This is a genomic window from Allobosea sp. TBD101, from assembly GCF_059817965.1.
Genome location: NZ_CM187543.1, coordinates 3833243 through 3887209, shown reverse-complemented (window position 1 = coordinate 3887209; position 53967 = coordinate 3833243). Strand labels below are relative to the sequence as shown.

At 65.8% G+C, this 53967-nt stretch carries 60 protein-coding genes and 2 pseudogenes (2 of these 62 only partly in view); 44 read left to right on the top strand and 18 right to left on the bottom strand.

Annotated features, from left to right (window positions below; all coding sequences use genetic code 11):
* Window positions 1-1026, bottom strand: the 5' portion of a protein-coding gene (locus tag AC6RIC_RS18970; protein WP_499733488.1) for a cation diffusion facilitator family transporter. Its footprint begins 420 nt before the window's first position; 1026 of the gene's 1446 nt are visible here — the first part of the coding sequence; its start codon is at window positions 1024-1026; the stop codon falls past the left edge of the window.
* A 104-nt stretch (window positions 1027-1130) separates the two neighbouring features.
* Here AC6RIC_RS18970 and AC6RIC_RS18965 point away from each other — a divergent pair, with 104 nt between their 5' ends.
* The 6 genes from AC6RIC_RS18965 to AC6RIC_RS18940 all read left to right on the top strand — a co-directional run bounded on the left by AC6RIC_RS18965 (window position 1131) and on the right by AC6RIC_RS18940 (window position 5870).
* Window positions 1131-1580 carry a VOC family protein gene (locus AC6RIC_RS18965; RefSeq protein ID WP_454657646.1) on the top strand — a complete coding sequence of 150 codons (450 nt, stop codon included), beginning with the start codon at window positions 1131-1133 and terminating at the stop codon, window positions 1578-1580.
* A 4-nt stretch (window positions 1581-1584) separates the two neighbouring features.
* The gene (locus AC6RIC_RS18960; protein ID WP_499733487.1) at window positions 1585-2481 is read left to right on the top strand and encodes a PfkB family carbohydrate kinase; all 897 of its coding nucleotides are present in this window, start codon (window positions 1585-1587) and stop codon (window positions 2479-2481) included.
* A gap of 107 nt (window positions 2482-2588) precedes the next feature.
* Entirely contained in the window at window positions 2589-2912 is a 324-nt protein-coding gene (locus tag AC6RIC_RS18955) for a hypothetical protein (RefSeq protein WP_499733486.1), read from the top strand.
* Between the two features lie 182 nt (window positions 2913-3094).
* Complete coding sequence (locus AC6RIC_RS18950; protein WP_499733485.1) at window positions 3095-3982, top strand: DUF1003 domain-containing protein; 888 nt, start codon at window positions 3095-3097, stop codon at window positions 3980-3982.
* Window positions 3983-4055: 73 nt separating this feature from the next.
* Complete coding sequence (locus AC6RIC_RS18945) at window positions 4056-5084, top strand: ABC transporter substrate-binding protein (protein WP_454657642.1); 1029 nt, start codon at window positions 4056-4058, stop codon at window positions 5082-5084.
* A gap of 108 nt (window positions 5085-5192) precedes the next feature.
* Window positions 5193-5870, top strand: a complete 678-nt coding sequence (locus tag AC6RIC_RS18940) for an urease accessory protein UreE (protein WP_499733484.1) — start codon at window positions 5193-5195, stop codon at window positions 5868-5870.
* A gap of 57 nt (window positions 5871-5927) precedes the next feature.
* On the opposite strand, the gene uxuA is transcribed toward AC6RIC_RS18940, so the two are convergent.
* Together uxuA and AC6RIC_RS18930 are read right to left on the bottom strand one after the other, a co-directional pair.
* Window positions 5928-7124, bottom strand: a complete 1197-nt coding sequence (gene uxuA, locus AC6RIC_RS18935; RefSeq protein WP_499733483.1) for a mannonate dehydratase — start codon at window positions 7122-7124, stop codon at window positions 5928-5930.
* Window positions 7125-7169: 45 nt separating this feature from the next.
* The gene (locus AC6RIC_RS18930) at window positions 7170-7985 is read right to left on the bottom strand and encodes a GntR family transcriptional regulator (protein WP_499733482.1); all 816 of its coding nucleotides are present in this window, start codon (window positions 7983-7985) and stop codon (window positions 7170-7172) included.
* 42 nt (window positions 7986-8027) lie between these two features.
* On the opposite strand from AC6RIC_RS18930, the gene AC6RIC_RS18925 reads away from it, so the two are divergent.
* The 5 genes from AC6RIC_RS18925 to dusA all read left to right on the top strand — a co-directional run bounded on the left by AC6RIC_RS18925 (window position 8028) and on the right by dusA (window position 13151).
* Window positions 8028-9218, top strand: coding sequence for an extracellular solute-binding protein (locus AC6RIC_RS18925; RefSeq protein WP_499733481.1), 1191 nt, complete (start codon window positions 8028-8030; stop codon window positions 9216-9218).
* Window positions 9219-9310: 92 nt separating this feature from the next.
* Entirely contained in the window at window positions 9311-10378 is a 1068-nt protein-coding gene (locus tag AC6RIC_RS18920) for an ABC transporter ATP-binding protein (RefSeq protein ID WP_499736626.1), read from the top strand.
* Window positions 10375-11265, top strand: coding sequence for an ABC transporter permease (locus AC6RIC_RS18915; protein ID WP_454657637.1), 891 nt, complete (start codon window positions 10375-10377; stop codon window positions 11263-11265). Before AC6RIC_RS18920 ends, AC6RIC_RS18915 begins: the two co-directional genes overlap by 4 nt.
* Before the next feature lie 4 nt (window positions 11266-11269).
* Entirely contained in the window at window positions 11270-12100 is an 831-nt protein-coding gene (locus AC6RIC_RS18910) for an ABC transporter permease (RefSeq protein WP_499733480.1), read from the top strand.
* Window positions 12101-12152: 52 nt separating this feature from the next.
* The gene (dusA, locus tag AC6RIC_RS18905) at window positions 12153-13151 is read left to right on the top strand and encodes a tRNA dihydrouridine(20/20a) synthase DusA (RefSeq protein ID WP_499733479.1); all 999 of its coding nucleotides are present in this window, start codon (window positions 12153-12155) and stop codon (window positions 13149-13151) included.
* 308 nt (window positions 13152-13459) lie between these two features.
* Here the strand turns inward: dusA and AC6RIC_RS18900 are convergent, their stop codons facing one another.
* Window positions 13460-14305 (bottom strand): alpha/beta hydrolase, encoded by an 846-nt coding sequence (locus AC6RIC_RS18900; RefSeq protein ID WP_499733478.1) that lies wholly within the window; start codon window positions 14303-14305, stop codon window positions 13460-13462.
* Window positions 14306-14445: 140 nt separating this feature from the next.
* Here AC6RIC_RS18900 and AC6RIC_RS18895 point away from each other — a divergent pair, with 140 nt between their 5' ends.
* Window positions 14446-14859 carry a DUF2177 family protein gene (locus tag AC6RIC_RS18895; protein ID WP_499733477.1) on the top strand — a complete coding sequence of 138 codons (414 nt, stop codon included), beginning with the start codon at window positions 14446-14448 and terminating at the stop codon, window positions 14857-14859.
* Between the two features lie 19 nt (window positions 14860-14878).
* Here AC6RIC_RS18895 and AC6RIC_RS18890 read toward each other — a convergent pair whose 3' ends face one another.
* The 6 genes from AC6RIC_RS18890 to AC6RIC_RS18865 are packed head-to-tail and all read right to left on the bottom strand — an operon-like array spanning window position 14879 to window position 18992.
* Entirely contained in the window at window positions 14879-15901 is a 1023-nt protein-coding gene (locus AC6RIC_RS18890; RefSeq protein ID WP_499733476.1) for an SAM-dependent methyltransferase, read from the bottom strand.
* Window positions 15901-16701, bottom strand: coding sequence for a DUF1295 domain-containing protein (locus tag AC6RIC_RS18885; RefSeq protein WP_499733475.1), 801 nt, complete (start codon window positions 16699-16701; stop codon window positions 15901-15903). Before AC6RIC_RS18885 ends, AC6RIC_RS18890 begins: the two co-directional genes overlap by 1 nt.
* Window positions 16698-17321: a ChrR family anti-sigma-E factor gene (locus AC6RIC_RS18880; protein WP_499733474.1), complete on the bottom strand. Its 624-nt coding sequence runs from the start codon at window positions 17319-17321 to the stop codon at window positions 16698-16700. The genes AC6RIC_RS18885 and AC6RIC_RS18880 overlap by 4 nt, the downstream gene beginning before the upstream one ends.
* Window positions 17318-17938, bottom strand: a complete 621-nt coding sequence (locus AC6RIC_RS18875) for a sigma-70 family RNA polymerase sigma factor (protein ID WP_499733473.1) — start codon at window positions 17936-17938, stop codon at window positions 17318-17320. The genes AC6RIC_RS18880 and AC6RIC_RS18875 overlap by 4 nt, the downstream gene beginning before the upstream one ends.
* 55 nt (window positions 17939-17993) lie before the next feature.
* Window positions 17994-18362, bottom strand: coding sequence for a DUF2147 domain-containing protein (locus AC6RIC_RS18870; protein WP_499733472.1), 369 nt, complete (start codon window positions 18360-18362; stop codon window positions 17994-17996).
* A gap of 30 nt (window positions 18363-18392) precedes the next feature.
* Window positions 18393-18992 (bottom strand): hypothetical protein, encoded by a 600-nt coding sequence (locus AC6RIC_RS18865; protein ID WP_499733471.1) that lies wholly within the window; start codon window positions 18990-18992, stop codon window positions 18393-18395.
* A gap of 128 nt (window positions 18993-19120) precedes the next feature.
* Here AC6RIC_RS18865 and AC6RIC_RS18860 point away from each other — a divergent pair, with 128 nt between their 5' ends.
* The 3 genes from AC6RIC_RS18860 to AC6RIC_RS18850 are packed head-to-tail and all read left to right on the top strand — an operon-like array spanning window position 19121 to window position 22511.
* Window positions 19121-20479: an NAD(P)/FAD-dependent oxidoreductase gene (locus AC6RIC_RS18860; RefSeq protein WP_499733470.1), complete on the top strand. Its 1359-nt coding sequence runs from the start codon at window positions 19121-19123 to the stop codon at window positions 20477-20479.
* Window positions 20476-21279 (top strand): DUF1365 domain-containing protein, encoded by an 804-nt coding sequence (locus AC6RIC_RS18855; RefSeq protein ID WP_499733469.1) that lies wholly within the window; start codon window positions 20476-20478, stop codon window positions 21277-21279. Before AC6RIC_RS18860 ends, AC6RIC_RS18855 begins: the two co-directional genes overlap by 4 nt.
* A complete protein-coding gene (locus AC6RIC_RS18850; protein ID WP_499733468.1) occupies window positions 21276-22511 on the top strand; it encodes a class I SAM-dependent methyltransferase in 1236 nt (411 codons plus the stop codon). The genes AC6RIC_RS18855 and AC6RIC_RS18850 overlap by 4 nt, the downstream gene beginning before the upstream one ends.
* Window positions 22512-22553: 42 nt before the next feature.
* Here AC6RIC_RS18850 and AC6RIC_RS18845 read toward each other — a convergent pair whose 3' ends face one another.
* Together AC6RIC_RS18845 and AC6RIC_RS18840 are read right to left on the bottom strand one after the other, a co-directional pair.
* Complete coding sequence (locus AC6RIC_RS18845) at window positions 22554-23276, bottom strand: anti-sigma factor (RefSeq protein ID WP_499733467.1); 723 nt, start codon at window positions 23274-23276, stop codon at window positions 22554-22556.
* Window positions 23273-23833, bottom strand: a complete 561-nt coding sequence (locus tag AC6RIC_RS18840) for a sigma-70 family RNA polymerase sigma factor (RefSeq protein ID WP_499733466.1) — start codon at window positions 23831-23833, stop codon at window positions 23273-23275. Before AC6RIC_RS18840 ends, AC6RIC_RS18845 begins: the two co-directional genes overlap by 4 nt.
* A 189-nt stretch (window positions 23834-24022) precedes the next feature.
* On the opposite strand from AC6RIC_RS18840, the gene AC6RIC_RS18835 reads away from it, so the two are divergent.
* The 11 genes from AC6RIC_RS18835 (at window position 24023) to AC6RIC_RS18785 (ending at window position 34542) form a co-directional block, all read left to right on the top strand.
* Complete coding sequence (locus AC6RIC_RS18835) at window positions 24023-24805, top strand: DUF4394 domain-containing protein (RefSeq protein WP_499733465.1); 783 nt, start codon at window positions 24023-24025, stop codon at window positions 24803-24805.
* 188 nt (window positions 24806-24993) lie between these two features.
* Complete coding sequence (locus AC6RIC_RS18830; RefSeq protein ID WP_499733464.1) at window positions 24994-26049, top strand: LysR substrate-binding domain-containing protein; 1056 nt, start codon at window positions 24994-24996, stop codon at window positions 26047-26049.
* Window positions 26050-26265: 216 nt separating this feature from the next.
* Complete coding sequence (locus AC6RIC_RS18825) at window positions 26266-27291, top strand: ABC transporter substrate-binding protein (protein WP_499733463.1); 1026 nt, start codon at window positions 26266-26268, stop codon at window positions 27289-27291.
* A gap of 49 nt (window positions 27292-27340) precedes the next feature.
* Window positions 27341-28408: an ABC transporter ATP-binding protein gene (locus AC6RIC_RS18820; protein WP_499733462.1), complete on the top strand. Its 1068-nt coding sequence runs from the start codon at window positions 27341-27343 to the stop codon at window positions 28406-28408.
* The gene (locus AC6RIC_RS18815) at window positions 28401-29273 is read left to right on the top strand and encodes an ABC transporter permease (protein ID WP_499733461.1); all 873 of its coding nucleotides are present in this window, start codon (window positions 28401-28403) and stop codon (window positions 29271-29273) included. Before AC6RIC_RS18820 ends, AC6RIC_RS18815 begins: the two co-directional genes overlap by 8 nt.
* A gap of 11 nt (window positions 29274-29284) precedes the next feature.
* A complete protein-coding gene (locus tag AC6RIC_RS18810; protein WP_142115850.1) occupies window positions 29285-30079 on the top strand; it encodes an ABC transporter permease in 795 nt (264 codons plus the stop codon).
* Between the two features lie 97 nt (window positions 30080-30176).
* Window positions 30177-31313: an NAD(P)/FAD-dependent oxidoreductase gene (locus AC6RIC_RS18805; RefSeq protein ID WP_306224560.1), complete on the top strand. Its 1137-nt coding sequence runs from the start codon at window positions 30177-30179 to the stop codon at window positions 31311-31313.
* A complete protein-coding gene (locus AC6RIC_RS18800; protein ID WP_499733460.1) occupies window positions 31303-31635 on the top strand; it encodes a (2Fe-2S)-binding protein in 333 nt (110 codons plus the stop codon). Before AC6RIC_RS18805 ends, AC6RIC_RS18800 begins: the two co-directional genes overlap by 11 nt.
* Window positions 31632-32996: an FAD-dependent oxidoreductase gene (locus AC6RIC_RS18795; RefSeq protein WP_499733459.1), complete on the top strand. Its 1365-nt coding sequence runs from the start codon at window positions 31632-31634 to the stop codon at window positions 32994-32996. The genes AC6RIC_RS18800 and AC6RIC_RS18795 overlap by 4 nt, the downstream gene beginning before the upstream one ends.
* 35 nt (window positions 32997-33031) lie before the next feature.
* A complete protein-coding gene (locus tag AC6RIC_RS18790; protein WP_454032631.1) occupies window positions 33032-33391 on the top strand; it encodes a RidA family protein in 360 nt (119 codons plus the stop codon).
* A gap of 29 nt (window positions 33392-33420) precedes the next feature.
* Window positions 33421-34542, top strand: coding sequence for a mandelate racemase/muconate lactonizing enzyme family protein (locus tag AC6RIC_RS18785; RefSeq protein WP_499733458.1), 1122 nt, complete (start codon window positions 33421-33423; stop codon window positions 34540-34542).
* A gap of 220 nt (window positions 34543-34762) precedes the next feature.
* Here the strand turns inward: AC6RIC_RS18785 and istA are convergent, their stop codons facing one another.
* Window positions 34763-36241 (bottom strand): IS21 family transposase, encoded by a 1479-nt coding sequence (istA, locus tag AC6RIC_RS18780; RefSeq protein ID WP_499733457.1) that lies wholly within the window; start codon window positions 36239-36241, stop codon window positions 34763-34765.
* Window positions 36242-36351: 110 nt separating this feature from the next.
* Between istA and AC6RIC_RS18775 the strand changes: the two are divergent.
* From AC6RIC_RS18775 to AC6RIC_RS18740, 8 genes and pseudogenes are all read left to right on the top strand, one after another.
* Window positions 36352-37191, top strand: a pseudogene (locus AC6RIC_RS18775) (aldehyde dehydrogenase family protein); the annotation flags it as partial.
* 51 nt (window positions 37192-37242) lie between these two features.
* Window positions 37243-38421, top strand: a complete 1179-nt coding sequence (locus tag AC6RIC_RS18770) for a fumarylacetoacetate hydrolase family protein (RefSeq protein WP_499736625.1) — start codon at window positions 37243-37245, stop codon at window positions 38419-38421.
* Window positions 38422-38533: 112 nt separating this feature from the next.
* Window positions 38534-38752, top strand: a complete 219-nt coding sequence (locus AC6RIC_RS18765; protein ID WP_499733456.1) for a transposase — start codon at window positions 38534-38536, stop codon at window positions 38750-38752.
* A gap of 204 nt (window positions 38753-38956) precedes the next feature.
* Window positions 38957-39217 carry an IS3 family transposase gene (locus AC6RIC_RS18760; RefSeq protein ID WP_499733455.1) on the top strand — a complete coding sequence of 87 codons (261 nt, stop codon included), beginning with the start codon at window positions 38957-38959 and terminating at the stop codon, window positions 39215-39217.
* A gap of 49 nt (window positions 39218-39266) precedes the next feature.
* Window positions 39267-40295 (top strand): IS110 family RNA-guided transposase, encoded by a 1029-nt coding sequence (locus AC6RIC_RS18755; protein WP_499733454.1) that lies wholly within the window; start codon window positions 39267-39269, stop codon window positions 40293-40295.
* 283 nt (window positions 40296-40578) lie between these two features.
* Window positions 40579-41019 (top strand): transposase, encoded by a 441-nt coding sequence (locus AC6RIC_RS18750; protein ID WP_499733453.1) that lies wholly within the window; start codon window positions 40579-40581, stop codon window positions 41017-41019.
* A 462-nt stretch (window positions 41020-41481) separates the two neighbouring features.
* Entirely contained in the window at window positions 41482-42120 is a 639-nt protein-coding gene (locus AC6RIC_RS18745) for a GntR family transcriptional regulator (RefSeq protein WP_499733452.1), read from the top strand.
* Window positions 42117-42710 carry an isocitrate/isopropylmalate family dehydrogenase gene (locus tag AC6RIC_RS18740; RefSeq protein WP_499733451.1) on the top strand — a complete coding sequence of 198 codons (594 nt, stop codon included), beginning with the start codon at window positions 42117-42119 and terminating at the stop codon, window positions 42708-42710. The genes AC6RIC_RS18745 and AC6RIC_RS18740 overlap by 4 nt, the downstream gene beginning before the upstream one ends.
* Here the strand turns inward: AC6RIC_RS18740 and AC6RIC_RS18735 are convergent.
* A pseudogene (locus AC6RIC_RS18735) lies at window positions 42698-43000 on the bottom strand (extracellular solute-binding protein); the annotation flags it as partial. The gene AC6RIC_RS18740 and the pseudogene AC6RIC_RS18735 overlap by 13 nt on opposite strands.
* Window positions 43001-43323: 323 nt before the next feature.
* Here AC6RIC_RS18735 and AC6RIC_RS18730 point away from each other — a divergent pair.
* The 6 genes from AC6RIC_RS18730 to AC6RIC_RS18705 all read left to right on the top strand — a co-directional run bounded on the left by AC6RIC_RS18730 (window position 43324) and on the right by AC6RIC_RS18705 (window position 47364).
* On the top strand, window positions 43324-43599 hold the full coding sequence (locus AC6RIC_RS18730) for an ArsR/SmtB family transcription factor (RefSeq protein ID WP_492283974.1): 276 nt from the start codon (window positions 43324-43326) through the stop codon (window positions 43597-43599).
* A gap of 83 nt (window positions 43600-43682) precedes the next feature.
* Window positions 43683-44105, top strand: coding sequence for an SRPBCC family protein (locus AC6RIC_RS18725; protein ID WP_499733450.1), 423 nt, complete (start codon window positions 43683-43685; stop codon window positions 44103-44105).
* Between the two features lie 83 nt (window positions 44106-44188).
* Window positions 44189-44941: a DUF899 domain-containing protein gene (locus AC6RIC_RS18720; RefSeq protein ID WP_454657632.1), complete on the top strand. Its 753-nt coding sequence runs from the start codon at window positions 44189-44191 to the stop codon at window positions 44939-44941.
* Between the two features lie 92 nt (window positions 44942-45033).
* On the top strand, window positions 45034-45756 hold the full coding sequence (locus AC6RIC_RS18715; RefSeq protein WP_499733449.1) for a DUF1428 domain-containing protein: 723 nt from the start codon (window positions 45034-45036) through the stop codon (window positions 45754-45756).
* 274 nt (window positions 45757-46030) lie between these two features.
* The gene (locus AC6RIC_RS18710) at window positions 46031-46870 is read left to right on the top strand and encodes a sulfite exporter TauE/SafE family protein (protein WP_454657630.1); all 840 of its coding nucleotides are present in this window, start codon (window positions 46031-46033) and stop codon (window positions 46868-46870) included.
* 11 nt (window positions 46871-46881) lie between these two features.
* Window positions 46882-47364: a GNAT family N-acetyltransferase gene (locus AC6RIC_RS18705; protein ID WP_499733448.1), complete on the top strand. Its 483-nt coding sequence runs from the start codon at window positions 46882-46884 to the stop codon at window positions 47362-47364.
* A gap of 3 nt (window positions 47365-47367) precedes the next feature.
* Here the strand turns inward: AC6RIC_RS18705 and AC6RIC_RS18700 are convergent, their stop codons facing one another.
* Both AC6RIC_RS18700 and AC6RIC_RS18695 read right to left on the bottom strand, forming a co-directional pair.
* Complete coding sequence (locus AC6RIC_RS18700) at window positions 47368-47496, bottom strand: DUF1289 domain-containing protein (RefSeq protein ID WP_499733447.1); 129 nt, start codon at window positions 47494-47496, stop codon at window positions 47368-47370.
* 44 nt (window positions 47497-47540) lie between these two features.
* Window positions 47541-48386 (bottom strand): adenosylcobinamide-GDP ribazoletransferase, encoded by an 846-nt coding sequence (locus tag AC6RIC_RS18695; RefSeq protein ID WP_499733446.1) that lies wholly within the window; start codon window positions 48384-48386, stop codon window positions 47541-47543.
* A gap of 115 nt (window positions 48387-48501) precedes the next feature.
* On the opposite strand from AC6RIC_RS18695, the gene cobT reads away from it, so the two are divergent.
* Window positions 48502-49521, top strand: coding sequence for a nicotinate-nucleotide--dimethylbenzimidazole phosphoribosyltransferase (gene cobT, locus AC6RIC_RS18690; RefSeq protein WP_499733445.1), 1020 nt, complete (start codon window positions 48502-48504; stop codon window positions 49519-49521).
* 114 nt (window positions 49522-49635) lie between these two features.
* Here the strand turns inward: cobT and AC6RIC_RS18685 are convergent, their stop codons facing one another.
* Both AC6RIC_RS18685 and AC6RIC_RS18680 read right to left on the bottom strand, forming a co-directional pair.
* Window positions 49636-50754 carry a D-alanine--D-alanine ligase family protein gene (locus AC6RIC_RS18685; protein ID WP_454657625.1) on the bottom strand — a complete coding sequence of 373 codons (1119 nt, stop codon included), beginning with the start codon at window positions 50752-50754 and terminating at the stop codon, window positions 49636-49638.
* A gap of 90 nt (window positions 50755-50844) precedes the next feature.
* Window positions 50845-52368, bottom strand: coding sequence for a sensor histidine kinase (locus tag AC6RIC_RS18680; protein ID WP_454657624.1), 1524 nt, complete (start codon window positions 52366-52368; stop codon window positions 50845-50847).
* A gap of 87 nt (window positions 52369-52455) precedes the next feature.
* On the opposite strand from AC6RIC_RS18680, the gene AC6RIC_RS18675 reads away from it, so the two are divergent.
* From AC6RIC_RS18675 to AC6RIC_RS18665, 3 genes are all read left to right on the top strand, one after another.
* Window positions 52456-53007, top strand: a complete 552-nt coding sequence (locus AC6RIC_RS18675; protein ID WP_454657623.1) for a thermonuclease family protein — start codon at window positions 52456-52458, stop codon at window positions 53005-53007.
* Window positions 53008-53103: 96 nt separating this feature from the next.
* On the top strand, window positions 53104-53715 hold the full coding sequence (locus tag AC6RIC_RS18670) for a glutathione S-transferase family protein (RefSeq protein ID WP_454657622.1): 612 nt from the start codon (window positions 53104-53106) through the stop codon (window positions 53713-53715).
* On the top strand, window positions 53715-53967 hold the 5' portion of the coding sequence (locus AC6RIC_RS18665; RefSeq protein WP_499733444.1) for a hypothetical protein. The gene runs 215 nt beyond the window's last position; only the first 253 of its 468 coding nucleotides appear in the window; it begins with the start codon at window positions 53715-53717; its stop codon lies off the right edge, out of view. The genes AC6RIC_RS18670 and AC6RIC_RS18665 overlap by 1 nt, the downstream gene beginning before the upstream one ends.

Genomic DNA, 53967 nt, shown 5'->3' with positions numbered 1-53967 from the left:
GAGGCTGACCGAGAGCTTGTCGCCGATCGAGTGCACGGTGACGTGATGCACCGGGATCTTCAGCTTGAGCGCGATCAGCAGCACGCGCTCCAGCGCGGTCTCGTCGTCGACCTGCACGGGGTCGGCCGTGATCGTGATCTCGGCGCCGTGCTCGGCCTTGAGCAAGGCCTCGCCAAGCTGGGCCTTGATCGCGACGACGCGGTCGAGCGGCAGGGTGCGCGAGACGCTGATGCCGATCTCGCCATGGACGCGTCCTCCGGCCGGGCGAACCCGCAGCCAGTTGACGCCGACGACGCCGGGCACGCCGCGTGCGACCTCACGAAGTTTTTCGCTGACGCCTTCGGGCGCGGTGTCCATCAGCGTGTCGAGTACGCGCCGGGCAAGTCGGTAGGCCGAGAAGGCGGTATAGGCGGCGATCGCGAAGGCGGCGGCGGTGTCGGCCCGCTCGAAGCCGTACCAGACACCGATCAGGCCGATAAGGACCAGCGTCGAGCCGACGAAATCCGCCGAGAAATGCGTGGCTTCGCCGGCAAGCGCCTCGCTGCCGGTCTCCCTGGCGACCTTGGTCAGCGAGCGCCAGCGGATGGCGTCGACGATCATCGACAGCACGAGCACGCCGATAACGAGCGGCGTCACCTCGACATGCGCGATGACGTTGGTCCAAAGCCGGTTGCCCGCCTCCCACAGGATCGCGCCGGCCAGCGTGAACAGGATCGCGGTCTCGACCAGCGCGGCCAGCGCCTCGACCTTGCCATGGCCGTAATGATGCTCGTCGTCGGCCGGCTTGTCGGAGGCGCGGACCGCGAACCAGGTGAACAGCGTCGAGCCGACATCGACCAGCCCCTGCAGGGCATCGGTGAGTAGGGCTAGCGAGCCGGAGATGATGGCGCCGACGATCTTGGCCGCCGTCAGCAGGATCGTCGCCATCACCGAGATGATCGCGGCGCGCTGCTTGATCTGGGCGATCTGGGCGGGCGTAGCGCGCACGGCCGGTGCCGTCGCCGGCCCGTCTTGCGTTGTCGTCATGGCGCGTCCTGTTCAGATGGCTTGGCGAGGTGGTCTGGAGTGCCGATGCTCTTGCCTGATTTAGGAAACGGATCAACCCTGCCGCCCCACAACGAGGAAGACCGATGCGATATCTCCACACCATGGTGCGCGTGACCAACCTGGATCAGGCGCTGGATTTCTACGTTACCAAGTTCGGGCTGGTCGAAACCCGCCGCATCGAGAACGAGAAGGGCCGCTTCACGCTGGTCTTCCTCGCGGCTTCAGACGATCTGGCGGGAGCGAAGGCCGGTGCTTCGCGCGGCAGCCCGACGCTGGAACTGACCTACAATTGGGACCCGGAGAATTACACCGGCGGCCGCAATTTTGGCCATCTCGCCTATGAGGTCGATGACATCTACGCGACCTGCGACAAGCTGATGAAGGCTGGCGTCACCATCAACCGCCCGCCGCGCGATGGCAACATGGCCTTCATCCGCTCGCCCGACAACATCTCGATCGAACTGCTCCAGAAGGGCGAGCCGAAGCCGCCGGCCGAGCCGTGGGCGAGCATGCCGAACACCGGGAGCTGGTAAGGCCTTGGCCGGCGTCTTCTGCCTGGGAATCGCGACGCTGGACTATGTCTACAGCGTCGAGACCATGCCGACCCGCGGCGAGAAATACCGCTCGCGCGGGCTCGCTGTCGTCGGCGGCGGTTGCGCCGGCAATGCCTCGGTCGCGATCGCCCGCCTCAGCGGCGCATGCTGGCTGGCGACGCGCCTCGCCGATGACCTGACCGGCGATCAGATCGTCGCCGATCTCGAATCGGAAGGGGTCGATACGGCCTTCGCGCGCCGGGTCGCCGGCCTACGCTCGCCGGTCTCAGCCATCCTGGTCGATGCCGAGGGCGAGCGCATGGTGATCTCCTATTCCGATCCGGCGATGCCGGAGGGCGTCGCCTGGCTGCCCCGGAACCTTCCCGAGGGCGTAGGAGCGGTGCTCGCCGATACGCGCTGGGGGGAGGGGGCGCTTGCCGCCCTGAAGCTCGCCCGCGCAGCCAGCGTGCCCGGCGTGCTCGACGGCGACCGCAGGCCGCCGCATCCCGATCTGGTAGGCACGGCGAGCCATGTCGCCTTCAGCCAGCAGGCTTTGCGCGAGATCTCGGGCGAGGAGGATCCGCGTGCCGGCCTTGCCAAGGTTGCGGCCGGCGTCCCGACGTGGCTTGCGGTCACGCTCGGCAAGGACGGCGTGCTCTTCGTCGAGGACGGGGAGGTCCGGCACAGCCCGGCTTTCGTCGTCGAGACGGTGGATACGCTGGGCGCCGGCGATGTCTGGCACGGCGCCTTCGCGCTCGCATTGGCCGAGGGGCAGGCCGAACCGGCGGCGATCCGCTTCGCCTCGGCGGCGGCGGCGATCAAATGCACCCGCTTCGGCGGCCGCAGCGGTGCGCCAAAGCGTGACGAGGTCGAGCGCTTCCTGGCGCAGGCCGCCGGCTAGCAGTCGCGACGGCTTTCTCCTCTCCAGCGTCGCGCAGTCGTCACGCGCGTCGGGCATCTGACCCGGCGCGCGCTGCCGCGCATCGGTTAAGCTCAGGAGAGAGCATCATGCTGGCGATCCAGGGTCTGAAATGCATCTACGACACCACGGGGAAGGGTTGGTCGATCGAGCTCGTTCTCCGGGCCGATGGCGAGGAGGCTGTGCGCCGCTTCGACGTCGACGGGGCCGATGATGCCGAATTGCTGATCGAGGCCTTCGAGGATTCCTCGGCCAGCGCCTTCGATCCGGAAACCGGCGAGATCGTCTTCGGCTACGAATATCTCGACCTCGGCGAAGAGGACGACGAAGACGAAGAGGATGAGGCTGAGGAGTCCGAAGAGGATGACGAGGATTCCGACGTATCGGACAAGGACGGCAAGCCGAAAGGCTGAGGCCTCGCCTGAACGGCCGGCCTGCGGCCCCGCGACGACCATGAGCCCGGAGAGGCAGCCGCCTCGCCGGGCGATCTCGTTTCGGTGGCGGCTGCCATAGGCGCGGCTTTTTCAGGTGCTGGTATCCGCCCCGGGATCAGGTGCAATCTGCGGAAGACACGGCACGCGATGACGGGCAGGGAATGACACAGGAACAGGATGAAGATCGGGTCGCGGGGACGGCGTTGGCCTCTCTCGCGACCCTGGCCGATCCGGCGAGCGCCGCCGTCGCGGCCAGCAAGAAGCGCGGCATCTGCGCCATCAGCGGGCAGGAGACGGCGCGAAAGAACCTCGTCGAGGTCGGCACGCTGCGCCCCGCGCTGGCCGACCATATCCGCAGTGATTTCCCGGATATGCCCGATCACGCGCTGATCAGCCTGAAGGAGCTCGCGCGCTACCGCACCCGCTATGTCGAGGAAATCCTGCGCGAGGAGCACGGCGAATATTCCGACCTCGACCGCGAGGTCGCCGAAAGCATCGCCCGGCAGGAGACCATCGCCGAGAATACCGAGGATGATTTCGAGGAGCACCGCACGCTGGGCGAGCGCTTTTCCGACAATCTCGCGAGCTTCGGCGGCTCCTGGGCCTTCCTGATCAGCTTCGGTGTCGTGCTGGTGGTCTGGATGGCGATCAACGCCCTGATGGGCGAGCTGAAGGCCTTCGACCCCTATCCCTTCATCTTGCTCAACCTCGTGCTGTCCTGCATCGCGGCGGTGCAGGCGCCGATCATCATGATGAGTCAGAAGCGGCAGGAATCGAAGGACCGCCTGCGCTCGCTCAACGACTACCAGGTCAACCTGAAGGCTGAACTCGAAATCCGCCACCTGCACGAGAAGATGGACCATCTCGTCACCCGTCAATGGCAGCGTCTCGCAGAGATCCAGCAGGTCCAGTTGGAGATGCTGCAGGAGGCGCAATTGCCGAAGGCGCGGGCGAAGCGGCGCAAGAAGCCCGTTGCCAAGAAGAAACGCGCGAAGCCGGTCGAGGCGGTGGCCGCTCCCGCGCCCGACAAGCCGGAAGGTGAGGCCTAGCCGCCCTTCGCTTGACTCCCCAACCTCCCATCGGTCTTTTCGTCGGCAAACGAATCCGATCGGGAGGATCATCATGGTTGCTTCGCGCCTTGCGCCTGTTGGCGCGCTCTTCGCCGGCCTGGCTTTCACGGCTCCGGCCTTCGCCCAGGGCCAGGTCACCGTCTATTGCTCGATCCTCGAGGAGCAGTGCCGCGAGGGCGCGGCGATGTTCGAGAAGGCGACCGGCATCAAGGTCGCGATGGTCCGCAAGAGCACCGGCGAGGTCTATGCGCAGGTCAAGGCCGAGGCGAGCAATCCGCGCGGCGACGTCTGGTGGGGCGGGCCGGGCGAGCCGCATCTCCAGGCGGCCGACGAAGGCCTGCTCGACGAGTACAAGTCGCCGAAGCTGCCGGAACTGCATGACTGGGCGCAGCGCCATGCCGAGCAGTCGAAGTTCCGCACCAACGGCATTTATCTCGGCGCGCTCGGCGTCGGCTACAATACCGAGGTCCTGAAGAAGAAGGGCATCGCTGCGCCGAAATGCTGGGCGGACCTGCTCGATCCCAAGCTGCGCGACGAGGTTCAGATCGCCGATCCCAGCTCGTCCGGAACGGCCTATGTCTTCCTGGCGACCACGGTGCAGCGCCTCGGCGAGGAGAAGGGCTTCGAGTATCTCAAGGCCCTGCACAAGAACATCAGCCAGTACACCAAGTCCGGCATCGCTCCCGTCAAGGCGGCGGCGCTCGGCGAGACGGCGGTCGGCATCGCCTTCATCCACGACATGCTGACGCAGAAGCTGCAGGGCGCGCCGATCGAGACGGTCGCTCCCTGCGAGGGCACGGGCTACGAGACCGGCTCCGTCTCGATCATCAAGGGCGGCAAGAACCCTGAGGCTGCGCGCAAGTTCGTCGATTTCACGCTCTCGCCCGATGCCCAGAACATCAATGCGAAGCTGAAGATCAACTCGATCCCGTCGAACAAGAATTCGCTGCTCTCGCCGGACGCGCCGAAATTCTCCGAGATGAAGCTGATCGACTACGACACCCCGCGTTGGGGCTCGCCGGCCGAGCGCTCGCGCCTGCTCAAGAAGTTCGACACAGAGGTCAAGGCGCTGCCGCGCTGAGGCCCTGTGACATCCAAGCTTGGTAGCACGGCCGCCGGTTTGTGCTACTAAGCTGCGATCCGGGTTCGGTCGCGTGGCGTCCGGCCTCAAGTCATGGGATCGCCGCCGATGCTTCGCGCCACCTCCGTTCTTCGCAAGGCCGCCGTCAAGGCTGAGCGCGTCGTCGATACGCTGCCGCTGGGCCACCGCGACCGCACGATCAATGGCGTGAGCGTACGAGCGACGGGCGGGCTGGAATTCGCGATCGCGCTCGACAAGCCGGCGGCGCTGAACGATGGCGACGCGCTGAAGCTGGAAGACGGCACGCTGGTCCAGATCAAGGCCGCGCCGGAAAGCCTGCTCGAAATCCGCGCCGAGAACCCGTTGCGGCTGGTGCGCCTCGCCTGGCATCTCGGCGGGCACCATGTCCCGGCCGAAATGACGGCCGATGCCCTCTACGTTCCGAACGATGCGGCGCTCGGCGAGCTGGTGCGCGGGCAGGGCTGTTCGATGGCGGTGGTCGAGCGTCCGTTCCAGCCAGAGGCGGAAGTTCACCACCACGCCCATGGCGATGATTGCGGCTGCGGGCACGATCATCACCATGGCCACGACCATCACGGTCATCATCACGGCCATGGGCATGACCACGTGCAGCACAGCCACGATCATGCGCATGACCACAAGCACGAGCACGCCCATGGCGACGGCTGTGGCTGCGGCCATGATCATCACGGCCATGGTCACCACGATCATGGTCACGGCCATGGCGCCGCGCATGGCCACAAGGGCCATTCCCACGATCATTGATCTCGCAATAGCTGCGACTAATTGCGAAAGGCGGGCTTTTGGCCCGCCTTTCGTGTTTCAGGCCGCGTAGCCCTTGACCTGCGCCAGCGTGGTCATCACGCCGCGGAGTTCCGCGAGGCCGCGCAGGCGCCCGACGGCGGGATAGCCCGGGAAGCCGCCCTTGCCGATATCGTCGAGCAGTTCGTGGCCATGGTCCGGCCGCATCGGGATCTGCCAGTGCGGGTGACCGGCAGCCTTCCGGCGCTGCTCCTCGGCCATCAGCACGTCGACCAGCGTGACCATGTCGGTGTCGCCGCCGAGATGCTCGGCCTCCATGAAGGAGCCGTCCGGGTCCTTGGCGACGTTGCGCAGATGCGCGAACCAGATCTTGTCGGCGAAGCGCCGCGCAATCTGCGGCACGTCGTTCTTCGGATTGGCGCCGAGCGAGCCTGAGCACAGGGTCAGCCCGTTCGAGGGCGAATCGACCGAGCCGAGGATGAAGGCGATGTCGTCCTCGGTCGAGCAGATCCGCGGCAGGCCGAAGAGCGAGCGCGGCGGGTCGTCCGGATGGATGCACATGCGGATGCCGACCTCCTCGGCGGTCGGGATGATCTCTTCGAGGAAGCGCTTCAGGTTGGCGCGCAGCTTGTCATGGGTCATGCCGGCATAGCGCTCGAGGATGCGGGCGAGGCCGGGCAGGTCATAGCGGTCGAAGGCGCCGGGCAGGCCGGCCATCACGCTGGAGAGCAGCCGGTCGCGGTCGGCCTGCGAAGACCTGTCGAACCAAGCCCTGGCCTTGTCCATCACCTCGGCCGAATGTCCTTCGTCGGCTCCCTTACGCTTCAGCATGAAATGGTCGAGCGCGACATATTCGTGCAGGTTGAAGCGAAGCGCCGTGCCACCGCCTGGCAATTTGTGGGCGAGCTCGGTGCGGGTCCAGTCCAGCACCGGCATGAAATTATAGCAGATGACCTCAATGCCGCAGGCGGCGAGGTTGCGCATCGACTGGCGATAGTTCTCGAAGATGGTTTCGAGGTCGCCGTTGCCGATCTTGACGCTCTCATGGATCGGCAGGCTCTCGACCACGCTCCAGCGGAGTCCGAGGCTCTTGTCGGAACGGATCATCGCCCGGCGCTTCTCGATCTCCTCGAGGCTCCAGACCACGCCATAGGGGATCTGGTGCAGCGCGTTGACGATGCCGGTCGCGCCGGCTTGCCGGGCCTGCGCCAGAGTCACGACATCGTCCGGCCCGAACCAGCGCCAGCATTGTTCCATGATATGATATCCTTGTGAGAAAGGTCGCTGTGCGGCAGGCGGGAGTCAGGAGGCGTCGTGGGCGAGGCGGGAATCGTCGAAGGCGTCCGCGTGGTCCTTCGCGATCGTGTCGATCGTCGCGAACACCGTGCGCAGATGCGCGCGCATCGCCGCTTCTGCGCCTTTCGCGTCATGCTTCATGACGCAGGCCGCGATGATCCGGTGCTCGTTCAGGATCACTTCGGACCAGGACGGCGTTTCCAGTGACAGGCAGCGCACCCGGTCCATCTGGGCCTTCACGCCCTCGATCATGCTCCAGACGGCGCGGTGCCCGGCGATGCGGGAAATCTCGGCATGGAACACCTCGTCGAGGCGGAAGATTTCGGAACGCTCTCCCCGTCGCACAGCCTCCGCCTGCTCCTCGATCTGCGCCGCGAGCCGGCGGCAATCGGCATCGCTGATGCGCTGTGCGGCCAGCACGACCGTGCGGCATTCCAGCGTCTCGCGGATGAACTGGCTGTCTCGGACGGCGGCGAGGTCGATCGGCGCGACGAAGGTGCCGACCTGCGGCACGGCGACGAGGAAGCCCTCGTCGACCAGTCGCTTGAACGCTTCGCGCACCGGCGTGCGGCTGACGCCGAAGCGCAGCGCCATTCGCGCCTCCGACATGGCTTCGCGCGGTTTCAGTGCGCCGCTGATCACGTCGGCGCGCAGAACGCTGTAGATTTGGTCCGTGCTGTGACGGGTTGCAGGGTGGGCCATTGCCAAGCTCTCGACGACTAGTATACTAGGATACTGATCAACCGGGGGCTGCGTCAACTTGGCCGGTTTCCGGGGCGAGGGGCAGGGGGCCGGATCGGAACGGTCGGGCCAGCGCAACATAATAAAGCTCGTAAGCGGGCATCCACATCTGGAGGAGAGATCATGGCTCACGACAGCATCAATCGGCGTCATTTCATCGGTGGCGTCGCCGGTCTCGGCGTCGCAGCGCATGCGCCCGGCGTCTTCGCGCAGCAGCTCAAGCTGCCGGCCTCGCCGCTGACGATCAGCATCATCGACGTCGGCGGGGCTCTCGCCCTGGTCCAGACGCCGCTGGAGAACTACCCGAAGGCCAATCCCAAGGCCGTCTCGCGCATGGTCTTCACCAAGGCCCCGGCGCCGGAACTGCCGGCGAAGATCAAGGCCCAGCAGGCTGCCGGCCGCCTCGATATCGACATGGTCATCGGCGGTCTGGACGTGCTGTCGGCCGGCATCGACCAGAAGCTCTGGGTCGATCTGCTGCCGCGCCTGCAGGCCGAACTGCCGAAGCCGGAGGACATCTACCTCAAGCCGGCGCTCGCCATGCACAATCTCGGGCAGGGCCAGGCCATGGCGATGGTCTACTACCCCTCCGGCCCGCTGCTCGAATACATGCCGGACCGCGTCAAGCAGGTTCCGACCACGGCGGAAGAGCTGCTGGCCTGGACCAAGCAGAACAAGAACCGCTTCTTCTACGGCCGCCCGGCCAATTCCGGCCCCGGCCGCACCTGGATCATGGGCTTGCCCTATCTCCTCGGCGACAAGGACCCGAAGGACCCTGAGAAGGGCTGGGACAAGACCTGGGCCTATCTCAAGGAGCTCGGCGAGAACATCGAGTACTATCCGGGTGGCACCGGCCAGACGATGAAGGAGCTCGGCGACGGCTCGCGCGACATCATCGTTTCGACCACCGGCTGGGACATCAACCCGCGCGTGCTCGGCATCGTGCCGAAGGAAGCCAAGATCCAGGCGCTCAAAGGCTTCCACTGGGTCACCGACGCCCAGTACATGATGATCCCGAAGGGCGTCTCGGACGAGAAGCTCAACGTGCTGCTCGACCTGATCCGCCACATGCTGACGCCCGCTCAGCAGGCCTTTACCTATGACGAGGGCTACTTCTATCCGGGCCCGGCGGTGAAGGACGTGCCGCTCTCGATGGCCCCGGCCTCCAGCCAGAAGGCGATCGCCGAGTTCGGCCGCCCCGAATACGAGAAGCTCATCGCCGACAACCCGATGGAAACTCCGCTCAACCCCGACAAGATGGTGATCGCCTTCCGCATCTGGGACGAGCAGGTCGGCGGCGCCAAGAAGAAGTAAGTCCGATCGCAGCGGCGGGCCCCGGCTTTGTCCGAGGCCCGCCGCCTGCTGTTCCGATCCCGTGTTCTCAGATTCATCCGGAAGCCATGACCATCAACGCAGCCTCGTTCCGCGAGCTTCGGCTCGACCGTCTGAGCCGTGACTTCGGCACCCATAACGCGCTCAAGGACGTCTCGCTGACGATCGGCAAGGGCGAGTTCATCGCGCTGCTCGGCCCGTCCGGCTGCGGCAAGTCGACGACGCTGAACCTGATCGCGGGGCTGCTGCCGGCGACCGGCGGGGGCATCTGGCTCGACGACAAGCGCATCGATCCGCTGCGCCCGGAAGAGCGCGGCTTCGGCATGGTCTTCCAGAGCTACGCGCTCTTCCCGCATATGAGCGTGAACAAGAATATCGGCTTCGGCCTGAAGATGCGCGGCCTGCCGCGCGCCGAGATCGACAAACGCGTCGCGGAAGCCGCCGCGCTGGTGCGCCTGCAGGGCCAGACCGAGAAGCTGCCGGGCCAGCTCTCCGGCGGCCAGCAGCAGCGCGTCGCCATCGCGCGTGCCATCGTCGTCGAGCCGCCGCTGGTGCTGATGGACGAGCCGCTTTCGAATCTCGACGCCAAGCTGCGTCTCGAGATGCGCGCCGAGATCCGCCGCATCCACAACACGCTCGGCGCCACCACGATCTACGTCACCCACGACCAGGAGGAGGCGCTCTCGCTCGCCGACCGTATCGTCGTGCTGCGTGACGGCCAGGTCCGCCAGGTCGGCACGCCGGAAGACCTGTTCATGCGGCCGGACCATCTCGACGTCGCCGAGTTCATGGGCTTCCGCAACAAGGTGAAGGGCAAGGTCGCCTCCGTCGGCGACGGCAAGGCGGCTGTCACGGTCGGCGATGCGCAGCTCTCCGGCCGTGCGCGAGCCGCGCTGTCCGCCGGCACTGAGGGCTATCTGGCGATCCGCCCGGAGGACCTGCATCCGGTCGCTGCCGGCCAGTCCGGCCTCAAGGCGCAGGTGGTCTCGACCGAGTTCCGCGGCCGCGAATTCGTCGGCTTCGCCCGCATGGCTGACGGAACCGACCTGTCCTTCCTCGCCCATGACAAGCTGTCGCCCGGCGAGGCCGTTACGCTCGCCGCCGATCCCGACCGCGTCCTCGTCTATGGAGCGGCGGCGTGAGCACCGACACCTCCACCATCCCGCTGAAGCAGCGGCTGGCGGCACGCGGGCTCGACGGGCTGACGCTGCTCGTCCTGCCGGCGGTGCTGTTCCTGCTGGCGCTGTTCATCTACCCGTTCTTCTACGGGCTCTTCCTCTCCTTCGAGCCGAAGCAGGGCGGCATCTTCGCCAACTACCAGCGCTTCTTCTCGGATCGCTTCCTCTACGGGACGATCGCGACGACGCTCTGGCTCGCGCTGCCGGTGACCATCGCGACGCTCCTGCTGGCGATCCCGATCGCCTTCCGCGTCCGGCTGATGAAGAACCAGCGCCTGCTGACCACGATTCTGGTCATTCCGATCACGCTCGGCACCGTTCTCGTCGCCGAGGGCCTCTTGAACTATCTCGGGCCGCAGGGCTGGTTCAACCGCGTGCTGATGACCTTCGGCATCATCTCCTCGCCGGTGAAGCTGCTGCACAATTACTGGGGCGTGATGCTCTCGCTGGTCATCACCGGCTTCCCCTTCACCTTCCTTTTGACGCTGTCCTACCTCTCTGGCATCGATCCGGCGCTGGAGCAGGCGGGCGCGACGCTGGGGGCGGGGCCTTGGGACCGCTTCAAGCACATCCTGTTCCCGCTCTTGCTGCCGGGGCTCGCGATCACCTTCTGCCTGAGCTTCGTGCAGGCCTTCTCGGTCTTCCCCTCGGCCGTGCTGCTCGGCGCGCCCTCGGGGCCGACCCGCGTGATCTCGATCGCGGCCTATCAGGCGGCCTTCGAGGAATACGACTACTCCATGGCTTCGGCCGTCGCGATGATCATGGGCGTGGTTCAGCTCACCATCGTCGTCGTGGTGCTGGCCGCGCGTGGCTTGCTGTATCGCGGCCCTGCCGGCGGCGGAAAGGGCTGATCCGATGGTGAAAGACATCCGTCTCTCGACGAAGCTCTGGGCGGCCGCCAACTGGACGCTGATCGGCTTCTTCGTCGTCAACCTGTTCGCGATGATCGCGACCGTGGTGACCTCGTCCTTCTCGACGCGCTGGCTCGGTACCTGGCTGCCGGCCGGCTGGACGACGCGCTGGTATTCGGCCGCCTGGTCGGAATTCCAGCTCTATGACGTGCTCTCCGTCACCTTCCAGATCGTCTTCCTGGTGGTGGCGCTCTCCGGCCTGATCGGCGTGCCGGCGGCCTATGCGCTGGCGCGGCGGGACTTCCCGGGCAAGAAGCTCGTCATGCTGCTCTTCCTGCTGCCGCTCCTGGTACCGCCGATCACCTTCGGCATCCCGCTGGCGACGGTGCTCTACCAGACCGGTTTCGCAGGCCAGATGTCGGGCGTCGTGCTCGCCAATCTCGTGCCGACCGTGCCCTTCGTCATCCTGGTGATGATCCCGTTCATCGAGCAGATCGACACCAAGATCGAGGCGGCGGCGCGCGTCTTCGGCGCCAACACCTTCAAGCTCTTCGTACATGTGCTGCTGCCGCTGCTCATGCCCGGCATCCTCGCGGCGTTGCTGCTGGTGCTGGTCAGGACGCTCGCCATGTTCGAGCTGACCTTCCTCACGGCTGGCCCGACCAGCCAGACGCTCGTCGTCGCACTCTACTACGCGGTCTTCGCTGCTGGTGTCCGCGCGGTGCAGTCGATCGACGCCATGGCGGTGATCTACATGGTCACGACCCTGATCTGGCTCGTGATCGCCTTGCGCTTCGTCAACCCGACGCAGATCGTCGCCCGCGCCAAGAAGTGAGAGACGCGGCCCGGGCGTGCAAAACCGGGCCGAATGCTATACGGGAGCGGCCATGACGTTGCCGCTTCCGAATATGCGCTTCTCCGTGGCACCGATGATGGACTGGACGGACCGGCATTGCCGGGTCATCCACCGCCTCATGTCGCGCCATGCGCTGCTCTATACCGAGATGGTGACGGCGCAGGCGGTGATCCGCGGCGACCGCGAGCGATTGATCGGTTTCGACGCGGTCGAGCATCCGGTTGCGCTCCAGCTTGGCGGCAATGACCCCAGGCTGCTGGCGGAAGCCGCGAAGATCGGCGCCGACTTCGGCTATGACGAGATCAACCTGAACTGCGGCTGCCCCTCGGACCGGGTGCAGGGCGGGGCATTCGGCGCCTGCTTGATGCGCGAGCCAGCACTGGTCGGTGATTGCGTCGCGGCGATGAAGGCGGTGGTCTCGATCCCCGTCACGGTGAAATGCCGCATCGGCGTCGACGATCAGGACCCTGAAAGCGCGCTTGACGCATTGACCGCTTCGGTGCGCGCGGCCGGCGTCGATGCCCTCATCGTCCATGCCCGCAAGGCCTGGCTGCAGGGGCTGTCGCCCAAGGAGAACCGCGAGATCCCGCCGCTCGATTACGAGCGCGCCTATCGCCTGAAGGCGGCCAATCCGGGCTTGCCGATCGCGATCAACGGCGGCATCAAGGCCTCGTCCGAATGGCAGGGGCATCTGGAGAAGCTCGACGGCGTGATGATCGGCCGCGAGGCCTATCAGAACCCCGAAATCCTGCTTAAGGCCGATCCGCTGCTCTTCGGGCAGGAGGCGCCGGTGACGGATGCTTTCGCCATGCTGGAGGCGCTGGAGCCGCACATCGCTGCGCATATCGAGCGGGGCGGGCGCGTGCATGCCTTCACCCGCCATCTCGTCGGGCTCTTTCCGGGCCGCCCCGGCGCGCGCATGTTCCGCCGCCATCTTGCCGAGCGCTGCGTCGGCGCCGAGGCCACGCTGGAAGACCTGCGCGCCGCCATTGCCCATGTGTCGCGCCACGAGGCTGCTGCCGCGGCCTGAGCCAGTGTGGGGAAAGGCGAAGTTTGCCGCACTGACCATCAATTCGTTTCCTAACCTATTGAAATATATAAGCGCGGGCACGGTAGTGTTAAAGTTGAAGGTGCCGCAGTTAAGGCAAAGTGCTTCCGCAACCAGGCTCCTGCACCGCCTGCTTGAGGACTGCGTCAGCCGAGCTGCGGTTCGCTTATGGGAGGGGCGGCTTCCGAAATTGGCCCATTGTCGACATCTGGAACGTCCGCTTCCCGGCGCCCCAGGTAAATAATACGCGGTGGAAACACCGCTGATGCAGAACCCGGCAGTCACCCAACTCATGTCGCCTGAAGAAAGGCGACGACGTCGTCGAGAACAGGCGCTTGCCATTGCAGAAGCCTGGCCAGCGCTGTGGCCGTGCTGGCATGGCCGAGCCCCTGATAGATCTTCAGCGAGACCGATCGCGAGCCCGCCCTTCTGAACGCGAGCGCAAGCCGCTCGCTGTTGCGCGGAAGGACCGTCGTGTCGCTCGATCCCGTAGCCAGAAAGACCGGCGGCACGTCCCGCCTTGCAAAGTTGATAGGTTGAGTCTGGGCGGGGTCGCGTGCGTTTCCGAACGCTTCTTTCGTGACGTCGATGTCGAAAGGCAGAAAGTCGTAAGGGCCTGAAAGGCCGACGGTGGAGCGGATCTCGCCGGTATGCATTCCGACGGCGGCGAGATAACGCCATTCCAGCGTCAGCATCATCGCGTTGTAGGCGCCAGCCGAATGCCCCATCAGGTGAATGGCTCGCGGGGAGCCGCCGAAGCGGGCGATGTTGTCTCGCACGAAGCGCAGCGCCAGCGCACCGTCTTCGATGAAGACCGGGAAACGGACCTCCGGCACCAAGCGATAATCCGCGATTACCGTGACGAAGCCGCGAGCCGACAGCGCGTCCCCGACGAAGGAATAGGTTTCCTTGGCGCCATTGGCCCAGGACCCGCCATAGATGAAGAAAACCACCGGCTTCGGCGCGCTGCCACCGTCGGAAGGCACGTAGATATCCATTTGCTGCCGGGGATGCGGGCCGTAGGCCACATCACGCGCGCCGTTGGTCAAGGCGCCGGGACGCAGGGCTGAGCATGCAGGCAAGGCAAGCCCGGCGAGCAGCGGCAGGATAGTGCGTCGGGCAATCCGGAGCGTCATGGTTACCTGGGGTCGAGGAGGCATCGTCTCCTGTACGCTTCACCCGCCGGAACGGATTTCCGTGACGAGACAGGATCGCGAGCGGAACTGAACCATGCCGGCCCGCTCGGCGTATCTCCCGCAAGACCAGGGAGATCGCCATGCGCTTCGTTGCCGGTTACATCGCCTTCCTCATCGCATTCGGCATTTGCGACGCCATCTGGCTGAGCACGATGACGACCAGGCTCTATCGGCCGGTGCTCGGCGACTTGATCGTCGAGCAGGTGCGCTATTGGCCGGCGGCGCTGTTCTATTTCGGTTTTCCGCTCGGGGTCGTCTATTTCGCGCTGATGCCGGCGCTGCGTGACGGTAGCGCGAGTACCGCATTACTCAATGGCGCATTCATCGGCCTGCTCGCGTATGCGACCTACGACCTCACCAACTATGCCACGCTGCGGCCCTGGACGCTGACGATCACGCTCGTCGACCTCGTCTATGGCACGGTCGTCGTCGGCCTGTGCACATGGGTCGCTTTCGTCATCGTCCGCCGCCTTGCCGGTTGGGGCTGGGTCTAGTCCCCAGCCGACCAATCCGTCAGGCTGCCCGCAACCGATAGTGATGGACGCCCCAGGCCTCGCCGCCGGCATGGCCGAACAAGCCGCTCGTCGCGAGAAAGAAGAGCCGCCAGCGACGGCGCCAGAGTGGCGCTTCCGCGCCATAGGTCTCGCGCAGGATCGGATCGATCGTTGCGAGATTGCGATCGAAATTCGCCAGCCAGTCCTCGGCCGTGGCGCTATAATGCTCGCCGCTCCAGCGCCATTCGGCCTCGACAGTGAAGAGATCGGGAAACTGGTGCGCGAGCGTCGCGCCCGGCATCAGGCCGCCGGTGAAGAAATGCTGCGCGATCCAGTCACCCGTATCCGCAGCATCGAAACGGTAGCAGCCCTGCCGGTGGGCGAAGACGTGGATGAAGAGCCGTCCGTCCGGCTTCAGCCAGCCACGAATGCGCCCGAGCAGTTCGCGCCAGTTCGCCATGTGCTCGAACATTTCGACGGAGACGACGCGATCGAAACGCTCCTCCGTCCCGAACGCGTTCATGTCGGCGGTGACGACGCGGAGATTGCCGAGATGACGGCGTTGCGCCTGATCTTCGATATAGGCGCGCTGCGAAGCCGAGTTGGAAACCGATACGATCCGCGCCTGCGGATAGCGCTCCGCCATCCAGAGCGAGAGCGAACCCCAGCCGCAGCCGAGTTCGAGGATGTCCTGCCCATCGGCGAGATCGGCATGCTCCGCGGTCAGCTCCAGCGCCTTGTCTTCCGCCGCCGCCAGCGTGTCACCGGGATCGGCATAGTAGCAGCAGGAATACTTGCGACGAGGGCCGAGCACCTGTTCGAAGAAGGAGGCCGGCACCTCGTAGTGCTGGGCATTGGCGGCATCGGTATGAATGGCGATCGGAAAATCCGCCATGTCGCGGGCGAAGGCTGCGGCATCGGCCGACTGCGCCGCAAGTGCGCGCGCGGTGCGTCCGACCAGCGATGCGATCACCATGCGGCTGACGGCATCGGGAACGGGGAGGCCTTCGCCCCAGGTCGAAAGCCTCTGCATGATCGTCATCACGTCGCTCCTTTTGGCGGCAGCAGGATCAGGGCGCTGGTTCGATGCTGGTATGCGCGATAGGCCTCGCCGTGTTTGGCGAGCATGTGCTCTTCCAGGGGCGGTATGCCGGAGATGCGGGTGAGAAGCAGCGTGATGCAGGCCGGTGCCAGCAGGGCAAGCCAACCCCAGGGATAGCCGGTCGCGAGCGCGATCACGGGATAGGAGCACCAGAGCAGGCATTCGAAGAAGTAGTTGGGATGCCGCGACCAGCGCCACAGGCCGGAGTCGCAGACGCCGCCTGCTCCCGAGCGTGCGAAGGCCCGCAACTGGCCATCGGCGATGGCGCCGCCTGCGAGGCCGGCGACGAATATGGCGACACCGGCAAGATCCTGCCAGCCCAGCGCCGGCGCGGGGTTATGAGCGGCGAGGACGATCCCCAACCCCAGGGGAATGCTGACCAGCGCCTGCATCTGCAGCAGCCGGGCCAGTTGCCGTGGTGCGGCGCTGCCCCAGTCCCGCTTCAGCTTCGCGTAACGGGGATCTTCGGTGATACCGGCGGTCCGTTGCGCGATGTGCAGGCCGAGCCGAAGCGCCCAGGCCAATGCGAGCCCGGCCACGACGAGGCGTCGTGGCATCGGCCCCGCCCCGAAGGGCAGCAAGGCGCCGGCGATACCCGTCAGCCCCAATCCGAAAGTCCAGACCACGTCGATCCAGCCGGAATTGCCGGTGCGGCGCTCGACCAGCGTCGCAAGGGCCATGAAGGCGGACATCGCCACGGCCACGAAGACCAGAGCTGCTGCGAAGGACGCGATCGTCAAAACCGCACCAGTGGTTGCAGCAGCCGGCCGAGCCAGCCCTGCAACTGCACGCTCCCGGTCATCGCAACGATGCAGGTGCAGCCCTCGACGGGATCGACCCGCGGCGTATGATCATGCTCTGCATCGGCCTCGTCGAAATCGCCGGCTGCGTAGCGCCCATATTCGTGCTCATAGGCGCCGGCGAGGATCGTGGTCCATTCGAACCCGGTATGCTTGTGGTGCGGCAGGGAGATTCCGGGCCCGGCGCGCAGCATGAAGACGCGCGCATCTGCTCCGGGAACCTCGACGCGTCGCATGGCGATGCGGATGCCGATGGGGCGCCAGGGGCCGAGCCCATAGGGGCGCAGCACCTTCGGCATCCCCTCGGACATCTGGGCGGTCGCAGCCGATACTACCTCGGGTCGTGCTGCAATAGCCGCAGGACTTGGGCCGGAAGCCATTGCGACGGGCTCGGCCGCATCCAGCAGCGCGCCTTGCACGGCCTGGAGTTCGCGCAGGCGACCACGGCTCTCCTGATCCGCCTCGATATGGCAGGCGACGACGACCGCGAGGCCTTCGTCGAGCTGGCCCGCTGCGAAGGCGGCAAGCGTCTCGTCGGACGGGCGATGCAACATGCTCATCGCAGATCCTCCAGCCGGCCGCGCAGATGCGACAGGGCCAGGCGCAGGCGGGATTTCACCGTGCCCAGCGGGATCGCGAGGCGATCGGCGACATCCTGGTGACTGAAGCCTTCGATGAAGGCGAGTTCGACCACGCGGTACTGGTCGGGCGAAAGGTGGGTCATCGCGGCACGCACGCGCGCATCGCGTTCGGCGCCGGAGAGCATCGCATCGGGTTGTTCAGGGGGTTCTTCATCTAGGATCTCGTAAACTTGCGACAGCCGCGACCGGGTCTCGCGTCGGGCAATGTCGATGCGCAGGTTGCGCGCGATCGTTGCGATCCAGGTCGAGGCGCTGGCCTTCGCCGGATCGAACAGGGCAGCCTTCCGCCAGACGGCCAACAGGGTTTCCTGCGCGACCTCCTCGGCCAGCTCGGCCGGGGCGCCGCCGCGCATCAGCAATCCCTTCACGCGCGGCGCGAAATGGTCGAACAATTCGGCAAAAGCCGCCCGGTCGCCCGAGCGCGCGATGGCGGCAATCAGACTGTTGGGGTCGAACAAGACGATAAACCGAACTCCTTGCGCGACAGCTCCCGCGTTGCGCATGCCGTCGACGGTCAGGGCGAGTGCGGGAACCATATATGAGATACGCGGCCCGCTCCGCACTGGATCACTTGGGCGAGAGCGGGCGCCATCACTCCACGGCCTTCCAGGTCACGTCGCGGCAGATCAGTTTCGCCGCGATGCAGCCGCGGGTGGTGAGAGCACCAGGTTTAGCAGTGATCGTCATCGAATAGGTCCAGTCGCGCTTCGCGTCGTAGGCGCTGCCGGAAAACGTACCGTCGGGCTGGCGGGCCAGCGTCATGACGAGCTTGTCGCCGGCCGCCTCGCCCGTGCTGGTGTCGCCGATCCAGAGATTGGTGGCGCAGATCTTGTCACCGCAGGGCGCGATCTTCACGCGGGCGTTGCCGTCGTCGCGCAACCATGTCCCGTCGAGATCGTTGGCGGCGGCGCTATGGGCCGAAAAAGCGATGAGGGCGAGGACAAGCGGAAGGCGCGTCATGATGAAGTCCTTTCGGCGGATGCGTTTCGTCTACGCTCCGGCAGCGCCGTCGGTTTCATCGGCGCGCGAATTTGTGTCCGGACGCCCGACGAACAGCCATCCGATCAGGACGGTCAGGGACGCGGCGCTCAGAAAATTCAGGCGCTGCAAGGCTGCGTATTCGCTCGGCTCGTAGAGATGTATCGGCGCCCCCAGGATGGCGGCCGGCAGCAGATAGGCGGCCAAGGCCAGTGCCGCGAAGCCGAGCGCGAAGCGGCGCTCCGTGCGGCGAAACAGCATCAGCGCCAGCATGAGGCAAGGAAACAGGAAGACCTCGACCCCTGAGCCCGGGCCAAAGGCGGCCCGGCAGAGCAAGGTATTGCCGATGCCGGCGACAAGAAGCAGCGCTCGGCCGAGCACGGCGCTGCGCCGCATGACGGCCGGCACCGCCGCGAAGAAGGGCGTCGACAGGAACGTGACGTAGGACGGCGTGACGACGGGCGAGACCGCCCAGTAAAGATAGAGCGGGTAGAAGGGCTGGTTCGAGACGATGACCAGCGCGACGGTATTGGCGATCGCGGCCCGCGGATCGGGATGCGCCGCGTAGGCACCGATCGCTGCAAACACCCGCTTCATTCGGCTCATCGGCATCGTCGCCCTCGCGGAAAGTCCCGGCCTGTCTTCGTTTACGCAGGAAGCGCTGCGGCGGGTCACTCGGCCGGCGCGCTTTTGCTCGCGCGGCGGCAAATCCAGTCCGGCCCCAGCCGCGTATACCCGTCATGATCGATGAAGCAGCGACGATGGAACGGGCACAGGGCAAGGCGATGCGGATCGCCGTGATCGGTGCCGGGATATCCGGTCTCTCGGCGGCCTGGCTGCTGGGGCAGGCGCATGACGTGGTGCTGTTCGAGGCCGCGCCTCGCCTTGGCGGCCACGCCAACACGGTTCGCGTCGCAGGGGCCGGCGGCGAGACGGCGGTCGATACCGGCTTCATCGTCTACAACGAGGCGACCTATCCGAACTTCATCGCGCTGATGGAGCATTTGCGCGTCGCCACCCAGCCGACCGAGATGTCCTTCGCCGTCTCGCTCGATGGGGGGCGTCTCGAATATAGCGGCACCAGCGTCGCAGGCCTGTTCGCCCAGCGCAGCAATCTGGTGCGCCCGCGCTTCTGGGCCATGCTGCAGGACATCACCCGCTTCTACCGGAATGCATCGAGGGACGTGCTGGCGGGGCGCGCTGCTGATATCTCGCTCGGCGACTATCTCGCCGCCGGAGGCTACGGCGCCGCTTTCCGGGACGATCATCTCCTGCCGATGGCAGCAGCGATCTGGTCGGCTCCCTGCTCGGAGATCCTGTCCTATCCGGCCGCCGCCTTCCTGCGCTTCCATCACAATCACGGGCTGCTCCAGCTCACAGACCGGCCGGTCTGGCGGACCGTGACCGGCGGCAGCAGCGTCTATGTGCAGAAACTGCGGGCCGCCTTTTTGGGTGAGGTCAGGGTCGGCGCGCCGGTGCGTCAGGTTCGACGTGGCGCAAACGATGTCGTCCTGACGGGCGACGGCTGGACCGAGACATTCGACCAGGTCGTCTTCGCAGGCCATGCCGACCAGACGCTCGCCATGCTCGCTGACCCCGGCCCGACGGAAGCCGGGGCGCTGGGCGCCTTCCGCTACAGCCGCAACCGCGCCGTCCTGCATGGCGACGAAGCGTTGATGCCGAAGCGCCGCCGCGCCTGGGCGAGCTGGAACCATATCGGTCAACGCGCGCAGCCCGATTCCGCCTGCGCGGTGACATACTGGATGAACCGGCTCCAGGGGCTGCCGGAGGCTCAGCCCTTCTTCGTCACGCTCAATCCGTCGGATACGCTGCGCGAAGAGACCATATTCCACGAGGAGATCTACGAGCATCCGCTGTTCGACGCGGCGGCGCTCGGCGCGCAGGAACGGCTCTGGTCCTTGCAGGGCATGCGTCGAAGCTGGTTCTGCGGCGCCTATTTCGGATCGGGCTTCCACGAGGATGGCCTGCAGGCGGGGCTTGCCGTCGCCGAGGCGCTCGGCGGCGTCCGCCGGCCCTGGAACGTCCGCGATGAATCCGGGCGCATTCCGATCCAGCCCCGGCTGGAGCAGGCCGCATGACCTTGCGATCCGCCCTCTATGTCGGCCGCGTCAGGCATCATCGGTTCCGGCCGCGACCGCATGCGCTGGCCTATCGCGTGTTCTGGATGCTGCTCGATCTCGACGAGATCGACGGGTTTTCGGCGAAGCTCCGCTTCTTCTCGCGCAACCGCTTCAATCTCTACGCCTTTCGCGACGCGGATTACGGGGATCGCAGCGGGCGGCCCCTGCGGGCCCAGATCGAGGAAATCCTGGCGAAAGCCGGGATCGCGCATGACGGCGGCCCGATCCGGTTGCTGACCATGCCACGCATCCTGGGCTACGCCTTCAACCCGCTCAGCACCTATTTCTGCTACCGCCGCGACGGCAGCGTCTGCGCCACCGTCTACGAGGTGCACAACACCTTCGGCGAGATTCATAGCTATGTGGCGCCAGCCGATCGTTCCGAAGGCGCATTCAGGCAGGAAGCAGACAAAGTCTTCCACGTCTCGCCGTTCATGAACCTCGACATGCGCTACGCCTTTACGGTCACCCCGCCGGCCGAGCGCGTTTCCGTCGCCATCGAGGGCAGCGATACCGAAGGGCGCCTGATCACTGCCGTGTTGAGCGGCAAGCGAACGGAGCTGAGCGACGCAGCCCTGCTGCGGCTGCTCGCGACGCATCCGCTGCTCACCCTGAAGGTCACTGCGGCCATTCACTGGCATGCCCTGCGGCTGCTGGCGAAGCGGATTTCCTGGCGCCCGCATCCGGCGGCGCCCGAGCCCCCCTTCAGTCTCGGCAGGGCCGTGACAGCTCATACGAAAGGACCGATTGAGCCATGAGCCAGCCCGATGTGGAACAGCATTTTGGCATGCCCGAACAGGCGCTCTACCTGCCAGGGGGTATCCGTCTGTCACGCTGGTTCCTGCGTCGCGTGCTGGCGCGGATTGCCATCGGCCACCTGACGGTCTTTACGCCGGATGGCGAACGGCTTTGCAGCGCGCCCGGTCTGCCCGGACCACAGGCGACGATGATCCTGAACAACTGGCGATCGATGCGCCGCCTCTTGCGCGACGGCGATATCGGCCTGGCCGAGGCCTATCGCGATGGCGACCTTCACACGCCGGATCTCACGGCCTTGATCGAGCTGGGTGCGCGCAATGATGCGACGCTGCGCAGGCTGATTTCGGGTGCCTGGCCGGCACGACTGCTCAACCGCCTGCGACATGTCCTCAATGCCAATACACGCCGCGGCAGCCGCCGCAACATCACGGCGCATTACGATCTCGGCAATGACTTCTACCGCCACTGGCTCGACGCCAGCATGATGTATTCCTCGGCACTCTATGAGGCGCCGACCGAGACCCTCGAGGCCGCTCAGCAGCGCCGGCTCGACCGGATCGTCGCCATGCTCGACCTTTCGGGTGGCGAACATGTCCTGGAGATCGGCTGTGGCTGGGGTGCGCTGGCGGAACGGCTGGCCCGCGAGGGTTGCCGCGTGACGGCGATCACCTTGTCGCCGGCCCAGCTCGAAGCCGCACGGCAGCGCATCGCCGATGCCGGCCTGTCCGACTGCGTCACCATCGAGCTCCGCGACTATCGCGACATTGTTGGGCAGTTCGACCGCATCATTTCGATCGAGATGATCGAGGCAGTCGGCCGCGCCTACTGGCCGTCCTATTTCGACACTCTCAATCGCTCATTGAAGCCGGGCGGTCGCGTCGTCCTGCAGGCGATCACGATCAACGATGCGTTGTTCGAGAGCTACCAGCAGGGCACCGATTTCATCCAACGCTACATCTTCCCCGGAGGCAGCCTGCCGTCGGTCCCGGTGCTGAAGAACAGTGCCGAGGCTGCCGCTCTCGCCGTGGTCGAGCTGCTCGACTTCGGGGGCAGCTACGCCCTAACCTTGAAGGAGTGGCGCCGGCGCTTTCTGGAAAGCTGGGCCGAGATCGCTCCCTTGGGGTTCGATGAGCCGTTTCGTAGGCTGTGGGAATTCTATCTATGCTACTGCGAGGCCGGCTTCCGTGCCCGGACAATCGACGTCAACCTGATCGCCTTGCAAGGCCGCTGACGGGTGCGGCCTGTCCCGCCGCATCCCATCCGTGCCAACTTTCTAGAGGCGCCGCGTGGTCAGCCCCTTCGCGACGATCGGGCCGGTCGGGCGCCCCGTGGGAGAACCGGTGGCAGGTTCCACCGTGATCTCGAAGAGCTGGTCAGCGCCAAGCGGCAGGTTGTCCAATCGCAGGGGCACGGCGCGCGCCCGGTCGATGAGGCCAACCGAACGCGGCCCGGCTGCACGGTCCCACAATGTCCAGATTTCCAGCGCACGTCCCTGCGGCACGGCGATATCCTGAAGCGGCAGCAACTCGACGCGCCCATCGGCGAACGTATTCACGACGGCCGCTGCGACATTGGTCTCGGTGAGCAGAACGGCGACCATCACGGGTTGGCGACGCGCACGGTCAAGGGCCGCAACGAGCCCGAAAGCCAGCAGGAGCGCGGCGGCAACGCCGGCCAAAGCGGCCCCGCGCCAGAGCCAGAGACTGTCCCACCACTGCCAGACCCTCACGCCGAGCGCGGGCCGTGCAGCCACGGCCGGGCTTGGAGCGGGCGCGCGGTCAAGGCCGCTCTCGATGCGCTGCCAGAGCCCGGCAGATGGCGCGACCATTTGTGCGGTTGCGTCGATCGGCGCCAGCCGCGTCTGCCAGCGGGTTACCGCGGCATCCAGCTTTGCGTCACCCGCCATCCACCGCTCGAAGGCCTCCTTCTCAGCGCCATCGAGCAGGCCGAGCACATATTCTCCAGCAAGGATCTCGCGGTCGGGTTCCTGCGTCATCCAAGGCACTCCTTGAGTGCGATCAGGGATCGGCGGATCCAGGATTTCACCGTCCCGAGCGGCATGCCGAGCCTGCCAGCGATCTCGCCATGGCTCAGCCCCTGCACGAAGGCGAGCAGCACCATGCCGCGACGGGGAGCCGGCAGGGTTTCCAGGCAGCCGCGCAATGCCTTGGCATCGGAGAGCTTCGCGATCACGGTCTCGGGATCATCCTCCTCGCTGGCGGCCTCGTGACCAATCAGGCTTTCATCGGTCTCCATCCGCCGTTCGTCGCGCAGGATCGACAGCGTACGGTTGCGCAGGATGGCGTAGATCCAGGACAGGCCTGAACCGCGTTGCGGATCGAAGCGTCCCGCATGCCGCCAGATCAGGATGAAACTGTCCTGCACCGCTTCCTCCGCCAGGGCGCGGCGCTTCAGCATGCGCTGCGCCACACCGATCATACGCGGGCATTCCTGGTCGTAGATGCGCCGGAGGGCGTTTTTATCGCCGCCAGCACAGGCCGCCAGCGCCTGCTCGATGCCTGCTCCCTGTGATTGCGCGGCATTGACGGCCATACGGCATCCCTGGACTCGGCCGCCCCGGATGGGCGGCACGACGGGAGGTTACGCCGCCCGCGCCATGATGGATGCACCCGAGCAGCTTTATTTTTTCGAGCGCATCCAATGCCTTGTCTCAACGCTATCCGGCACGCGCGCCGCCAGCAGGTATCCAGGCCGCGGCGCATGACAGAACCGGAGGACAAGATGACCAAGACGATCCGTTTCGCCCTCGTCATTTCCACGCTGCTCGGCAGCGGATTTGCCGCACAGGCTGCCATGCTCGCAGCCCTGACCGGCGATGACACGCTCACCTTGGTCGATACTGCGACCCTCAAAGCCGGTAAGTCGATGAAGGTCACCGGCATCGCCGGCAAGATCGCCGGTATCGATGTCAGGCCGGCCGACGGCATGCTCTACGCGCTTGGCGTCGACGGCACGATCTATATAATCGACAAGGCTGGCAAGGCCACGATGAAGTCGAAGATGGACACCGTGCTGTCAGCCGGCGCCATGGCTACGGTCGACTTCAATCCGGCTGCCGACCGGCTGCGGGTGATCGGCTCCGACGGCACGAACCTTCGCGTCAATGTCGACGACGGCAAGACCACGGTCGACGGCAAGCTGAAATTCGCCGAGACCGACATGCACAAGGGCGAGGCCCCCGTGATCGTGGCCGGCGCCTACACCAACTCGGTCAAGGGCACGAAGGAGACGGCCCTCTACGACATCGACGGCAAGATGGGCGGCTTGATCAAGCAGGCGCCGCCCAATGATGGCGTGCTGGGCGCGGTCGGCAAGCTCGGAATCACTCCGAAGGCGATCGCGTTCGACATCGAAACGACGGCCGATGGCACTAACACCGGCTGGCTCCTGGCTGACGGCGCGCTGCACAAGGTCGATCTGGCGACCGGAAAGGCGACTGCGCTGGGCAAGGTCACGGGTCTCGGTACTGCTGCCAGGGATATCGCGGTCCTTCCTGCGATGTAGGCTCGCGTTGGGCTCTGGGACGCTCACCATCGGTGAGCGTCCCCCAATCGGATCTTGCGAAACGTTCGTGCAGATCAGCTGTTTCGAATACCTGCTTTCAGGCAAGGCGCCAAAGTCGGCTTATGGCGCTAGCCAGCCGCGGGCGATAATTCGCCCGCGCGAGCGCGGCCCGGTTCAGTCGGAACGAAATGGCGTTCAACGTCATCAGCACCGTTGCGCTCGATCCAGGCAGACGGCACGGTGTCGCGAATGATGGCATCCGCCATGTCGCCAAGGACGAGCAGATCCGGATGCCGAGTGCTTTGAGGGAGCGCGAAGGAGTGCGGTTTTCTCACATCGAGGCCTTTCGCGCCGTCATGATCACCGGCTCGACCACGGCCGCCGCCCGGATTCTCCACACGTCGCAGCCGAATGTGAGCCGCTCGATCGCGCAACTGGAAAAGGCCGCGGGGTTACAGCTGTTCGAGCGAATGCCGGGAAAGGTCGTGCCGACGACGGACGGCTTGTCGTTCTTCAACGAGGTTCAGCGCAGCTTCCACGGCCTTCGGCGGTTGGAGGAGGCGGCAAACCGGATTCGTCGGTTTGGCGGAGGCCTTCTGCGGATCGGATCGATCCAGACCCTGGCCCATGGCCTGATCCCGCGCTCGATCAAGCGGTTTGCGGAAATCTATCCGGAAACCGGCATTTCGATTCATGCGGGACATTCGGCGGCTGTGTCGCAATGGGTGGATGAAATGTCCTGCGATGTCGGAATCGTATCGCATCTCTATGAGAATTACGGGTTTTCCAGCGAGGAGCTCTACAGCGTCGATGGGGTCTGCCTGATGCCGGCGGAGCATCGCCTGGCCGGCAAGGCGGCGGTGCGCCCGGCCGATCTCGCCGACGAGCCCTATATCTCCTTCGCGCAGAACGACCACGGCCGTTCGAACGTCGACGAGGTGTTCTCGAAGGCCGGAATCGATCGGCGCATCACCCTGGAAACGCCGTTCAGTACGATCACCTGCTCGCTGGTCGCACAAGGGCTCGGCGTGGCGATCGTCAATCCGCTGGCGGCGCAGGACTACCGGCATCTGGGCGTCGTCATGCGCCCCTTCCGCCCCTCGATCAAGCATGAAGCCTTGCTGATCTATCCGAAGGGGCGTCCGGAAAACCGTTTGGTCGCCAGCTTCATCGAGATCCTCAAGGCCGTGACGATGGAGGAGAAGGCAGCCCTCTCGGCTGTGCGGGAACGCGGCGAAAAATAGCGAAAACCGCGCCGGGACGGGCGTCAATCCGCTCCCGGAACGGGGCCTGGAAATCCGCGGCGGCGGAAGGCGAAGCCTATATCATAACTGCATAGACCCCCGGTGTATTTCTATTTGCTCTAATGACAGGCGGTTCATAGCCTGCCTGCTCATGAGATCGTGGTGCGGGAGGAGCGCGCGCCGCATCTCAGATCAGATAAAAAATTCGGAGGGGTCATGAATCGATTTCGTAATCTGTTGCTGGCGGGAACCCTGGCTTTTGCTTCCCCCGCATTGGCTCAGCAAACCATGTATGTCGCCGGACCCGGCGGCAGCACGCAGAAACTCTTCCAAAGCCAGATCATTCCCGAGTTCGAATCCAAGCATAACGTCAAGATTACTTACGTTCCCGGGATTTCGAGCGAGATCGTCGCGAAGCTGCAGGCTCAGGCCGGCAAGCAGGAGATCAATGTCGCCATCTTCGATGACGGGCCGCTCTATCAGGCGATCCAGTTCGGCTATTGCGACAAGCTGAGCGACGCCCCGATCTACAAGGATATCTATCCGTTCGCCCAGTTCGGCGGAAATGGCATCGGCGTCGGGCTGGTGGCGACCGGCATCGCCTATAATGCGGCGAACTACAAGAAGAAGGGTTGGCCGGCGCCGACCTCCTGGAAGGACCTGACCGACAGGAAGCTGGAGGGGCGCCTGACCGCTTCCTCGCTGTCCGGCACCTACGGGGTCCATACGCTCGTGATGTTCGCCCGCATCAACGGCGGCGACGAGAGCAATATCGAGCCCGGCTTCGACTCCATCCGGAAATCGCTGGCGCCGAACGTCCTGAGCTGGTCTTCCTCGCCCGCGAAGCTCGCCGAGATGTTCCAGAACAACGATGTCGACGTAGCCGTTTGGGGCAGCAGCCGCGCGATCGCACTGAAGAACACCGGCTTCCCGATGGAATTCGTGTATCCGAAGGAGGGGACGCCTGCGCTCGTGCTCGGCGCCTGCCCGGTGGTCCAGAACAGTCTTCCCGAAGCATCGCAGGCTTTCCTGCAATATCTCGTCACGCCCGAGATCCAGGCGAAGCTGGCCACGGAAGGCTTCGGCCCCACCAATCGCGAGACCAGGCTGGATGACAAGCTGGCCGCGCAGGTCCCATACGGCGATGAGCGCGTCGGCAGGATGATCTCGGTCAAGTGGAGCGAGATCAACAAGAACCGCGCCGAGTGGACCAATCGCTGGAACCGCACGATCGAGAGATGAGGGCGCAAGCGCCCGATCTCCGCAGCCGTCGAAGCGAAGGCCCATCGAAATGAGCAGTTTGTCTCTGCGCGCCCTGTCGAAGAGCTATGGCCCGGTCCAGGCCGTTCGCGGCGTGGACCTGGATGTGAACGAAGGCGAATTCCTCTCGCTGCTCGGCCCATCGGGCTGCGGCAAGACGACGACCTTGCAGATGGTGGCGGGCTTCGTTCCGCCGACGACGGGGAGCATCGTCGTCGACGGGCAGGACCTGACCAGCATCGCGCCGGAGAAGCGCGACATGGGCGTCGTCTTCCAGAGCTATGCGCTCTTTCCGCATTTGACCGTGGCCCAGAATATCGGCTTCGGCCTTGAGATGCGCCGGGTCGAGCGCGGTGAGCTGAAGCGACGGGTCGAAGAGGCCCTGGCGATGGTCCGCCTGGCCGGTCTCGAGGGGCGTTATCCCAGCGAGCTGTCCGGTGGCCAGCGCCAGCGTGTCGCCATCGCCCGCGCCCTGGCCATCCGTCCGCGGGTTCTCCTGCTGGACGAGCCGATGTCGAATCTCGACGCCAAGCTTCGCGGCGAGATGCATGTCGAGCTTCGCTCCCTGCAGCGGCGGCTCGGCATCACCGCGATCCTGGTCACCCACGATCAGGTCGAGGCGATGACGATGAGCGACCGGATCGCCGTCATGACGAATGGCGGGATCGCGCAGCTCGGCACGCCGCAGGAGGTCTACGACAGGCCGGCATCGCAATTCGCTTCGAGCTTCCTGGGGCACACGAACGTGCTGAGCGGACGGATCGAAAGCCGGATCGCCGACGAGGCGACCGTCCGGGTCGGACCGACCTCGTTCCGGACCAAGGTCGCGAAAGATCACGCGGGGCCCAACATCGCCGTGTTCGTCCGTCCGGAGCGCCTGCGCCTCGGCTCGCCGGACCAGGCCACCCTCCAGGGGCGTGTCAGTACCCGCCTGTTCCTCGGCGGGTCGTGGATCTACGAAATCGAGACCGAACTCGGCATGCTTCGTATCACCCAGCAGAATACCGGGACGGTGCAGCCCGAGGAGGGGGAAACGATCGGAGTGAGCTGGAACGCCGAGGATCTGCGCGTCATCGCGACGGAGCGTTCCGATGGCTAGCACGACCCCCCAGACCAGCCGCGGCCTGCCCTGGCTGCTCTCGCTGCCGGCTCTCGCGCTCTTTCTCGCCTTGCTGGCCATTCCGCTGGTTCTGACTGCGATCCTGTCGTTCAACGCCTTCGACGGCATGCGCGGCATCCAGCAGAGCTATGGTTTCGGCAACTATCTCGAAGTCCTGCTCGACGGCTACTACCGGGAAATCTTCCTGCGGACGGGCGGGATGGCGCTCGCTGTCACGCTGATCTGCATCGTCCTCGGGGTGCCCGAGACCCTGATCCTCGCCAAGATGAAGCCGGTCTGGCGCGGCACCTTCTTCGTCGTGATCCTCGGGCCGCTGCTGATCTCCGTCGTGGTGCGCACGCTGGGCTGGTCGGTGCTGCTCGGCAGCCAGGGCGTGGTGAACACGGCGCTTCGCGGGCTCGGCCTGGTGGACGAGCCGATCCGGCTGCTGTTCTCGATGACAGGCGTCATCATCGTCCTGACCCATGTTTTCCTGCCCTTCATGGTCATTGCCGTGTGGAGCGCCATGCAGTGCCTCGATGGGCAGATCGAGCACGCGGCCCGCTCGCTCGGAGCGGGGCCTTTCACCACCTTCCGCCGCATCATGCTGCCGCAGCTGATGCCCGGCATCCTGTCCGGAGCCATCATCGTCTTCGCCCTGGCGGCATCGGCCTATGCCACCCCGGCGATCATCGGCGGGCGCAGGGTCAAGGTCGTCGCCACCACGCTCTACGACGAGTTCTTCAACTCGCTGAACTGGCCGCTCGGAGCCGCGATCGCGGTGCTCCTGCTGCTTGCCAACATCCTGATCATCGTCGGCTGCAACCGGCTCGTCGAGCGGCGTTTCAAGCAGGTGTTCGCATGAGCGGCCGGGATATCTCAAGGAACGGGCCGCTGGCGCTGGTCTTCCATGCGCTGCTCACCGTGTTCATCCTGGCACCGCTGGTCGTGGTGATGCTGGTCTCGCTCTCCGACAAGGAATACCTTTCGATGCCCTTCGACGGCATGTCGCTGCGCTGGTACCGGGAAATCCTGGCGGCGCCGGAACTGATCAGCGCGTTCTGGCTGTCGATCTGGCTCGGTCTGGCCTCGGCGACATTGGCGACGATCGTCGCGGTGCCCGCGGCGCTCGCGATCGCCCGTCATCGGTTTTTCGGACGCGACGGGTTGATGGCGTTCCTGATGTCGCCGCTGATGATCCCCCATGTCGTGCTCGGCGTCGCCTTCCTGCGCTTTTTCTCGATCATGGAGTGGACCGGCTCCTTCGTGGCCCTGGTGCTCGTTCACGCGATCACCGTCGTGCCGTATTCGCTGCGGCTGACGCTCGCCGCCGTGATCGGGCTCGAACGTGACGCGGAGACGGCCGCCCGGTCGCTCGGAGCCTCGCGAGCGGTCGCCTTCCGCCGCATTCTCCTGCCGCTCATCCTGCCGGGCGTCGCGGCGGGATGGGTGCTCGCCTTCATCCAGAGCTTCGACGAGGTCACGATGACGATCTTCGTCGCGACGCCCGGAACCACGACGCTGCCCGTCGCGCTCTACAACCGCATATCCCAGCTCACGGATCCGGTGACGACGTCGGTCTCCACCATCCTGATCCTGGGAACGATGGCCTTCATGTTCATCCTCGACCGCATGGTCGGCCTGGACAGGGTTCTCATCGGAAAGAAATAGCCGAAACGACCGTCCCGACCGGTCGCCCGATCGGCGCCGGCAGGACAGTTGCGCCCGAAATTCGAGACGAAAGCCGGCCTGGACCGGAGTTGCGGACATGAGCAGCCAGACGATGACGGTGGTAGGGGGCGGGCTTGTCGGGGCCGCCATTGCCTACGGAGCGCTGCGGGCGGGAATGCGCGTCCGCGTTCTCGACCAGGGAGATACCGCGTTTCGCGCCTCCCGCGGCAATTTCGGCCTGGTCTGGGTCTCGAGCAAGGGCGGCAAGATGCCCCGCTACGCGAGCTGGAGCCGCGATGCGCTGAAGCTCTGGCCGAACCTGCAGAAGGAACTGGTCGATCTGACCGATGTCGATGCCGGTCTCGAACAGCCGGGGGGCTTCTGGCTGGGCTTCGACGATGCCGATGTCAGGGCGCGCGCCGATCTTCTGGAACGGATCGATCGCGAGGTCGGCGGCATCCCCTTCAAGATGATGGACCCCTCCGAGCTCCGGCAATATCTCCCCGGGATCGGGCCGGCCGTGGTGGGGGGGAGCTTCTGCCCGCTCGACGGCCACGCCAATCCCCTGATGTTGCTGCGCGGCCTGCATGCCGCGCTTCGCCATCGCGGGGCGGATGTGATCACCGGCGTCGACATTGCCGAGATCAGGCACGATCCCGCCAACGGGTCCTTCGAGGCGGTCTCGCAGGATCGCCAGAGCTGGAAGAGCGACCGGATCGTGCTGGCGGCAGGGCTCGGCAACGCCGGATTGGCCGCGCAGGTCGGCCTGCACGCCCCCATCGCATCCACGCGCGGCCAGGTTCTCATCACCGAGCGGCTGAAGCCGTTCCTCGACTACCCCACGAACAAGTGCCGGCAGACGCGGGAGGGCAGCGTCCAGATCGGTTCGACCTCCGAGGATGTCGGCCTCGACGACGGCACGACGACCGACAAGATCGAGATACTGGCACGCCGCGCGGTCGAAACCTTTCCGGCTCTGGCGCGCGCGCGCCTTGTCCGGGCGTGGGGCGCCCTGCGGCCGCTGACTCCGGACGGTTACCCGATCTACCAGGAATCGGCGTCCTGCCCGGGGGCCTTCCTCGCCACCAGCCATAGCGGCGTCACGCTCGCGGCGGCCCATTGCTACGTCGTCGGCCCCTGGATGGCCGGTCTCTCGCAGGTGCCGGCCGGGTTCGAGGTGTTCACCGGCGATCGCTTCCTGGACGCCGACGCGAGCTTCTCCCATGACCATTGAACCGCTCTTCACCGTGCCGGACGCGCCGGCCGACGCCTCGGTCACGATCGTCTTCGAGGGCACGCCCTTGCGGGTTCCAGCCGGCATCACGGTTGCCGCGGCCCTGCTCGTCGGCGGCGTCAGGGAATTCCGGTCGAGCGTCGTCGGCGGTGTTCCGCGCGCGCCTTACTGCATGATGGGCGTCTGCTTTGAATGTCTCGTCGAGATCGACGGGGTGCCGGCGCGGCAAAGCTGCCTGATTCCCGTCCACGAAGGGATGGTCGTCGCGCGCCAGCTCGGTGCGGCCCATCTCGATGAATTCAGACCCGGAGAAGAGCCATGAGCGCTGCGGCGGATCTCGTCGTCGTCGGCTGCGGGCCGGCGGGCATGGCTGCGGCCTGCGAGGCGCGCGCGCTCGGTCTCTCCGTGATCGTTCTCGACGAACAGCCGGCGCTCGGCGGGCAGATCTATCGCAATATCGAAGCCGCGCCCGCCGATCGCATCGCGGTTCTCGGCAAGGATTACGAGGCCGGGCGCAGTCTCGCGGCCGAGTTCCGCGACAGCGGTGCCGGGCATCTGCATGGAGCGACCGTCTGGAACGTCGCGCAGAACGGTGCCGTGGACTACGTCGCGGACGGAAGATCGCGACAGGTCGTCGGCAAGGCCGTGCTGCTCGCCAGCGGCGCCATGGAACGGCCGTTTCCGATCAGGGGCTGGACCCTTCCCGGCGTCCTGGGGGCAGGCGCCGCGCAGATCCTGCTGAAAGGCTCCGGCGCGCTGCCCAGCGGGCCGGTCGTCCTAGCCGGTTGCGGGCCGCTGCTCTACCTCCTCGCCTGGCAATATCTCCGCGCCGGCGTGACGATCGCGGCCATCGTCGATACGACGGCAGGGTCGGGCTATCTGGGCGCCATACGGCACGGTGTCGGTGCCGTGCGCGGCTGGCGCGATCTCGCCAAGGGCCTCAAACTGATCGCGACGCTGCGCCGGAACGGAGTCAGGTTCTATTCTGCCGCGAGCGATCTCGCGATCCAGGGTGAGCGGCAAGCCGAGGGCCTCTCCTTTCTGCATCGCGGCCGGCGGGTGACGCTGCCTGCTTCGCTGGTCCTGCTGCATCAGGGCGTCGTGCCGAATACGCAGCTGTCATGGTCGACGGGTGCGGCCCATCGCTGGGACGGCGAACAGCTGTGCTGGTTGCCCGAGACGGATCGTTGGGGCCGGCTGGGCGAAACGCCGATCTATGTTGCAGGAGACAGCCGGGCGATCGTCGGCGCGCAGGCTTCGGCAACCCAGGGAAGGCTGTCGGCGCTCGCCATCGCCGAGCGTTTCTGTCAAGACGTCGACGCCGGCCGGCGCGCGGCGCTGCTGGCTCTATTCGAACGGCAAAGCCATATCCGGCGCTTCCTGAACAGCCTCTACCGGCCGGCCGATGCGAACCGCATCCCGCGTGACCCTGCGGTCATCGTCTGCCGGTGCGAAGAGGTCGCGGCTGGGCAGATCCGCGGCTATGTCGAGCTCGGCTGCCGCGGCCCGAACCAGACGAAGGCGTTCGGCCGCTGCGGAATGGGTCCCTGTCAGGGGCGTCTGTGCGGATTGATGGTGACGGAGATCATCGCCGAGGCGCGCGGCGCCAGCCCTGACGACGTGGGCTACTACCGCATCAGGGCGCCGATCAAGCCGGTCATGCTCGGCGACTTCGTCGACTGAATTCCCGTCCCCCATTTCACCACGAGGAGAAGACCATGAACGACATCGTCCGCATCGAAACCGATCCGCGCCGCAGCCGCGTCGTCGTCTACAACGGCGTCGTCTATGTCGGCGGCATGACCGCCGACGATCGCAGCCAGGACATCAAGGGGCAGACCCGGCAGACGCTCGAAAAGATCGAGCAGTTCCTTGCCAAGGCGGGCACCGACAAGAGCCGCGTCCTGACCGCGCAGATCTGGATCAAGGACCTCGCGCGCGATTTCGAAGGCATGAACGAGATCTGGAATGCCTGGACCGCACCGAACGCCGCGCCGACCCGCGCGACGGCCCAATGCGAGATGGGCGCGCCGGACGTCCTCGTCGAGATCATCGTGACGGCTGCGGCCGGCCGGTAATCTCACGGAGCAGGCGCAGGGGACGGGCCATGAAGATCGCCGAATTGCGAACCTATGTGCTCGCGGATGCCAACAAGCATTACCTCTACGCGGCCATCCAGACCGACCGGGGCATCGTCGGTTTCGGTGAGGCGACGCTCGACCATCGCTGGCCGTCTGTCGTCGCCGGTATCGAGGAAGGCTTTCGCGCCATAGCGGGGCAAGACCCGACCGCGGTCGCGAAGCATTGGGCACTGCTCAAGGACAAGGTCTATTGGGGCGAGGGCGCCAGCAGCATGGCCGCTCTCGCCGCGATCGACCAGGCGCTGTGGGACATCACCGGCAAGGCTTACGGCCTGCCGGTGCACAAGCTCCTCGGCGGCGCCGTGCGCGATCGCGTCGGCGTCTACCTGAATCAGTGGTGGGCCGGATACCGATCGACGCAGGACCTGATCCGGAAGGCGCAGGACGCGGTTTCGCGCGGCGCCACCGCCCTGAAATGGTATCCGTTCGGGACCGCCGATCAGCTCCAGTATCGCGTTCGGCAGCACGACGTGCCGAAAGCGGTGGCGGAGGTGCGGGCGGTTCGCGACGCCGTCGGCCCGTCGATCGGATTGATGGTCGATCTCTGGCGCCGGCTCGACTGGGCCTCGGCTGCGCAGTTCTGCTCCAGCGTGGCTGATTGCGACCTCGTCTTCGTCGAGGAGCCGACCGAGTTCCAGAGCGCGGACGCGCTGGCACGGCTGTCATCGGCCACGCGGACCCGCATCGCCTTCGGGGAAAGGCTGCATTCCCGCCGGCAATTCGCGGAGATCATGGAGCGGCAGGCTGTCGGACTGGTGCAGCCCTCGATCATCCGCGTCGGAGGGCTGACCGAGGCGATCAAGATCGCCAACGCGGCTGAGACCTACAATATCGGCGTCGTGCCGCATAATCCGCACGGACCTGTTGCGATCGCCGCATCGGTGACGCTGGCGGCGCTGGTGACCAATTTTGTGATCCTCGAATCCTACGAGAACGACAACCCACCCGCGCGCAGCCGCTTCGTTCGGCAAGGGCCCATGATCGAAGGAGACAGCTACAACCTGTCCGAGGCTCCGGGGCTCGGCGTCGAGATCGATGAGGAGGCGCTGGCCCAATGGGCGGTCGCAAAAAGGACTATTCGCGCCTAGCGACGCGCTTCTCGGCCATCCTCCGCAAAACGTCTGCTTCCGGGCAACGAGCGAGAGTCCGCTCCTGGCGCAAACATCGCGGCAACATTTGTAAGTATGCGGCCGGCGCGAGAAAGCAGGCTGCATTCAAAAGATCGCAGACTCCTACTCAGTCTGGATTAAGAGAGCAGGGGCGAATCCGCCAAGCCTGCGATTTTGATCGTAGATTCGAAGCGAAAGGTCAGCCTTGGGCACAATCGGCGGCAGGCTCATGGTGCAGGCGCAAGGCATCGGGCGTCATGATCGTGATCGCTGCCGCCGGCTCGCGGCGCCGGGCCAGGATGTTGATGATCACGTCGGCGGAGTGGACGCCTTGCCGCAGAGCATCCGCGCAGGCGGCTTCGACGGCGGACAATCCGTCGCTCAGCACCGCGGTGAGGATCTCAACCATCTGCCGGTCGCCGTCTTGAACGGCCGCGAGCTTGCGCCGGACCCGGTCGATCGCACCGGGCAAGACCCAGTCCTTGAAGGGCGCTCCGTTCCGCAGGGCGCCCGGCTTGCGAGCCAGTACCGGGACATAGTGCCAGGGATCGTAGATGGTCTGGTCGCGGCCATAGCAGCGGGGATGCTCGCCGACGATACGCCCGTCCTGGCGCAGCTCGATCCGATCGGCATAGGCGCGGATCTCGACGGGGCGCCCGACCGCACTCGCGATGACCGAGTACTTGTTGTTGTCGAAGCGCACGAGACAGGTCTTCGACACCGAGGCTGGCAGTGAGTGGAAGCCGTCGAACCGCCCCGCGTAAGGCACCAGGCTCGGGCGCTCGGCTTCGAACATCTCCCAGATTGTGCGGTCACGTTGCTCCGGATGGCGGTGGGCCTTGGCGTAGCGAAGCACCTGATCCAGCAGCCAGGCGTTCAACTCGTCGTAGTTCTTGACCCGCAGGCGCGGGGCGAAGAAGCGCTCGCGCACGAGCCCGACCTGGTTCTCGACCTGCCCCTTCTCCCAGCCCGAGGCTGGCGTGCAGGCGACAGGGTCGACCAGATAGTGGCTGCACATCTGCTGGAAGCGGCGGTTATAGGCCCGCTCCTTGCCGACGAAGATCGTCTCCACAGCGGTCTTCATGTTGTCGTAGATGCCGCGCGTGCAGGCGCCCTTGAAGAAGGCGAAGGCGCGGTCATGGGCGTCGAAGACCATCTCCTGGCTCTCGCGCGGATAGGCCCGTACGAACAGCATGCGCGAGTGACAAAGCCGGACATGCGCCACCTTCACCTGGGTCGTGGCGCCATTGATGACGACGATCTCGTGGCTCCAGTCGAACTGGTAGGCCTCGCCGGGCGCGAAGCTCAAAGGCACATAGGCGTCGGCTGTGACGGCGGATTGCTCGCGGCGCCAGCCTCGCGCATAGCGACGAACGGCATCGTATCCGCCCTCGTAGCCGAGATCCCGCAGCTCTTCGAAAAGACGGATCAGCGTCAGGCGCTCGCGGGCCGGCTTGCCGTCGTTCGCCATCAGAAGCCGATCCAGCTCAGGGCGCCAGGGCCCTATCTTCGGCTGCGGCTGAACCTTCCGCTCATACTCGAACGACGTCGCGCCAGAGCGCAGCACCTTGCGCACCGTGTTCCGAGAGACGTGCAGCTCGCGGGCGATCTCCTTGATCGTCTTCCCGCGGATCGAAAACTCGCGCCGGATCCGCGCAATCGTATCCACGCCCTTCATCCCCCGCCCGCCCATCCGAAACCAGGACGGACAGTCTCACCGAAACCGGCTCAAGGGGGTCAAAGTTGGACGCCGATCCCCCGCCTCATGGGGTCAAACTTGCACGCCGAAACACAGTCACCGGCGATGCGGTCGCCATCGGCAAGGTGATGACCTCGCATCCGGCGGTGCGCTTCATCGGCTTCACCGGCTCAACCCCGGTCGGCAAGCTGCTGATGCAGCAGGCGGCCACGACCGTGAAGAAGGTCGGCCTGGAGCTCGGCGGCAACGCGCCCTTCATCGTCTTCGACGATGCCGATGTCGACGCCGCCGTGCAGGGCGCCATCGCGGCCAAGTTCCGCAACATGGGCCAGACCTGTGTCTGCACCAACCGCCTGTTCGTGCAGGACGGCATCCATGACGAGTTCGTCGCGAAGTTCGCCGGCGAGGTCGCCAAGATGAAGGTCGGCAACGGTACCGAGGTCGGCGTCGTCCAAGGCCCGCTGATCAACGAACGCGCGGTGGAGAAGGTCGAGCGTCACGTCGCCGATGCGGTCAGCAACGGGGCCAAGGTCGTCGTCGGCGGCCACCGCCACGCGCTCGGCCGCACCTTCTACGAGCCGACCGTGCTGTCGGGCGTCACCACGAAGATGCTGGTGACCAATGAAGAGACCTTCGGCCCCGTCGCGCCGGTCTACCGCTTCAAGACCGAGGAGGAGGTCGTCGCGATGGCGAACGACACCCCCTTCGGCCTCGCCGCCTATTTCTACTCGAAGGATCTCGGCCGCGCCTTCCGCGTCGCCGAGGAGCTGGAATACGGCATGGTCGGCATCAATTCGGCCATCCTGGGCACCGAGGTCGCCCCCTTCGGCGGCGTCAAGGAGTCCGGCCTCGGCCGAGAGGGCTCGCTGCACGGCATGGATGAGTTCGTCGAGATCAAGTACATGCTGATGGGCGGATTAGGCGCTTAGCTGCCTCTACTGGCGCCGCCTTGTTCTTTGCTGTTCAACATACTGGTGACCATGCCCATCCTCGATCTCTCCGTCGCCGCGACCCTGCCGAAGGATGCTTCCGCCGCCGTGCTGGCCGGTCGCGTCTGGCGCCCCGATCTGGGCGGCCCCTCCGTGGCGACGCTGCGCGACGGGCAGGTCATCGACGTGACCCGCAGCTTCACGACCAGTCGCGACCTCTGCGAAAGCGCCGATCCGGCCGCCGCGCTGCGCGCAGCTCAGGGCGAGGCGATCGGCTCGCTCGCGGAGGTCCTCGCCAACACGCCGGTGGATGGCCGCGACCCGAAGCGCCCCTGGCTGCTTTCGCCGCTCGACCTGCAGGCGGTGAAGGCGGCCGGCGTCACCTTCGCGGTCTCGATGCTGGAGCGCGTGATCGAGGAGAAGGCACGCGGCAACCCGGCCGCGGCTGCAACGATCCGTACCGAGATCGGCATGCTCATCGGCGACGACCTATCGAAACTGAAGCCCGGCTCGCCCGAGGCGATGCATCTCAAGGACGTCCTGATCAAGCAGGGCGCCTGGAGCCAGTATCTCGAAGTCGGGATCGGGCCGGATGCCGAGATCTTCACCAAGGCTCCGCCGATGTCGACGGTCGGCACCGGGGCGGATGCCGGCCTGCATCCGGCCTCGAGCTGGAACAATCCCGAGCCCGAGATCGTGCTGGTCGTCGCCTCGGACGGACGCATCGTGGGCGCCACGCTCGGCAACGACGTCAACCTGCGCGATGTCGAGGGCCGCTCGGCCCTGCTGCTCGGCAAGGCCAAGGACAACAATGCCGCCGCCGCGGTCGGTCCCTTCATCCGCCTGTTCGATGCCGGTTTCACGCTCGACCATGTCCGCAAGACCACGGTGACGCTGACGGTCGAGGGCGAGGACGGTTTCCGGCTGGAAGGCTCGTCATCAATCGCCAGGATCAGCCGCGACCCCGCCGATCTCGCCGCGCAGATGATCGGCCCGCATCATCAGTATCCGGACGGAGCCGCGCTCTACCTCGGGACCATGTTCGCGCCGATCAAGGATCGCGACGCGCCCGGCGGCGGCTTCACCCATAAATACGGGGACATCGTCACCATCGCCGCGCCGGAGCTCGGCAGCCTCGTCAACCGGATGAAGCGAACCGATGAATGCGCGCCCTGGACCTATGGCGCCTCGCATCTGATGCGGTACCTCGCCGGGCGCAGACTGCTCTAATTCAAGAATGTCGGACCTGCCCGCCGGCCAGGAGTGGAGTGCGCCCCTTGAGGCGGACATGGCGACGACGAGCAATTGACCGGGGAGCTGGGCTTTCGAAGGATGAAAGCCCATGGTTCGACATCGTTCCCACAGCGTCGAGTTCAAGCGCCAGGTGGCGCAGGATTATTTGGCGGGCGAGACGCTTCACAGCCTCGCCCGACGACATGATCTGTCGCGCAACCTGATCCGCATCTGGATCCAGAAGTTCGAGGCCGGCGCCTTTGACGACGAGGCCGCCGCCGCCGATACGATCGAGGCCTACGAGGCGCGCATCGCGGCGCTGGAGTGATTGGTCGGCAGACAGACCCTGGAGATCGAGTTCCTAAAGGGGGCTCTGAAGCACGGACCGCGGCCGAGAAGCGCGACTACATCCGTCGTCACCGGCCCCGCGGCATCTCCGTTGCAGAAGGATGTCGGCTAATGGAGGATCGCGCGCTCGACCTATTACGACAAGCCGGCCACCAGCATCGACAACACGGCGCTCGTCGAGACGATGGCGGCAATCTCCGACAGTTTCGAGGCCTATGGCTACCGCCGGATGCAGGCAGCGCTGCGGCACCGCGGCTTTGTCGTCAATGATAAGAAAATCCGACGCCTGATGCGCGAGCATGGTCTTCAGCCGCGTCGGCGCCGGCGCTACATCGCCATCACCGATAGCGTTCACGAACTGCCGATCTTCCCGAACCTGGCGAAGGATATCGTGCCGGATGGGCCGAACCAGCTCTGGGTGGCCGACATCACTCGGCGTAATTGATCGCTCCCCCTTTCCGACGCCATGCTGAGGCTGCCGAAGCGAGGAGAGCATGATGGAACGCTACTTTGCAGGACTGGACGTTTCGAAGGACGAGACGGCGATCTGTATCCGGGATCACGACGGCAGATCGGTTTTGACAACCAAGAAGGCGACGGACGCCGATGCGATCACCGACGCGTTGTCGGCCAGCGGGTTGCCAATTGTCACGGTCGTGATGGAGACTGGCCGCATGGCGAACTGGCTCTATCATGAGCTCGCCGGTCGCGGTGTGCCGATCGTGTGCGTTGATGCGCGCCAGGCACATGCGGTGCTCAGCCAGATGCACAACAAGACCGACGCCAACGATGCCGCGATGCTGGCCGACCTTGCCCGTACCGGCTTTTATCGCAAGGTCATCGTAAAGAGCCAGGACGCTCAGGAGCGCCGCGCACTGCTCCGGGCTCGGGAGGTTGCGATCAAGACCCGGATGAACGTCGAGAATACGATCAGGGGGCTGCTGGCCAGCTTCGGCGTGGTGTTTCCGAGACATCTTCGCACCTTCGAACAGCGCACGGCCGACGCCGTGGCGCGCGCGCCGATGCTGACGGACATCATCCTGCCGTTGCTCCGGATCCGTACCGAGGCACTGCGTCAGGTCGCCCAACTGTCAAAAGCCATGCTGAGACATGCGCGCGAGGACGAGGCCTGCCGACGCCTCATGAGTATCCCAGGGGTGGGAGCGGTCAGCGCTGTGACGTTCGTCGCGACCATCGACAATCCCGCGCGGTTTCGTCGCTCCCGCTCGGTGGGCGCCTATGCTGGACTGACATCGCGCCGCTTCCAGTCCGGCGAAATGGATTATGGTGGCCGCATCTCACGACGTGGCGACCAGATGTTGCGCACCGTACTGTACGAGGCCGCCAACAGCCTGCTATGCCGCGCGAAGGCGGTCAGCGGGCAGGGACTGAAGGACTGGGCGACGGCGTTGAAAAAGCGCACCAGCCATAAGAAAGCGGTCGTTGCCTTGGCGCGAAAACTCGCCGTGATCATGCATGCCATCTGGCGCGACGGTACCACCTTCAAGCTGCAGGAGGCCTGATCCGAAACAACACAGGCGCCCTGAACCGCGCCTGCCATTGTTGCCGTGTCGGTTGAGGCGGCAGGCAGTCGACTGATCCCGTGCGATCTACGTGCGAGCACCTTGTGCATCGCGAATATCACCTTCGGGACGTCGAAGCCTTGGATGCCGAGATGAAGCGCTCGCCAGAGACGACTTCGAAAAGAACCTTGCAGTCGACCGATCACAGCTACAATATCACCAAGCGCAGGCGATCAATTAAAGAACCTACGTCGCGATCGCTGCCGGCTTCGTCTACGTTGCCGTGATCCTCGACGCCTGGTCACGCAAGGTCGTCGGATATGCCATCGGCCGCTCGATCGACGTCAGGCTGACGCTGGCGGCCCTGCGCTCCGCCCTCGAAAAGCGAAAACCGTCGCCCGGCTGCGTCCACCACACCGACCGCGGATCGCAATATGCTGCGGGGCGTTATCGGGAAGCTCTTGCTGAACACGGTCTCGTCGGATCGATGGGGCGCCGCGGCAATCCCTACGATAACGCCAAAGCGGAAAGCTTCATGAAGACGCTCAAGGTCGAAGCCGTCTATCCCATGGCCTATGAGATTTTCGAGGATGTCGCTGCCGACCTTCCACGCTTCATCGATCACGTCTACAACGCCAGCCGACTGCACTCAGCTCTCGGCTATCTCAGCCCGCAGCAGTTCGAGGATCAACACGCCCGGCTAACGGTCAAATCCGCAGCCTGATCCTGTCTACCCGCAGGGGCGCACTCCATCCGGATGCGCAAAGTGAGCCCGCCCCGCCACGATGTCCCCTCCGACAGGATGGCTATTCCCGGCAAACCGCGCGCCACCTCGTATCGAACTTCTCCCTGCCTTCGGCGATCATTGCTCACCGCTCAGGCGTGGGCGGGACCACTCCAATCCCGGGAAACGATAAGCTGGAAAGCGAGATCTCGCGGCCCAACATCTACGGCAATGATAACGATCACCGGGCCGATGGAGTTCGGCACGATATGGCGAAGTCCACCGCGAGGCGAAATTTGGCAGCCTTGGAGTGACAAGGTGGGCATCGCTCCCCGCGGCCGGATGGATCGTGTTTGCTGGTATCGGCGGCCTCAGCCACGGCAACCGGAGAGCAGTTGAGAACGCGGACAGCTCAAAGCCACGCCGGACACGTTCGAGCCCGCCCGGCGCTCGACGAATGCTGTGTATGGGCAGCTGAAGCAGCACATCCTCGACAATCGCTATCCGCCAGGCGCGCAGATCCTCGAGAGCGAGATCGCGGCCGAGCTGGACGCTTCGCGGACACCGGTTCGCGAGGCCTTCGTGCGGTTGCAGCAGGAGGGGCTGCTCGAGATCGTGCCGCGCCATGGCGTGCGCATCTCGGCGCTTTCGCCCGGCGACATGCGTGAGATCTACGAAGTGCTCATGTCGCTCGAACCGACCGCCGTCGAGCTTCTGGCCCGGCGCAGGCCGGATAGGGCGGAGCTCGCCCATCTGATAACGTCCTGCGATGCGATGGAATCAGCGCTGGAGGGCACGCCCGACCTGCAGGCCTGGGCCGCGGCCGACGAAGCCTTCCACCTCCATCTCGCGCGCCTCTGCGGCAACAAGCGCCTGGCGGCGATGATCATGCAGGTCTGGGACCAGGCGCATCGCGCACGCATGTTCACGCTCTCGCTGCGGCCGTTGCCGGTCCAGTCCACCGCCGAGCACCGCGCCGTGGTCGAGGCCATCCTCGCCGGGAATGTCGAGCGCGCCCGCGAAATCTACCACGAGCATCGCAAGCGCGGCGGTCTCGAGCTCACCAGCATCATCGAACGACACGGAATCCAGAGGCTATGACGTCGAACTCATTCCATCTTGCCGTGATGCCCGGCGAAGGCATCGGCATCGAAGTCATGGAGGCTGCGGCCATCGTGCTGGACGCGGTCGAGAAACGCTTCGACCTGTCCTTTCGCCAAGAGAACATTCCCGGCGGTGCCCATCATTACAAGGAGACCGGCGCCATCCTGCCCAAGGACGGGCTGGAGCGTGCCGGCAAGGCCGACGCCATCCTGTTCGGAGCGATGGGCTGGCCGGACATCCGCTTTCCGGACGGGACCGAGATCGCGCCGCAGCTCGACATGCGGATAGCCTTTGGCCTCTATGCCGGCGTTCGGCCGATCCGCGCCATTCCCGGCACGCCGGCCATTCTCACCCATGAGCGCTGGAAAGACATCGACTTCGTGATCGTGCGCGAGTCGACCGAAGGCATGTTCGCCTCGCGCGGCAAAGGCGAAATCATCGACGACGAGGAGGCGCGCGACACGCAGGTCATCACCCGCAAGGTCACCGAGCAGCTCACCTGGCTCTCCGCGCCGATTGTCCAGAAGATGGTGTGCGGCTGTATCTCCTTGACCTTGGCGAGCGCCCGGTCGACGTCGATCGGGTAGATCTTGTCGCGGCTGACGCCGTCGGCGAGCAGCGCCGCCTCCAGCATGCTCTCGATATTGTTGCGGAGCGTGCGCTTGCCTGGGAATTCTTTGACGTTCCAGAAGTCCTTCCAGTTCTTAGGCGCCGGGCCTTTAAACGCCTTGGCGTCGTAGGTCAGCACGAAGAAATAGAGATAGGCGCCGACGCCCCAGTCCGAGCGATGCGCGGCGCAGACCTTGTCCTGCGACGCGATCGACCAGTCGACCTTCTCCAGCAGGTTCTGGCGGCCGAGCTCGATCGAGGCCAGCACAGTGCGGTCGCAGACGTCTCAGGTGACAGTGCCGCTCTCGACCATCGCCTTGATCTTGCCGGAGCTCGGCCCCGAGTCATTGATCAGCACCCTCGCGCCGAGATTGGCGGCGTTGAAGGGCTGCGCCCAGATCGCGTCACAGGATTGCGGTCACTATCTTTAACTGCGGCAAACTTCGCCTTTCCCAACAGCCAGCCGGCACGTCCGAAAGCCCGACTTGACACGCGATGTCTTGGCTGCTTACACTTAACTTAATGGTTAAGTTTAAGGACGCGCAGCTCGATCGAACCTTCTCTGCCCTGGCGGATCCGACGCGGAGGGCCTTGCTGGCGCGCTTGGAGCGGGAGGACGGGCTGTCGGTCAGCGAGCTGGCGAAGCCGTTTCCGGTCTCGCTCCCGGCCATCATGAAGCATCTCGACGTCCTCTCGGATGCCGGGCTGCTGACGCGGACCAAGGCGGGGCGCACCGTGTCCTGCCACCTGAATGCGGAGCCGATGGAGGAGGCGATGGGCTGGCTGGCGCGCTATCAGCGGTTCTGGACCGAGCGCCTGGATGCGCTGGAAGCGCTGCTCGAAGCGCGGCGCAAGGGTGAAGGCTGAAGAGCCGGGACAAAAAACGCCAAGAGGCTGAAGAGCCAAGAGGCTAGAGGGCGGGAGAGGGAAGAGGGCATATGCATCAACCGGTGACACCCAGCCTCACGATGAAGCGCCGCCTCAATGCCTCGCCGGCCGAGGTCTACCAGGCCTGGACCGACCCGGACCTGCTCGTGCGCTGGTTCGGACCGGAGAATGTCGTGGCGCAGGAGGCGGAGATCGATCCGCGCGTCGGCGGTGCCTATCGCGTCGTGATGATCGAAAACACCGGCGAGCGCCACGAGGTTCTCGGCCGCTATCTCGAGGTCGTCGAGAATGAGCGCCTCGTCTTCAGCTGGTCCTGGATCACCACGCCCGAGCGGGTCTCGCGCGTCACCGTCACGCTCAAGCCGGATGGCGAGGGCACGATCCTGACGCTCCTGCACGAGAAGCTCGCCGACGATGCCGCCGTCCGCGGCCACACCCATGGCTGGACGGGCACCATGGTCAAGCTCGAGGCCTATTTCGCCTGAGCGAACGCGCGCCGCGGCATGATCCGCGCCGCGCCGAAGAAGCCGCCGGCCCGGAGCCGGCGGAAATTGGAGGAGAGGAGACGATGGAACACAGGATCGTATCCCGTGAGGAGTGGCTTGCCGCGCGCAAGCTGCACCTCGCCAATGAGAAGGAGCTGACACGCCGGCGCGACGCCCTGTCGGCCGAGCGGCGCGCGCTGCCCTGGGTCAGGATCGGGAAGAATTACACCTTCGAGGGATGGGATGGGGCGCTGTCGCTGGGCGATCTCTTCGCCGGCAACAGCCAGCTGATCATCTACCACTTCATGTTCGGGCCGGGTGCCCGGGAGGGCTGCCCGAGCTGCTCGTTTCTCGCCGATCATTTCGACGGCGCCAACCGGCACCTGAGGCATCACGATGTCAGCCTCGTCGTGGTCTCGCGCGCCCCTTACGCCGAGTTCCAGAATTTCCGGCACCGCATGGGCTGGGATTTCCCTTGGGTCTCCTCGGCCAACAGCGACTTCAACCACGACTTCCATGTCTCGCCGAGCGCGGAGGAGAAGGCGGCGGGCCGCTACGAGTACAATTACGCGATGCATGACGGGCAGAGCGGCGAGATGCCGGGCTTCAGCGTCTTCTATCGCAACGAGGCCGGCGAGATCTTCCACACCTACTCGACCTATGCCCGCGGCGGCGACCTCCTGATCGGCGCCCATAACTTCCTCGACATGACCCCGAAGGGGCGCAACGAGGTCGGAATCATGGATTGGGTCCGCCATCATGACCGCTATCCCAGCAAGCCTCTGGGCGCGGCGAGTTTCCAGCCTGAGCTCGCCGTGAGCTCCCGCTGCGATTGAGAACGATTTTGCGGACCCATTCCGGGTCTGTCGTGTTGATATCAACATTTATCGAGCTGCTGCCGATGCAGCCGCGAACAGGGAGATATGCAATGGCTTACGTCGATGGTTTCGTCGTGGCGGTGCCCGCCGCGAACAAGGAAGAGTACCGCAAGCAGGCGGCCGACGCGGCGCCGCTGTTCAAGGAATTCGGCGTCAGGCGCCATGTCGAGGCCTGGGGCGACGATGTTCCGGACGGCAAGGTGACCGACTTCAAGGGCGCCGTGAAGGCGACGCCGGACGAGGTCGTGGTCTTCTCCTGGTTCGAATATCCCGACCGGGCGACGCGCGACGCCGCCAACGAGAAGATCATGAGCGATCCGCGCATGAAGGCGATGGGCGAGGCCATGCCCTTCGACGGCAAGCGCATGATCTATGGCGGCTTCGCCCCGATTCTCGACGAAGGCGAGGGCGGCGCGATGGGCTATCTCGACGGTGTCCTCGTCGCCGTGCCTGACGAGCGCAAGGCGGCCTACCGCGATTTCTCCGCCGGGCACGCGGCCTTGTTCAAGGAATACGGCGCCCGTCGCGTGGTCGATGCCTGGGGCGACGATGTGCCGGACGGCAAGCTCACCGACTTCAAGGGCGCGGTGAAGGCGCAGGCCGGCGAGACGGTGGTCTTCAGCTGGGTCGAATGGCCCTCCCGAGAGGTGCGCGCCGCCGCCTGGGGCAAGATGATGTCGGATCCGCGCATGGCGGCGATGGAGATGCCTTTCGATGGTAAGCGAGTCGTCTATGGCGGCTTCGCTCCGATCCTCGACACCGCGCGCGGCTGAGGCCGCTGGGGCGGACAAGACGAAAGCGTGCCGTTTCTGCAAGGAAGCGCACGGTCATCCCGGGCTTGGCCCGGGGGCCATGCCGGAACGTCGCCGATCAAGGTTCAGGCATGGATCCCGGATCTTCGCTTCGCTCCGTCCGGGATGACCCGCGTTTCCATCGAAGCGCGGCAGCCCCAGGGTCTTGCTACACGCAACGGCTATGCGGGGGTGGCATCTTGCCCCCGCCGGCCAAATCGCCGAGAGATCGGGCGGCTTCACCGGATCTCTCGTCATGTTTGCTGGCATCCCCATCGGCGATCTCGCCTTCCTCGCCGTCTCGCTCGTGCTGGCCGGCGCGGTCACCGGCCTTCTCGCTGGCGTCTTCGGCGTCGGTGGCGGCGCGGTCATCGTGCCCGTGCTCTACGAGATCTTCCGCGTCATCGGCGTGGCGGAGGAGGTGCGCATGCCGCTCAGCGTCGGCACCTCGCTCGCGATTATCATCCCGACGTCGATTCGCTCCTTCAACGCCCACCGCGCCAAGGGGCTGGTCGATCTCTCGATCCTCAAGGTCTGGGCCGTGCCCGTGATCGTCGGCGTCCTCGCCGGAAGCTGGATCGCCCGTTTCGCACCGGCCGATCTCTTCAAGATCGTCTTCGTCGTGGTCGCCACGATCTCGGCGCTGCGCCTGCTCTTCGCCGCCGATCGCTGGAAATTCGGCGAGGATATGCCCGGCAAGCCGCTGATGGTGGCCTATGGCGGTATCATCGGCGTGCTCTCGGCGCTGATGGGTATCGGCGGCGGCCAGCTCTCCAGCCTGTTCATGACCTTCTACGGCCGGCCGATCCATCAGGCGGTCGCGACGTCATCGGGCTTGGGCGTGCTGATCTCGATCCCGGGCGCGCTCGGCTTCATCTATGCCGGCTGGCCGCAGATGGCCCTGGGCACGTTGCCGCCGCTTTCGCTCGGCTATGTCTCGCTGATCGGCATGATCCTGTTCATCCCGACCTCGATCTGGACCGCCCCGATCGGTGCCAGCCTCGCTCATCGGCTCTCCAAGCGCCGCCTCGAGATCGCCTTCGGCCTGTTCCTGCTTTTCGTCGCCAGCCGCTTCGTCTGGTCGCTGATCCACTGAGGCGACCGGCCATGAGCGAGACCGCGATCCGGTTGCTGCGGCCCGAAGACCATGAGGCGTTGACAGCGCTGATGGTCGAGATGCAAGGGCATTACAGCGTGCCGTGCCCGGCTACCGAGGAGATTCTTGCGGGCCTCGCGGCTCTGCCGGCCGGCGTCGATATCCTGATCGCGGTCAAGGGCGCGGCGGTGCTCGGCTTCGCCTCCGCCTGCAATCTCTATCCGGGTCCGGGCCTGAAGAGCGGCTTCTTCCTCAAGGAAATCTACGTCGCCGATGCAGCCCGCGGTGCCGGGCTCGGCCGCAAATTGATGACGGCGCTCGCCGAGCTGGCAGTGGAGCGCGGGCACCGACGCATCGACTGGACGGCCGATGCCGACGACGCGGCTTTGCTGCGCTTCTACGATGGCCTCGGCGCTGCCACCTATCCGAAGAAGGTGTTCTATCGGCTGACCGGCGATGCGCTGGTTCGTCTCGCCAGCGCGGATCAAGACTGACCTTCAGTCCTTGCGATCGGCCAATCGCTTCGGCAGCACCGCCATGATCGCCAGCCGCTCGGCTTCGCTCAATCGGCCCCATTGCGCGATCTCGGCGAGCGTCCGCCCGCAGCCCTCGCAGAGCTTGCTCATGGGGTCGATCACGCAGATTTTGATGCAGGGCGTCGAGGCGGCGCTCACCGTCCCACCCACCCCAGAGCCAGCGCCAGCCCGAGATAGATCGCGATCTCGGCGAGCTGCTGGGCCGCGCCAAGGATGTCGCCCGTCTGCCCGCCGATGAGCCGCCGTGCCATGCGCGACAACACGGCAGCCGCGCCATGCGCCAGCGCGAACCCGATCAGTAGTCCAGCGATCGGCAATTGCGCCGCAAGGCCAATCCCGGTCGCGAGAAAGAGGCTGAGTCCCAAAGCGATCCGCGCCGTCAGCACCGTCGGCTGGCCGACGGCCGCCGCAGCCCCGCTGTTGCGTGCCGCCGGCTGCGTCGCGAGCATGAACAGTCCTTCTGCACGCGACCAGGGCGCCGCCACGAGCACCGTGGCCGCCGCCGCCCATGCGCCGGACCTGTCGAGGATCATCGCGATCAGGCTCGCACGTAGCAGCAGCGAGAGCCCCAGCGCCAGCGCGCCATAGGAGCCGATGCGGCTATCCTTCATGATCTCCAGCCGGCGCTCGACCGTATGCCCGCCGAAGAGACCGTCGGCGGTATCGGCCAATCCGTCCTCATGGAAAGCGCCCGTCGTCAGCGCGAGCGTCGTCAGCGCCAGCGCTGCGACGATGAAGCCACTAAGCCCTGCAAGCCCGGCCCCCAGCGCGACGAGCGCGGCCGGCGCGGCGATGACCAGCGCAGCGAAGGGCAGGGCGCGCGGCACCTCACGGAAATCCGGAATGCCATGGCCATCGCTCTCGCCAGGCAGCAACGGCATGGGCAGGCGCGACCAGAAGCGCAGGCAGATCGCGGTCGCGATTCCCCAGCCCGGCCAGTCCGGCGGGGGCGCCTCGCTCGTGGTTTCGGCCTCTGCCATGCCTGCCGCGTCGTCTCGCTCGATTGTCTTCACGCTCCCGACCCTATAGCAGCAGCGCTAATCCTGCCGCCATGCCGATGCGCTGATGCGGCGCCCTCGCGAGATGGATTTGACCATGGCCGCCTCCGGATTGCCCTTCGATGATATCCGCGAGCTCATCGCCGCGATGCCCGGCCCCGACATGGCGGCGGCCAATGCGGTGCGCGCCCGCGACGCCAACCTCACCAAGCCGGCCGGCAGCCTCGGCCGCCTGGAGGAGATCGCCGAATGGCTCGCCGCCTGGCAGGGCAAGGCTCCGCCGGAAGTCAGGCGCCCGCTGGTCTGCGTCTTCGCCGGCAACCATGGTGTGGTCGCGCAGGGCGTCTCGGCTTACCCGCAGACGGTGACGCGGCAGATGCTGGAGAATTTCGCCGCCGGCGGCGCTGCGATCAACCAGATCTGCGCGGCCTATGATCTCGGCTTCAAGGTCTTCGACCTCGCGCTCGACCTGCCGACTGGCGACTTCACCCAGACCGACGCGCTCGACGAGCGCGCCTGCGTCGCCACCATGGCCTTCGGCATGGAAGCGCTCGTCGGCGGCACCGACCTGCTCTGCCTCGGCGAGATGGGCATCGGCAACACCACCTCGGCGGCGGCGATCTATGCGGCGCTCTATGGTGGCGATGCCGCGCATTGGTGCGGTCGCGGCACCGGCGTCGACGACGAGGGGCTGAAGCGCAAGGTCGCGGCGGTGGAAGCCGGCCTCGCTTTGCATCGCGCCCATCTCAAGGACCCGCTCGAAGTGCTCCGCCGTCTCGGCGGGCGCGAGGTCGCGGCGATCTGCGGCGCCATCATCGCCGCGCGCTCGCAGCGCATCCCGGTGATCCTCGACGGCTATGTCGTGACGGCCGCCGCGGCGATCCTGCACGCGATCGAGCCTTCGACCATCGACCATTGCATCGCCGGCCATCTCTCGGCAGAGGGCGCCCATGCCGACGTGCTCGCCCGTCTCGGCAAGGTGCCGCTGCTGGCGCTCGACATGCGCCTCGGCGAGGGCACGGGCGCTGCGCTTGCCGCCGGCCTCGTCAAGGCAGCGGCGGCGGTCCATTCGGGCATGGCGACCTTCGAGCAGGCACAGGTCACGCGGAAGGATTGATTCCAGCCGTCATGCGCAGACCTGACCCGAGCATCTCGGAAACCAGCATCTTTTTTGTCCTGAGATTCTCGGGTCGAAGCTTCGCCTCGCCCGAGAATGACGGCGGTGGAGCTCCTACTCCGCGTAATCCGTCTTCAATCCCGCCCGCTCGGCATGGCGCTCCTGTGCCAGCTCGATCAGCCGTGTGATCAGGGCGGGGTAAGGCAGGCCGGAGGCCTCCATCATCTTCGGATACATGCTGATCGCGGTGAAGCCCGGCAGCGTGTTGATCTCGTTGAAGTAGAAGGCGCCGCTCTGGCGATCGAGGAAGAAATCGACGCGCGCGAGACCGCTGCATTCCAGCGCAAGGAAGGCATCGATCGCGAGCTGCCGCACGCGCGCCATCTGCGCGGCATCGAGCTTGGCCGGCAGGTCGACGCTGGCGCCGTCCTGGTCGAGATACTTCGCCTCGTAGGAGTAGAATTCATGCTGCGGGCCGGCATTGAGTTCGCTGGCGACGCTCGCCACCGGCGGATCGCCGTCGAGCACCGCGACCTCGATCTCGCGGGCATCGATGCCCTGCTCGATCAGGACCTTGGTGTCGTACTGGAAGGCGTCGGTGAGCGCGGCGTCGAGCGCCTCCCAGCTCTTGACCTTATGGACGCCGACGCTGGAGCCCATGTTGCAGGGCTTGACGAAGACGGGGAGCGTGAGCCGCCCCTCGGCCGCCTTGGCCGAGCCCGCGGGATCGCGCCGCCAGTCGCGGCGGGATAGGGCGAGATAAGGCGCGACCGGCAGGCCGGCGAGCGCCGCCAGCCGCTTCGCGATGTCCTTGTGCATGCCGACCGCCGAGGCCAGCACTCCCGAGCCGACATAGGCCGCCCCGGCGAGTTCCAGCAGGCCCTGCATCGCGCCATCCTCGCAGAGCGGGCCATGGATCACCGGGAACACGACATCGACCGGCGCGATCGCCGGCGCGGTGCTGTCGGCAGGCAGGATCGCGGTGCGCTCGCCTTGCGGCTCCAGCCGGATCGCGGGCGAATCCGTTGGGATGGGCAGGCTCTCGGTATTGGCCCCTTCGATCCGGCGCAAGTCGTGGCACTGCCAGCGGCCCTGCTTATCGATGCTCACCGGGACGGGCTCGAAGCGCTCGCGGTCGATATAGCGCAGGACCGAGGCCGCCGATTTCAGCGATACCTCATGCTCGCCCGACTTACCCCCATAGAGCACGGCGACGCGCGTTTTCCGGTTCATGATCCGATGGTCCGAGAGGCTGGAGGAAATGCCTGAACGAGGCTGTGAAAGGATGTCGCCGAGCGATGAGGCGAGATTCGGGCGGCTGGATCAGGCGGCGCGCGGCTTCGCCTTCGGTTCGGGCAAGGCGGCGAGCGTGTCCATCACGCGTTCGGCCGGCAGCGTGATCGTCACCTCGGTGCCGGCGCGCGGCTTGGACTTGAGGAGGAAGCCGCCGCCATGCAGGTCGATCAGCCCCTTGACGATCGGCAGGCCGAGGCCTGAGCCCTGCTCGGCCGTCTTGATCGCAAGGGAGCCACGCCCGAAGCTCTGCATCACGATCGGAATCTCGTTCTCGGGAATGCCGGGGCCGGTATCGGTGACGGAGACATATTGTCCGCCCGTCGCGGTCCAGCCGACCTTGACGGTGATTTCGCCACCCTGGGGCGTGAACTTGATCGCGTTCGAGAGCACGTTGAGCACGGCCTGACGGATGGCGCGCTCATCGGCCCAGACGCGCGGCAGGTCGGGCTCGGCCAGCGCCCGGATGCTCTGGCCCTTGGCCTTGGCCCGCAGCGCCAGCATGTGCTGGCACTCCTCGACGATGCTGGGAAGCGAAAGCGCCTCCTCGTTCAGCTCGTATTTGCCGGCTTCTATGCGCGAGAGGTCGAGAATCTCGTTGATCAGATTGAGCAGGTGCTGGCCCGAGCCGTGGATATCGGCCGAGTATTCCTTGTAGGCGGCATTGGCATGCCCGCCGAAGATCTCGTTCTTCATCACCTCGGAAAAGCCGAGGATGGCGTTGAGCGGCGTGCGCAACTCGTGGCTCATCGTCGCGAGGAAGCGCGATTTGGCGAGGTTTGCCTCTTCCGCCTTGCGCCGGGCCTCGTCCGAATTGGCGTTGGCGGTTTCGAGCTCGGCGATCAGCGCGTCCTTCTCGGCCCTGAACACGATCGAGGCGACCGAGCTCGCATAGAGCCGGTTGGCGAGGAAGATGAAGAAGAGCTGGGCCGAGGCCGCCATCAGCGCCATGGTGACGCTGTCCATGTCGCGCCGGTCCCAGAAGAAGACCATGATTCCGAGGATGATCGGGCTCAGCCCGGCATAGACCGCGATCGGGATCGTCGCCGAGAGCATGACGGTGAGCGCGCTGACGATCAGCAGGGCGGTGGTGGCGAAGACCTTGGCACCGGGCGCATCGACCGAGACGAACAGGAACAGCAGCAGCGACCAGGTCAGGCCGTGCATGCCCTCGGCGAGGGCGAAGAGCCGGCGCCAGAATTTCAACCGGACCTCGCCGGCAGCCTTTGTCAGGAAGCGTCGCGCCATCAGCACGATGATCATCGTCGAGAGCAGCACCGTGCCGCTCCAGACCGCGACGAGCGGAGCAGGCAGCCAGAGGCAAGAGGCGGCGGCGATGCCAAGCACGAGGACCAGCGTGCCGGCGGAGCCCGCGATCCGGTATTGCGCGAAGACGCGCAGCAGTTCGTTGTCGAAGGCGCGTTCCAGCCCGGTCGAGGAGGTCAGCCGTTCGCGCGCGGACTTGACCTCGCGCGTGACCAGCTTCCGGCGTGCCACGGCCGAGGGGTCGGGTCCGCGCCCGCGCTGCACCTGTTCGGCCGTCACTTCCGCCATGATAGGGAGCGTGTATCCTCGTTCGGTCCCTGCGGCATGCAGGGCCCGGCTCGCCATCATGGACACCAAATCGTTAAGCTCTTCCTGATGGCACCCTTCGGATTCGGTCGCTCCCGCTATGGACCTTTCGGCTGGCGCCGCGTCGGCCGGCCGGTCGACTTCGTCGTGGCGCTCGGCCTGCTCGGCTTTCTCGGGCTTGCCGGCGCGATCCTGCAGTATCGGCTCGGGCCGGCGCGCGAACTCACGGGAGCGGCTCAGGCGATCGATGGCGATTCGGTCCGGCTGCTCGGCGAGGAATTGCGTCTGGAAGGCATCGACGCACCCGAATACCGCCAGAGCTGCACTGCCCGCGACGGCAGGCCGGTTGCGTGCGGGCGCGAGGCGCGCCGCGCGTTGCAGGCGATGCTGGCGCGCGGCGAGACGCATTGCGAGATCGGCAAGGCCGATCGCTATGGCCGCGGCCTCGCCCGCTGCCGGCAGGGCGGCACCGACATCAACGCGACGCTGGTGCGCGAAGGCCATGCGGTCTCCTACGGCGCCTACCGTGCCGAGGAGGACGCGGCGCGAGCCGCCGGCCGCGGCATCTGGGCCACGCAGTTCGAGCGCCCGGAAGCCTGGCGCCGCAGCCACTCTCGCTGAGGCTTTCCGCCTTGCTGGCGTCATGAAGCGCCGGCAATCCGGTTGACCTTCCGGCGTGGGCCGTGATCGGGTACGGCGGCAGACGGAGGGGATCCGATGAAGCTCTATGATGGCGGACGGGCGCCGAATCCACGACGGGTCCGCATCTTCTTCGCCGAGAAGGGCGTGCCGCTGCCGGAGCTCGTGCCGGTCGACATCGCCAAGAAGGAGCACAGGACCGAGGCTTTCACCCGGCTCAACCCCGCCCAGCGCCTGCCTGTCCTCGAACTCGACGACGGCACGGCACTCGCCGAGACCATCGCGATCTGCCGCTATATCGAGGCGCTGCACCCGCAGCCGCCGCTCTTCGGCCGCGATGCGAAGGAGCAGGCGACCATCGAGATGTGGAACCGCCGCGTCGAGCTCGGCCTCTTCGCCAGCGTCGCCGCCGTCTTCCGCCACAGCCATCCCTCGATGGCGGAGCTGGAGGAGCAGGTGCCGGAATGGGCCGAGGCCAATCGCGACCAGATGGACGACCATCTCTGGCTGCTCGAATTGCAGCTCGCGGCCAATCCCTTCATCTGCGGCGATGCCCTGACGGTGGCCGACATCACGGCCGGCATCGCCATCGATTTCATGAAGCCGTCGCGCATCCCGCTGCCGGAGGATTTCGTCCATATCCGCCGCTGGCATGGCGAATTGTCCGGCCGCCCGAGCTGGAAGATCTGATGCGCCGGTTCGCTTTGGCCCTGCTCGCCGTCCTGACCTCGCCCGCTCATGCACCGGCCGCCGAAAGGCTGAGCGGCCAGGCGATCGAGCGCGCCTTCCGGGGCAATACGGTCTCCGGCCGCTACACCAATGGCGGCTTCTTCACCGAATATCACGACCCCGATGGCAGGGCGCTCGGCCATAACGGCTGGCAGTCCAATGCCGATGCCTGCTGGATCACCAAGCCGGATAGCATCTGCTACTATTACGGCC

Bases quoted from the DNA above. Each gene is read 5' to 3' on its own strand.
- AC6RIC_RS18965 (WP_454657646.1), top strand. From the start codon at position 1,131: ATGCGATATCTCCACACCATGGTGCGCGTGACCAACCTGGATCAGGCG.
- AC6RIC_RS18955 (WP_499733486.1), top strand. From the start codon at position 2,589: ATGCTGGCGATCCAGGGTCTGAAATGCATCTACGACACCACGGGGAAG.
- AC6RIC_RS18950 (WP_499733485.1), top strand. From the start codon at position 3,095: ATGACACAGGAACAGGATGAAGATCGGGTCGCGGGGACGGCGTTGGCC.
- AC6RIC_RS18945 (WP_454657642.1), top strand. From the start codon at position 4,056: ATGGTTGCTTCGCGCCTTGCGCCTGTTGGCGCGCTCTTCGCCGGCCTG.
- AC6RIC_RS18940 (WP_499733484.1), top strand. From the start codon at position 5,193: ATGCTTCGCGCCACCTCCGTTCTTCGCAAGGCCGCCGTCAAGGCTGAG.
- uxuA (WP_499733483.1), bottom strand. From the start codon at position 7,124: ATGGAACAATGCTGGCGCTGGTTCGGGCCGGACGATGTCGTGACTCTG.
- AC6RIC_RS18930 (WP_499733482.1), bottom strand. From the start codon at position 7,985: ATGTTGCGCTGGCCCGACCGTTCCGATCCGGCCCCCTGCCCCTCGCCC.
- AC6RIC_RS18925 (WP_499733481.1), top strand. From the start codon at position 8,028: ATGGCTCACGACAGCATCAATCGGCGTCATTTCATCGGTGGCGTCGCC.
- AC6RIC_RS18910 (WP_499733480.1), top strand. From the start codon at position 11,270: ATGGTGAAAGACATCCGTCTCTCGACGAAGCTCTGGGCGGCCGCCAAC.
- dusA (WP_499733479.1), top strand. From the start codon at position 12,153: ATGACGTTGCCGCTTCCGAATATGCGCTTCTCCGTGGCACCGATGATG.
- AC6RIC_RS18900 (WP_499733478.1), bottom strand. From the start codon at position 14,305: ATGACGCTCCGGATTGCCCGACGCACTATCCTGCCGCTGCTCGCCGGG.
- AC6RIC_RS18895 (WP_499733477.1), top strand. From the start codon at position 14,446: ATGCGCTTCGTTGCCGGTTACATCGCCTTCCTCATCGCATTCGGCATT.
- AC6RIC_RS18890 (WP_499733476.1), bottom strand. From the start codon at position 15,901: ATGACGATCATGCAGAGGCTTTCGACCTGGGGCGAAGGCCTCCCCGTT.
- AC6RIC_RS18880 (WP_499733474.1), bottom strand. From the start codon at position 17,321: ATGAGCATGTTGCATCGCCCGTCCGACGAGACGCTTGCCGCCTTCGCA.
- AC6RIC_RS18875 (WP_499733473.1), bottom strand. From the start codon at position 17,938: ATGGTTCCCGCACTCGCCCTGACCGTCGACGGCATGCGCAACGCGGGA.
- AC6RIC_RS18870 (WP_499733472.1), bottom strand. From the start codon at position 18,362: ATGACGCGCCTTCCGCTTGTCCTCGCCCTCATCGCTTTTTCGGCCCAT.
- AC6RIC_RS18865 (WP_499733471.1), bottom strand. From the start codon at position 18,992: ATGCCGATGAGCCGAATGAAGCGGGTGTTTGCAGCGATCGGTGCCTAC.
- AC6RIC_RS18860 (WP_499733470.1), top strand. From the start codon at position 19,121: ATGATCGATGAAGCAGCGACGATGGAACGGGCACAGGGCAAGGCGATG.
- AC6RIC_RS18855 (WP_499733469.1), top strand. From the start codon at position 20,476: ATGACCTTGCGATCCGCCCTCTATGTCGGCCGCGTCAGGCATCATCGG.
- AC6RIC_RS18850 (WP_499733468.1), top strand. From the start codon at position 21,276: ATGAGCCAGCCCGATGTGGAACAGCATTTTGGCATGCCCGAACAGGCG.
- AC6RIC_RS18845 (WP_499733467.1), bottom strand. From the start codon at position 23,276: ATGACGCAGGAACCCGACCGCGAGATCCTTGCTGGAGAATATGTGCTC.
- AC6RIC_RS18840 (WP_499733466.1), bottom strand. From the start codon at position 23,833: ATGGCCGTCAATGCCGCGCAATCACAGGGAGCAGGCATCGAGCAGGCG.
- AC6RIC_RS18835 (WP_499733465.1), top strand. From the start codon at position 24,023: ATGACCAAGACGATCCGTTTCGCCCTCGTCATTTCCACGCTGCTCGGC.
- AC6RIC_RS18830 (WP_499733464.1), top strand. From the start codon at position 24,994: ATGGCGTTCAACGTCATCAGCACCGTTGCGCTCGATCCAGGCAGACGG.
- AC6RIC_RS18825 (WP_499733463.1), top strand. From the start codon at position 26,266: ATGAATCGATTTCGTAATCTGTTGCTGGCGGGAACCCTGGCTTTTGCT.
- AC6RIC_RS18820 (WP_499733462.1), top strand. From the start codon at position 27,341: ATGAGCAGTTTGTCTCTGCGCGCCCTGTCGAAGAGCTATGGCCCGGTC.
- AC6RIC_RS18815 (WP_499733461.1), top strand. From the start codon at position 28,401: ATGGCTAGCACGACCCCCCAGACCAGCCGCGGCCTGCCCTGGCTGCTC.
- AC6RIC_RS18805 (WP_306224560.1), top strand. From the start codon at position 30,177: ATGAGCAGCCAGACGATGACGGTGGTAGGGGGCGGGCTTGTCGGGGCC.
- AC6RIC_RS18800 (WP_499733460.1), top strand. From the start codon at position 31,303: ATGACCATTGAACCGCTCTTCACCGTGCCGGACGCGCCGGCCGACGCC.
- AC6RIC_RS18795 (WP_499733459.1), top strand. From the start codon at position 31,632: ATGAGCGCTGCGGCGGATCTCGTCGTCGTCGGCTGCGGGCCGGCGGGC.
- AC6RIC_RS18790 (WP_454032631.1), top strand. From the start codon at position 33,032: ATGAACGACATCGTCCGCATCGAAACCGATCCGCGCCGCAGCCGCGTC.
- AC6RIC_RS18785 (WP_499733458.1), top strand. From the start codon at position 33,421: ATGAAGATCGCCGAATTGCGAACCTATGTGCTCGCGGATGCCAACAAG.
- istA (WP_499733457.1), bottom strand. From the start codon at position 36,241: ATGAAGGGCGTGGATACGATTGCGCGGATCCGGCGCGAGTTTTCGATC.
- AC6RIC_RS18770 (WP_499736625.1), top strand. From the start codon at position 37,243: ATGCCCATCCTCGATCTCTCCGTCGCCGCGACCCTGCCGAAGGATGCT.
- AC6RIC_RS18765 (WP_499733456.1), top strand. From the start codon at position 38,534: ATGGTTCGACATCGTTCCCACAGCGTCGAGTTCAAGCGCCAGGTGGCG.
- AC6RIC_RS18760 (WP_499733455.1), top strand. From the start codon at position 38,957: ATGGCGGCAATCTCCGACAGTTTCGAGGCCTATGGCTACCGCCGGATG.
- AC6RIC_RS18755 (WP_499733454.1), top strand. From the start codon at position 39,267: ATGATGGAACGCTACTTTGCAGGACTGGACGTTTCGAAGGACGAGACG.
- AC6RIC_RS18740 (WP_499733451.1), top strand. From the start codon at position 42,117: ATGACGTCGAACTCATTCCATCTTGCCGTGATGCCCGGCGAAGGCATC.
- AC6RIC_RS18720 (WP_454657632.1), top strand. From the start codon at position 44,189: ATGGAACACAGGATCGTATCCCGTGAGGAGTGGCTTGCCGCGCGCAAG.
- AC6RIC_RS18715 (WP_499733449.1), top strand. From the start codon at position 45,034: ATGGCTTACGTCGATGGTTTCGTCGTGGCGGTGCCCGCCGCGAACAAG.
- AC6RIC_RS18710 (WP_454657630.1), top strand. From the start codon at position 46,031: ATGTTTGCTGGCATCCCCATCGGCGATCTCGCCTTCCTCGCCGTCTCG.
- AC6RIC_RS18705 (WP_499733448.1), top strand. From the start codon at position 46,882: ATGAGCGAGACCGCGATCCGGTTGCTGCGGCCCGAAGACCATGAGGCG.
- AC6RIC_RS18700 (WP_499733447.1), bottom strand. From the start codon at position 47,496: ATGAGCAAGCTCTGCGAGGGCTGCGGGCGGACGCTCGCCGAGATCGCG.
- AC6RIC_RS18695 (WP_499733446.1), bottom strand. From the start codon at position 48,386: ATGGCAGAGGCCGAAACCACGAGCGAGGCGCCCCCGCCGGACTGGCCG.
- cobT (WP_499733445.1), top strand. From the start codon at position 48,502: ATGGCCGCCTCCGGATTGCCCTTCGATGATATCCGCGAGCTCATCGCC.
- AC6RIC_RS18685 (WP_454657625.1), bottom strand. From the start codon at position 50,754: ATGAACCGGAAAACGCGCGTCGCCGTGCTCTATGGGGGTAAGTCGGGC.
- AC6RIC_RS18680 (WP_454657624.1), bottom strand. From the start codon at position 52,368: ATGGCGGAAGTGACGGCCGAACAGGTGCAGCGCGGGCGCGGACCCGAC.
- AC6RIC_RS18675 (WP_454657623.1), top strand. From the start codon at position 52,456: ATGGCACCCTTCGGATTCGGTCGCTCCCGCTATGGACCTTTCGGCTGG.
- AC6RIC_RS18670 (WP_454657622.1), top strand. From the start codon at position 53,104: ATGAAGCTCTATGATGGCGGACGGGCGCCGAATCCACGACGGGTCCGC.